Below are 57,671 nucleotides of genomic sequence, written 5' to 3'. Positions count from 1 at the left end.
GGCTCGGATTCGATTTGCGACACGGTTTCTTCGATGTCGTACTCAACCCGGTGGTATGTGATCGACTTTTCATCGTCCATCACGACGTAACAACTGCGAGGATCTAAGTCTCGCGGCTGACCGACACTACCAACATTGATCATCAAACGCTGGCTACTATCGCTGATGTCGTACGAGCCTTCGATTCGGTCGGGACGGACGAACATTGAATCGGTCGTAAAGACACCCGGGACATGGGTATGCCCCTGAAAACAAATGCCGGGAACCAACGAGAACAGCTTTTCCATCTTCTTGCTGTTCTGAATATCTTCGGGCATCACATATTCATTCGTCGGCCCGCGAGGTGAACCATGCACGAATAGCGCGTTGCTCTCACGAACGGTTCGAGGCAACTTGCAGAGAAAATTCATGCGGCGACGCGAAGGCGTCATCCCATCGTCACCGACCTGCTCGTCACCAGCAGTGTTTTCCAGCTGAGTGCGTGTCCAGAAAATCGCTTGTTCGGCAGCCGCATTGAACCCTTCGGGATCGAACATCGCGCTGCTGTCATGGTTGCCCAGGACACAAAAATCGAAGCCCATCACGAGGTCCAGGCATTCGCAGGGCCGAGGGCCATAGCCGACAACATCGCCCAAGCAGACAATCCGATCCACATTCTGGGTTTCAATATGGGCCATCACCGCACGAAGCGCGGTGAGGTTTCCGTGGATGTCACTAAGAATTGCGGTGCGTGTCACTGATTCTTAACGGCCATATTTGATGCGGTCACCGAGCTGATCAGACAGGTCCGCTTCGGCATAGATCTTATTTGCAGTCGTCTCGATGTCGTACTCGACCCTGCGGAAGGTGACCAGCGGACCGCCGGCAGCATCCTTGTCCAGAATCACGTAACAAGCTCGGCAGTCTTCGTCACGCGGCTGACCGACGCTGCCAACGTTGACCATCGCCTTTTCGCTTCCCAACTGATACTGGTAATCACACTCGTCTGGCTGGATGAATTCACAGTCGGTTGTGAATACACCGGGCAAGTGCGTGTGCCCCATGAAGCAATACTGAGTGACTTTACCGAACAGGATTTCCATCTTTCGCTGATCGAAGATGTATTCCGGGAACACGTATTCGTTGGTCGGATCGCGTGGCGAGCCGTGGACGAACTTGTACTGTTCATCTTCGTGATAACGTGGCAATTCGCCAAGAAAATCCCAGCGGCCGTTGATTTGAGCACTCGACCCGGGGCCGTTATCAAGTTGATCGCGAGTCCAATAAATGGCCTGCAATGCCATCGGGTTGAATCCGTCTGGATCAAACAAGGCTGCTTGATCGTGGTTCCCAAGAATCGTCACGCGAGCACGCCGCATCACCTGATCGAGGCACTCGCAGGGATTGGGGCCATAGCCGATGATATCACCGAGACAAAAAATTTCGTCAACGGAGTTTTTGTCAATGTCCTCTAGAACCGCGAGCAGCGCTTCAAGATTTCCGTGAATGTCGCTGATCAGTGCTCGCTTCACTTTGATTGATTTCCGAATGAGAACGGGCGAAGGGTGGGGCCTTTGAAAATGTATCGGGATCGAAGATTGTAAAGGTAATCAAAAATTCACGGCAATCCCACGCCGTTGGGCTGTTCAGCATGACGAATCCCTCAAACTTTCAGAATTCATCCGCTTTGACCGACTGTCAAATAGCATTGGAAACGATTGGCAAAGGCGGCTCAATCGCAATCTTGTCGGGTCGAAAAGTGATTTGGAAACGGCAAATCGGTGCGGAACGTCGTGCCGCGGCCGACTTGGCTATCGGACTGGACGATGCCTTGCGATACGCAAGAGACCAACAAATCCGGCTCGATTTCCTATCGGTCGCTATCGGCCCCGGATCATTTACCGGCCTCCGAATCGCTGTCACCACCGTAAAAACGCTGGCGTACGCGCTCGATTTGCCAATCATTCCGATTGGTTCGCTTGCCGGAATCGCCATCGCGGCTCTGGCGAAGTCCGATTCGGATCACGTTCTCGTTGGCTTGAATGCGTATCGCGGCCAGGTATTTACCGCCAAGTTTTCTCGGACCGAAATTTTTCCGGCGAGAATCTCGGCCGAAATCCCAGAACAATCCGATTCCGATAATTCCGACTGGGCGACACGTGCGGTGCTAATCGACCGCCCCCAGTGGGACCTGCACGTCACCGAATCCGGCGGCAGCGAGTGCCTGGTGGTTTGCGAACCGTCAATTGCTAGCCAACAAGTTGACTTGGTACTGGACCAAGACGCAGCGATCAATGTTGCCGCAGGGATAGGTCTGGCCGCGTATAGGCGTCGAGGTGGCACCACCGCTGACTCTGGCCATCGCTCTGATCACGGACCGTACCGATCCGCTTTTGCCCTGGCTCCCAGCTATATCAAGCTGAGTGCTGCTGAGGAGAAGGCATCCGAACGCTGATCGATTCGTTGGTGTGACGAACCCCGTCGGTGCCGTAGTAGATGGTTTGTTTCTGTTTGTGATCGTAAACGGCCGTTAACTTCACACTACGTGGACCGTGAACGCAGAAATAATACCCACACGTCTTTCCTGCTCGCGAGACATTCCGACTGGTCATCGGAAACTGCCCCGGCTCTAGCCCGCCGATTCGACACAACGTGTTCTCGACGTGGCGGCAGAATTGATCGTAGGAGACGGCTTGTGTGGAAAACCCAATCATGCGGTTAACTTGTACAAGGAATCGATCGTCAAGCACATCCTTGTCATCTGACGGCAGAACCGTCGACGGCGATGCGATGCCCGTCCTGGGCAGCGTAGGTATCGGCGCGAAGCAGCCCGAAGATTAGTTTCCAAGAAAAGCTATAGGTGTGAACGTCGACCGTCTTTTTCCGTCACCCTTTCAAAAATATCCCTCAAAATACGTTGTTCGAGTGAAGTGTCACGTCCGAGCGAAATCCAGCCCAACGTTTGAGGGACACTGCCCTGACCACCGACCGGAACATCCGCTTGTCGAACGATCGTTCCGTCATGCCTTCGTGATGCCGTGGTCTCAGTCGAAAACTGCGTCGAATCGGTGTCTTCTAAATCTTTCAACACCACGACTTCGACCGTGTAGCCGGCGCCGCGTGGACGCACGATAACCGATGCCTTCCGACGAACCGATTGCAAGGTGCTATGCAGAGCTTCGAAACCTGCGGTACTGTCCTTTCGCCAGAACTCGCTCATCGAAGCGCCAATCTGATAGGAGGTTTCGACGCTTCCATCGAGAACCATTTGAGGCGAGTTTTGTACCGGTTGCTCGCGTGCGATTCGAAAGTAGTCATCAACCGTATCGATGACCTGTGACCACACAAACGCGTCGTTTGCCGGCGGCAGTTCCAGAGGGTTGGGAATGTACTGCGTTGGCGGACGCCGATCCAAGCGATAGGCAAGCTGTCCACAACCACAAAGTGCCCCGCAACAAAGCAACACAACAAAGCTGCTCAGCCAATTCGATTTAGCTGAGGCCAAACTTGTCGAGATCGTCATTGCCAACGAAGACTTCATGAATCAACAGTTGCCCTAGCGTCGCGATGCCGAGTTGGAAGCTGGACGCGATGCAATGGTCACAGGCAGTTGCTGTGCACCGGGGAAATCATCAGGGTACAACGACCATACAGGAACGCGTTTTTGCATTTGCGCCAGCATGGCTTCTTGTGCTTTGGAGATCTTTGATTTCTTGATCTCTTCGCGAATGTCTTCTTGGACTTCTCGCAAAGGCGTGACTCCGGCAGTCTTGCGTTCCTTCACACGAATGATGTGCAAACCTTGAGCGTCCTCGATGATTTCACTCATCGTTTCGGGCTTTACGCTGAAGATCGCGCTGTCGAGTTCCTTGGATGCCAGAGCCCCTTTGCTTGTCCAATCATGCTGGCCACCATCGGGTGCGTATGATTCTTCACTGCCGTCCCGGGCGATCTGTTCCCAGCTTTTATTGAAGTTAATCCCACCTGCGGCAGTCAGTTGGTTCACCATTTCAACAGATGAAGGACCTTCACCAGAACTCAGTTTCAAGTTTTGTTCCCAGTTGTAGATCTCGCGGCCCATCGAGAGCAACTTTTCCATTGCGGCCTTTCGTGTCGGATGGTTTTTGAATAGGACCGACAACTGCTCCCAACGAGCCTTGGCTGGATATTGATAATCGTCTTTGTTTTTTTCATAGAAATTATTGATCTCCGCAATTGTGACGTTGGGATCCTGATCAATCTTTTCCTTCATATACATGTGACCCAACATCATGTCACCGAACTCGCGCTGACGCGCTTGCAGCGACGTTCCGGTCTCGCGAAGCTTGGCATCAATCTCGCTGAGGCTTTCGGTACCAAACTTTTTCTTGAGTGCTTGCAGTTCGTTTTCAAAGAACAACTGCCGGGCTCGTTGCGACATCATCGCGCTCACCTCGGCTCGCTTGTCAGCTGACTGTGTGCCAACTTGCTCAAGCAGAAAACACTCGCTCATCACCTTGCTCTGAATCGCGTTGCGGAGGGCAGATCGTGAAAGCTGCACCCGAGCCATCAAAAGCTGCTCTTCGGGGATCTGCTGTCTCGTTTGCGAGAGCACCTCGCGAATTCGAGATTCGACCTTCGGCTCGATGTCTCCCCACAAGATCGACGACTGGCCAACGACGGCCATCACCGCTGCCGGATCTTCCGGCAATGGCTGCATGCCTTCTGGCAAGGCCTGCGCTCTGACCTGCAAGGCGACCAGCAAAACGATCAAGCCGGTGGCATAGTGTGGGAGTCGAAGTCTTCGCATCGTCCGTTCTGCGAGAAATGTGTGATTGATAGCGATCGGCGCTTTGGCACTGTTGGCCCATGGGCGCTGCTGGGCTTGTAGTCCGATTTTGCCGGTCAATACAAGAGCAGTCCGCTTCGCTGCAAATTCACAAATCTTGTTGCAAACTAAAAACACACCGATGCCAAGCCACTCGATCGAGCGGCAAACATAAAGAAGGCCGCCTGACAAACGCCGCTACCTGACATCCAAGAGCAAAGCTTTGAGTCTGAAAGTCAAATGCAAGCAAAAAGTACTTCTCTTGAATGCACTTGACACCCGCTTCAGGTACGGATTATTGAACCTCCCATTGCCCGACAGTTACAGCCAAATAACGCACTGACGTCGATGACTGTCACCGTGATTCATTTTTTGAATTGCGATGAAAAAACAGAACAACGGCGAATTCGGACGTAGGCAAACGTTTTGCGGGAATCGTTTCCTGCCCTCCCCTTTTTGCGAAGGGGTGGCCGGAGCAACAAAGGTGATGTGAAGACGGTTTCTGGGTCAATCGTCTTCCGATAGCCGCTCCACGCCGAATTCGCTAGCACCGGGGTGCTGCCGACGGTAGCACCCCGGTGCCCGATACAACCTTTTTTTGCCCTTCACTGGCGAGGGGCAATTCAAAGGCATCTCGCGGATTGAAAAACCCCATCCGCGACTCTTGAGATCGCATTGATCCTTTTCGGAACTCCCAAGCCAATCAGCACCTTTGAGCTTCCGATAACCAGCCCCTCAAAACAAACTCGCCCCCCCCCCCTCGAACGGGCAGTAAGCGACGAGGATAGGCTGACAGAACGACTCTCCAGGGGCCCAATTCCGCTTTTTGACGTCGAAAGCACTCTTTTTGGGGGAAGGCTCAAATCATAATTCACACGAATTATCGATTTGACTGCAACAAAAACCCCTCCACCGCATCAAACAGATGCAACAAACCGAGGTGGTGGATATCAGATCCATTGCTTCCCCCCCCGCCAAATTTGATCGGCCCTGTTCTGTCCAGCGTTACTGATCGTTCCAACATCACTGCGATGTCCATAACAACGAGCGGCCCAGTAACGTCGATTGGCCCAGTCGACCTGCCCACCATCCTCCGCGAGAGCGAATCTCCACAATCGCCATCGAGTTCAACCTTCCCAAAATGGAATGCTCGATCGACGACTTTGAAACCTGACAAAGATCACAAACCAAGTCATCACCATCCTCGCTGCATCGACGCGATGTTTCCGTTTCGAACCTCACTGCCGAAGCTTCTAAAACGACGCCGCATTCGGTCCGGCCGATCGAAGCGCCCGTCGTTGCAATTGCAGAATCTTGAAACGCGTCGATTGATGGTTGCCGAAGTATCCGTGGCGGTCTCTTCGCCAGAGTCGATCGCGGAATCACCTTTCCAAAATTTGGTCTACACCTTCACCCGTGACGAGACCAATGACTTTCTTGTCGTTCCATTCGAGATATCCGGTTCAGCGACTTTTGACGTTGACTATGAAGTCGACGAATTGGACCGCGATACGATTCGATTTCCACGTGACACTTCGACCGAAACGATTGTCGGTGCCGCCACGTTCTACCCTGGTGAATCCACGGTTCGACTGAAAGTCACCCCGATCAGCGATTTCCTTGAAGAACGCGATGAGCAAATCGTCATCTCGATTTTGGAATCGAGCGAATTTGGCGTGACCAATGGCTCCGCTGCTTTGATCGCCGAAGACGAACCGACCACGTACTACTTGATTGACGAAGTCAACCGATTGGGAATAGTCGACATCGACACGGGGATCATTGATGTGCTCGGAACCGTCGATGTGCCACAGGTCTTGAACGATATCGCGATCCTCGAAGACGGAACTTTGGTCGGCATCACCAACGACTATCTGTACGACATTCAATATGAATCGATCGACAACGGAGAGGTGCCTTATTCATTTATGGGTTACCACGGCATTCCAAATGCGAACGCTTTGATTGATGCCCGTGATGATGATTTCGATAGCGAGATCGGCGACCTGTTGGCGGTCGGATTTGGACAGCTTGATTTACATCGCATCGATCTCGATCTGGTCGATGATGCGTGGACGTTCCAAACTTCGATGAAGGTCTTTGACATCGACAAAACAATGGCTTCAAACGGCTTTCGCAGTGATTACGTCTCCAGCGGTGACCTCGATTACAACCGAGGCGGCGACCTCATCCTTTCGGCACACGGAACGCTTGACGAATTCGACTCATTGATAGAAATCGAGACACCTGCCGATCGCGGCTTGATTCGCAAACCTGCGACTCCCGCGGAAGATCCCGGCGAACCGTTTCTTGATATCTTTGGACTCGCCTTCGATGACGATGCGGCCTACGCATTTGCAGGCCACACGGTGCTTTCGGTGAACCGATTCAGCTTGAACAGCACTCGTGAATTCGAAATGACCGGCCGGCCGTTTAATCAAGACGGCGCACAAACCGCGACAGGGACGATCATTGGCGATCCGGTAGATCCGCCCTTTGTCGGACTTAACGTCGGACTGACTGACCCACCAAGCCTTCCTCACGGGCTGATGCCGACCAACTGGATGGTCCAACGGTCAGACATCCGCTTGATCCGTATCTGGTTAGGTGCGTCCGTTGCAAACGTCAGCCCTACAGATATGACACTTTCCAACCTGGGACTTTCGGGTGTCGATATCCCAACGGAAATTGCGATTAGCGAAGATCAAATTGTCTTAGGTGCCAATGGCAAAGATCTGTTCATCCACTTTGATCACGATGAACTTCCTGACGGACGCTACTCGCTGACACTTTCGAGCCAAATCACTTCAGGACCAGACTTCACTTATCTGGGCGAAACCTTCAATCGGTTTCTAAGCATTGACGGTGACTTTGATGGAAACCGTGTTGTCGATATTCGAGACTTTGCGACGATCGCGTACTGGTATGGGCAATCGACGGCAGTCGCGCCGGCCTATGTCGACTTGGACAATTCTGGATTCATTGACCAAGGCGACTACTCGTACTTCGCCGCAAACTTTGGCAAGCATGTCTCGTTGCCGGGCGCTGCGAACCCAACCCTCGCCGCCTTTCTTAGTGCCGCCGAACTTAGTCGAGCTGAAAACTCCGCATCGAATATCTTCGATGTCAACGGAAACGGAGTCGCTTCGCCGATCGATGCGTTGAACGTTATTAACCGTCTCGCATCAGGCTTCCCCGATAATCTTGATTGGCGTTTCGATGTCAATCGAGATGGTCAAATCTCGCCAAGAGACGCCCTTCGCATCCTTAACCATTTGGCCGCGTCAGCATCTTCAGCATCGGGCGAATCCGAGCTACCGACGACGCCAAGCGGATCGTTTCAGGCCGCCATCAGTTCTTTGGCGACCGATGACGACCAGTCGCTGCGGCAGACACTGGCTGATGAAGCCATTGGCGTCCTCTTTGGTGGCTGACGTAATTGCGGCGTGGGCTGCTCCGTCTCGTGATGAGCGCCCGTGCGAAACGCAGGTGAATCAAGCCAGCGGCGAGCTACAGGGTTTCTGTGCCCGAAACATACGTTTCCCCACTCGACGATTTTTGAAGCCGAATGCTAGATAGCTAGCAATTCAAATCGCAAAAGGGTGCTGTCTGCTTTCCCTCGCAGTTTCAGACGGAGGGTCAAAGAACTTTTAATCTTTCGTCTCTTGGGGGTTCGCCGGGGTTTCCCGGGGCTTTTCCCCCAGGGATAATGTGCACGTCGTTGGCGGGTGTGGGCCATCGATGAACATTACGACTGAAGCTAGTGCATTTTCGCCTAAGCTTCGATTGAACCAACCTTCCCAAAATCGTCCTCCCAACTCTGATGGAGACTCCACGCATGTCCCGAATTCTTGCTTCAGTTTGCGCACTTGCTCTGCTTGCCGTTTCGGCCGTTTCGTCTGTACACGCCGGCGAAGAAGGCGACGCTTGCCTGCAGTCGGGTGACGGCATCGGCGCGTTCTACGTCGTCAAAGTCGCTGGTGCCGAAGACGACGGTGTTGAGCAAGGTCAAAAGCTTTGCTACCGCTGCCGCTATGGCTCTCGTCCCATGGTGATGGTTTTCGCACGTGAGACCGAAGGTGAAGTTGGCAAGCTTGTCAAAGAACTTGACGCTGCTGTCGCCGCCAACGAAGATTCGCAGCTACGCGGACTGGTCACCATGTTGGGCAAAGACGAATCGTCACTGAAGGATTCCGCCAGCAAGTTTGCCTCGAAGACCGGTGCCAAGCACGTCCCATTCGTTGTCGCGACCGATCACGAAGCGGGCCCAAGTTCGTACAAAATCGCTGAAGACGCAGCTGTCACCGTTGTCGTCGCATCGGACAGCAAAGTTGTCGCCTCGCATTCGTACAAGTCGACTGACAAGGTTGACGTGACCGCGATCATGGGCGAAGTCAAAAAGGCGTTGAACTAATTTCAACCGGTCGCCATCGGCGACCAATCGAACGCATCAGTTACAGCCGCCGCGTGAACCCCCGTTCGCGCGGCGGCTGTTTTTATTCAACATCATGACAAACGCATTGCCGCCGTTTCTCGTTTGTCCCCTGCTCCATTTGGTCAGCCGTGTTTTCCTGGATCGTCCTCAGCATCATCTCGGCTTGCCTGCTGGGCTTTTACGACAGCGCGAAGAAACTTGCCGTCAACAAAAACGCTGTCCCAATCGTTCTACTTTGCAGTGTCTCGATCGGGGCGCTGCTGTACCTGCCACTGTTGGTTTGTTCGTTTGCGTCGCCAGATTTGATCCCGGCGGACTGGATCCGAATCAAGCCTCTCTCGTGGTCAAGCCACGGGTTGATCATGCTCAAAAGCTTGCTGGTGGGTGCTTCCTGGACACTTGCTTTCACGGCGCTTAAACATCTGCCATTGTCGATCGGTGCACCGATTCGTGCGACGAGCCCGTTCTGGACGATTCTGATCGCGATCACGCTGCTTGGTGAACGACCTCAAACGCAGCAGTGGATCGGCATGGTGATTGTCTTGATCGGGTTCTGGTGCTTCACATTGGTTGGACGACGTGAAGGCATCCGATTCACCCGTGACCGATCGGTGTTGCTGATGGTACTGGCGACCCTGCTAGGGTCTTTCAGCAGCATCTATGACAAATGGCTTTTGCAGCGACTTGAGCCGATCACGCTACAAGCTTGGTTCACGGTGTACTTGGTCCCGGTCATGGTGCCGTTGGCATTGTGGTGGCTTCGTGCAAGGCGACGCGGCGAACTGAGAGGACCGGATGGTGGCAAGGCAGTTTTTCAGTGGCGCCGCAGCATCGCGTTGGTCAGTCCGCTGTTGATCGCGGCAGACGCGTTCTACTTCATCGCGCTTTCGAATCCGGACGCCATGGTTTCGGTGGTGAGTGTTCTCCGCCGCTGTAGCGTCATCGTGGCGCTTGCTTTTGGAGCTTCTGCGCTCAGCGAAGCCAATTTTCGAGCCAAAGCAACTTGTGTCGGGGTGATTCTTGTCGGCGTGATGGTGCTCACCTGGAAGTCCTAGTGCTTCGTTCCAAACGAAAATACGGGTTCGGGTCACCAGCCGACGGGCGTTTGCCCCGGTTATTGCACTGAAACTGTGGCTAACGTCATACGGCTAATCCTAAAATCGAGTTAGAACGAAGCACTCGTTGGCACGATTGAGGGCAAAATCCGTCCGATTCGCCGCCCTGAGGTAAATTCATCGCCAAAAAAAGGCCTGTCAAAGCGAAGTTCAACCAAGACTTCTTCGAGGCGGCGGCGTAGACGGTTAAAATAATCCGTCAATGTGAACACAGTTTGCGGTGTTCAGATGACGAAAAATTAATGCGATAATCAAGCTGCGGTCGAGCCGATCACCCATCGGCTCGGTTACGGCGTGGTTTTCGTCCGTCGATCCAGGTTTTCACCCAGATCGATGGCACGTATGCTAATGCGCGATTGCTGATGGCTTTCGCGCCAACTGAATTCAACGCGATCCTTCTATCTGGTTTGACCGAGGCGGGCGGTAGGACACCGCTAACGGCGTTACATGAGCGAGTTTCTGCTTTTTTACGAACGGCCAAACCCAACCACGTGGGTCTACCTGTCGTCATTTTTGACGTTCGGGTTGTACTTCGTGTTCCATCGGTTTTGGAGCGTTCGAAACCTGGACATCGTTCTGCTGTTGCTGCTGGCTCCCGGTTTGTTGATGGTCCAGGAAGGCCGTCGACGCCATCTTCGCGAAATGGAATCGGGCGAAATCGCGATCCAGGATGCTTACGACGTCCGGCGTCAGTTTTCCGATCATGCTTCCACGCTCGTTTCGATGTACTCGTCGCCTCAGTCAAGCGGCTTGGGGACTCCGCCGGAAGCGACTGCGTTGATTTCCCAAGACAGCGCTAGCGACAATGTCGGAGGATCGCCCGAGGACACCGAAGCGTCCGCCCCCACGGCATCGCTAGCTCCTGATGCTGCGCCACCAAGAATCCAAGACGAAACCCGGCTGCCGCTTCGTACCGAGCCAGGCGCACTGGACGAACGGCTGGAGTCGACCACGCTTCACCCGGAACAAATCGAAACCGATGCCGAGCAGTCTGCCAAACGCTTGCAACGTGCTGGTTTCATCTGGCTGTTTCTTGTCGAGCTGCTGATCCTGATTCGATTGATGATCGATCCGGTCATGAACCGGCGTCCTATGCTGGACCCAAACTTGACGGTCGGCGGTTCTTACTTTATCAGCATCTCACTGTTCATCTTTATGATGGTTAACGTGGCGACCAGCACACCACGGGCACGTGTTTGGCAAGGTCCGGAATTGGGCCCCGGCTACGTGTTGATGCATCAGTTGCCCACAATCACAACGCGCCCAGTCAGTTCGGCCCTTGGAGGCGAACGTGCACCGACGGCGGACGAACTGGACCTTAGCAAGCGTTCTTCGACGATCCTCGCCAAGGTTCTCGCGATCTCCGCACACTTGGCGATCATCGTCGGGTTGATCCTGGTCGGCAATCGACATTTCGGGAACCTGCGTAGCGGGGTGGGCTGCGCGCTGCTTTATTTGATCGTTCCCTACACCGCGCAATACACCGGCCGCGTCGACCATGCGTTGCCCGCCGCACTGCTGCTTTGGGCAATCCTGTCGTACCGTCGGCCGATGATCGCCGGAATGTTCTTAGGCCTTGCTGCCGGCTTGGTTTATTACCCGCTGTTCCTGTTGCCACTTTGGTACAGCTTCTACTGGCGCAAAGGGGTTCGATCGTTCTCGATCGGCGTGATCGTCACGCTTGCGATGCTGGTCATGATCCTTTCGATCAGCGGGACAGATTCACTAATCGATCACCTCCGACGGATGTTCGGACTGTTCGCCCCAACGAAAGAGCCCCGCGGAATTTGGGGGCTGGGCTGGGACCCGCGATGGCGTTTACCGGTGATCGTCGCTTTTGGAATTCTTAGTTCTCTATTTGCCGCTTGGCCTTCCTCTAAAAACCTTGGCACGCTGATCGGCTGTTCGGCGGCGGTGATGGTTGCCGTCCAGTTTTGGCATGGATACGGCGGAGGCCTCTTTATCGCTTGGTTCTTACCCTTGCTGTTGCTGACAATCTTTCGCCCCAATCTAGAGGATCGGGTCGCGGTCAAAGTTGTCAAAGGCAGAGGGCTGAACCGAGGCTCACTATCGTTGCCTTCCAGTCGTTTAGAACTGGACTGAGTATCGGCAGACTGGGCACCACCAGACTGGGCACCGCCATAGGAAATCATTCAAGACGCATGGAATCGACAGAGACAGCTGCTGGTAAAGCGGCACCTACCCAATCGGCTCGCCAATTCTACGAACAAAAACTTGCGGATGCCGAAGCGCACCTCGTAGCCCTCCGGCAAAAGGACTCCAAGTTCTCCACCGCGCGAGTGCTGCTGTTCACCGTATCGCTAGCGATGATCCTGCTGGGATCCTTTTCCGATGTCGGAATGGTCGTGATGTGGATCGGCTGGGGACTGTTCGCACTATTCTTTGTCGTCGCCGTTTTGAACGAACCTGTTCGAGACGGCATCGCGGCCAAAGAACGCGACTGTGAAGTCCTGCGCCGATTGATCGCGCGACTGGATCGCAACTGGGACGAGTTGAACTGGAAAGCGACGCGAAAGCGGTTGCAAACGGTGGAGCTCGAAGAGCACCAAAAGGACGTCGCCGACGACTTGGATCTGCTCGGCAAAACATCGCTGTTTCAACTGGTTTCGATGGCGGGAACCACCGTGGGTGTCCGAACGCTTGCCAGTTGGTTGACCAGCACCGCAAACGCTTCGACCGCAAAACTACGAAGCCAGGCGATCAAACGCCTGACACCCAAACGCGAGGAACGATTGAGGTTCTACTCGCTGGCAACTGATGTCGGTCAAGGGACCGGTGATCCAGATGAATTCATTCGCTGGTCGCAAAGTGATGCCTGGCTCGGAAAACATCGCTGGATGGTCCCATGGTCCAATAGTTCCAGCGTCGCTTCGGTGGTGCTAATCGTGGCACTCGCGTCATTTCAACTGGGTGTAGTCGACGCCTACACGGCCAAGATGTTACTTGCCGCACTGGTCGCGATCGTTGTGATCAATGTCTTGATTTCGACGGTCATGCTCGGCCCGGTCCACCAGATTTTTTCCATCGCGATGTCCAGTCGACAAAGCGTTGACGAATATCGCGAGCTGTTCGCCGCAGCCAACTGGTTGGTAGATGACTCCAGCGCCGACGCACGCTTAGAACACCTGCACCACGTGCTGCTAGATGCCCCCGAAAACTCTGCCAAGCAAGGCATGCGTGACCTGGGCTGGATCGCATGGCTCGGTTCACTTCGAACATCCGCAGGGACGTTTTTGCTTTACCTGCCGCTTCAGATTTTTGGACTGTGGGACGTGCGGGTGTTCGCAAAGCTTGAATCATGGCAAAAGAAGTACCGTGAGAATGTCCCCGAATGGTTCAACGCCTTTGGTGAAGTCGAAGCCTTGATGTCGCTTGCCGCAGTGTGCGACGAAAACCCCGATTGGGTATTTCCCAAATGGAACGACGGTGAATCGTTAAGCAACGAAGACCAGTGCTTTCGCTCCGTCGGACTCGGACACCCGCTGCTGCCCAATGACGCACGTGTTTGCAACGACGTCACGATCGGCCCACCGGGAAAGGTACTTTTGGTTACCGGCAGCAATATGTCGGGAAAAAGCACGATGCTGCGAAGTGCGGGGCTAAACATCGCTCTCGCCGGCACGGGGTGTTCCGTCTGTGCCAAAGAACTTTCGTTGCCATCGATCGAACTTTCCACAAGCATTCGAGTCCGTGACAACTTGGCCGAAGGCGTTTCCTTTTACATGGCCGAGCTTAAACGGCTTAAAGGCGTCGTCGATCGAGCCAGGCATCTGGCCGACGACAAAGGCATCGTTTCGATGTTCCTGTTAGACGAAATCTTACAGGGCACCAATTCACGCGAACGTCAGATTGCCGTGACACAAGTTTTGCGACACCTGATCGAATGCCAAGCGATTGGTGCGATCAGCACACACGACCTTGAACTCGCTGACGAACCTGAACTGATCGCGGTTTCAGAGATTGTCCACTTCCGTGAAACGATTACGCCAGATGCCCAGGGCAACGAACAGATGACGTTCGATTACCAAATGCATTCCGGCGTTAGCCCAACGACCAACGCCTTGCGTTTGCTGGAAATCGTCGGGCTTGGCAAAGCAGAATGAGAGCGTCACGAACTGGCGATTTGGTCCAGCTGGATTAGCCGATTGGGCGTTAGCCCCGGTTGTCCATGCAAGAACCGCCGCTAACGCGGTGCGGCTCATAGGACTCCAGCTCGATGCTCCAATTAGCCGATTGGCGTTAGCCACGGTTGTCCGCGCAAAAACCGCCGCTAACGCGGTGCGGCTGATTGGGCTCCAACTTGATGTCCGGATTAGCCGATGGGCGTTAGCCACGGTTGTCCATGCAAGAACCGCCGCTAACGCGGTGCGGCTCATAGGGCTCCAAGCTCGATGCTCCAATTAGCCGATTGGGCATTAGCCACGGTTGTCCGAGCAAGAACAGCCGCTAACGCGGTGCGGCTGATAGGGCTCTACGCAGGCTGATAATCAAAGTAATACTTGGACTTGATCACCTCAGCAACGGCTGGTGGCACCATCGATTGCCAGCTGTCATCACCATCTTTGATCCTTTTCAGAACGTCTCTTGAAAAGACACCAAGCGAATTCGGATCGAAGTTATCCAATGCGACGATATCACCACGGCCTCGTAGGTAATCATAGAGATGCTGGATCTCTGGTTTAATTTCCAGGTTATCGCTGGTTTCCAGTTCTCCGGTTTCCTGGTTTTGCAGCGGATAGCAGAACACCTTCAGGTCGTTCTTAAACAGCCTTCCGAACGACTCCAACACGCCGCCTTGCAGCCCGGTGTAATACTGCTCGTCGAACAGGTCTTTCATGCTCGCCGCCCCCATGACGATCGCGATTGACTCCTTAGTCCGATCGTTCAGATAGGCGGCCAATCGGAAATACTGGAAGTAATCGGAGATCAGCACCGGCATACCACACGCGGCAATCACGTCCGCCCGGGCCAGAAAATCGCGAAGGTCAATCTGACCTTCCGCTTTCAGATTGTTCATCGTGATCTCCATCACCTGAGCAATCTCTTTGCCTTTGACGTTGGGCTGTTCAGAAAACTTTTCATGTGCACAACGCAGCATGTCCAAGTTGACGTTGCAAACGGGACGAAAGCTGCCACGTTCGACCAAGATGGCTTTGCGATAAAAGAACTCCGAAGGCTGTAGCACTTCGCCGTTGGCGGCAAACATGGCAGCGCCGCTAAGTCCCAATTCGACCAGTTTCAAGCTCATCAAGCGGTTGTCGACATGACGAAACGCGATCCCTGAAAACTCGATCATGTCGATTTCGATTCGTGATGTCGTCAAGCCATCCAACAACGAATCGACCAACAGTTCTGGCTCGTGATTTAACATCGTCGCGCCATAAACCAAGTTGACGCCGACGATACCCAAAGCTTCTTGCTGCAATGCCGCGTCGTCGTCAAGCATCCTGACGTGGATGATGATTTGACTATCATCATCACGCGGATGAGCTTGAAACTTGATGCCCATCCAACCATGGCATTGGTTCGTTCCCGAATAGTTCCTCGCAGAGACTGTATCCGCGAACGCAAAGAATGCGGTCGTGTCACCGCGAGTCTCACGCAGGCGATCGATGTTTAGCTTGTGCTCGTAGTCCAGCATCGATTCCAAACGCTCTCGACAGACATACCGAGAGGCTCGGCCATAGATCGCGTCGCTAACTTTCATGTCGTACGCCGACATGCTTTTTGCAATCGTTCCCGACGCGCCACCGACACGAAAGAACCAACGCACAACCTCTTGGCCGGCTCCGATCTCCGCAAACGTCCCATAGCGTCGGTTGTCTAAGTTGACCTCCAGAGCCTTTTGGCGAGTGCTTTGTTTCTCGGTCGTTTGCTGATGCTGAAGTCTCGATTGCATGACAAATACTGGATAAAGGAATCGTCGGTGCCGGTGAATTGTGAATCTACACGATTGACATCGGATGATGCCCTGCAGGCGATGTGCGGAAGACAAGCTGCCATTAGAAAGCGATTGCGGTGACCACCAAACACTTCTTAATGGAGTGCCCAATCAGTTGGCGTGATGCTGCCGACGCCATGGAAAGACTATCGCGACGGTCAACAGGGCGAGGAACCTTGCTGGCCAGTCTCCCAGACGGACGATCAAGCTCACTCGCTTATCGATCGCTGGCTCTGCTAGCACATGACCATTGGTGCCCTGCGGAAGCTGGCGAACAACGTGTCCGAAGCTGTCGATCCAGACGGTCGGTCCGTTATTGGCTGCTGACAGGATGGGACGCCGACAAGCAACAGCCAACAGCTGGGCACAGCGTTTATGGTGCTCGATCACACTAGAGTCATCGAACCAACCATCGTTGGTGACCGTGACGATTGCGTCGGGAAGCTTCTTTTGTTGCTGCCGTAGCCGGCGAAAATGGTTGATCGAAACCCGCTCCACAGCGGTCTCAATACAAATGTTTGCGTCCAGTCCAAAGTCGCCAACTTGAAAAACCCGTGGCCCATCTCCCGAATCGATACCCATTCCCGGTGGGACAAAGTCTCGAACCCAAGGAATTGATTTGATCAGGGGGATGTACTCGCCAAACATGACCAGGTGCATCTTTCCATACCACTGATCGACATCCGCATCGGGAGTCAGGTGCACCAATCCGCTATAGCCCTTAGTAGTTTCGCCATAGTCAATCACAGCGCAGCCGCCGATCAGATGGGGCGGTTCATGCCGATCACCGTTGTCCTGCGCAAGCAGCTGCAGCATGTTCGCGGCACGAAACTGAAAGCGATTCCGCTGCTCTTCGAGCCATGCCTGAACTTCGAATAAAGTCACACCGTTTCGTCGCGCGTCTTCGGCACTGCCGTCGCCATCAAGCCATGGCATCGATCCGGTCATCATTGATTCCGGCCAAACGAGGGCGTCAACTTTCGGTTCGTTCTGCTTGATCGCCTTGGTGGACTCTTCCAGATAGGCGTGAAAGATCTCTAACTCACGTTCCTTCGTTTGCACATATTCGATCGGCTCATTGCGACCGATCAGTGCGATCGTCACCGAACTCGCCTGCGTTTGATACCCGAGACGATACGCCCCATAAAGAAAACTCGACACAAGCAAGACAATCGCAAAGACACCGCCGATCGCCGCCTGAGAAAAGGAACTTGGCTGTGCAAGTTTTTGCTGTGCTGAGTTTTGCTGTTTGGATTTGTCGCCGGAGCGATTCAGATACTCACACCATAAAAAGATCGCGACGTTCACTGTGACGATCACAAACGATACGGCATAGGTACCAGCGATGTCCGCGATTTGGATCAAGTGTGGAACGTCGGCAAGACTGTGACCGAGCATCAATACCGAGATGCCGGTCATGAAATAGTTCCGTATGCACTCCAGCCCGACCCAAACCGTCGGAACCAATAAGAACAGCGGAAGACGAGCCGGATCCATTTTCGCGATCGATGGTTGCGATTTCCGCTGACTCAATCGATTGACAATGAAAACAAACAAGACGGTGTAGCACGCCAAGTATCCCGCCAAAGCGATCCAACATGGGTAGATCAACGGATTCGCATGGCGCAGGCCTTGAAGCGAAACCGCCCAATAGACCGTCGCGGCAAGAAAGAGGCCGCCGAAGTGTCGACGGGTCAATTGCCCAGGTTTGCCCAACATCAATAATGGAACGACCGCGATAAAAATACACGGCCAAAGATTCAGCGGCGGCTGTGCAAGCCAGCGCAAGACGACCGCGGCCCAAATCAACAGCCAACGATTCCGACCGATTGGCGACGATTTCGGGGTGGACGTATCAACGTCGTTTTCATTGGTTTCCATCCCAGAATCGTAAGAAATTGGGTCGCCAACCGCCATGCCGGTCACGGGCGTGAGAACTTTGTTTACCGTATCATCATCCGGGGCTAGGCATCGCCTGACGCCAGGCAAAAAATGAAGGCTACCGATCGATTGATGCTACCTTTCGGTTGCCATATCGCTTTGGATGCCCAACGGTGGAACCGACCGTCCGAACCGCGCCAAATACCCTTCCCGACTCTCTGCCATTGCGAGCCAGTTTGTGATTTCTAATCTCGACTATCGAATCCGCTTCGCCTTTCGAATTGTGCTTTTCGTACCCGCGACTCTGTTTGCCTTTGCCGCACCGGTTTGCACTGCACAGGAAAAGGAATCACCCAAGACGGCGGCTGCCGACAGCGAGTCATCCGGTGATGGCGAAAAATCTGCCCCAGCAGATCCTGATGATCAACCCCAAGAAGAACCGAATATCGATGCTGAAACGGTCAAGGCAATCGAGCCATTGTTCTCGCGAATCCGCGATGCCAAGTCGACTCGGGTCTCGATCGATGTCGCAGAGGAAACGATCATCGGTGGCGCGATCATCAGCTCGAAAACGTCCAGCTACCAAATCGCTTCGACCGCACCGCAACAGTTCACCGTCTACTTCAAAAGTGACCAGCAGCGAACACGGATTTACAACAGCGACACGAAGGCAACGATTGCGATCACCCCATCCGCTTTCTGTCATCTGCCCGAGCCCTTGGCCATGCAAAGCGGCGTCTTTGAGCTGCCCTTCCCGATGGGACCTTACCCCGAACCGGTTTTGGCACTGTCGCTGGCAGGTGTCGATCCACAACTATCTTTGCTTAGCGGTGTGAAGTCAGTCGAAGTGGTTGACCGTGATCCGTTTCGTGGTGATACCCCGGCAATTCACTTTTTCGGAATCCAAGACGACGACGTCAAATGGCAGTTGTGGGTCAGCCAAGCACCGAAGCCAATGCCACTGCGTTTACTTGTTGACCTGACAGACATGTTGCGTGCAAACGGTTCAGTCGAACTGCCCGAGGACTATCAATTCGTTTTACGATTCGACTTCAAGTCATGGTCAACCGACCTCGACAATTCGGAAAAGCTTTACAGCTACACGCCGATCAAGGACGCCAAAGAATTTGCATCGCTCCAAGAATACTTCGATGCAGCAAAGCCGTAACCGATCGGCAACTCTATCAGCCGCTGGCGCGCGAGCGTGCGGTTAGGTGCCTGCGGACTGAGTCGCTGGTAACCGCAGGCTGGCGCCGGCGGCTAATCTAGTTGTGCTTTCCCCGGTCCTTCTTAATCGGCAGACCTATCAGCCGCTGGCGCGCCAGCGTGCGGTTAGGTGCCTGCGGGACTGGGTCGCTGGTAACCGCAGGCTGGCGCCAGCGGCTAATCTAGCTGTGCTTTCCCCGGTCCTTCTCAATCGGCGACCCTATCAGCCGCAACGCGCCAGCGTGCGGTTAGGTGCCGGCGGACTGGACGCTGGTAACCTCGGGCTGGCGCCAGCGCCCCCGCTTCCTGGCCTGGGCTGCTTAGGCAGGAAGAATTCGAAACACGGAGACACCGAGTTCATAGAGTCGCGTTGGTGACTAACTTCACCAGGCAATTTGTGATCTGGCCCGCGTCTTATGAGTTCGCATCGCTCAACGATTTGCTGTTGGCTATGACTTAGTTAATAAGCTCATGAGACAGCGGCGAGAGTTTTGACCACAGACTTTAAGAACTGCACGACAACATCGAACAGCCCGCACGATGCCTTGCCCACTCGGGACGCTTTTTGGCAAAGTCCTCGCGACCGGGCTGCACTTCATAAGGGCGACGCATCACGTCTAGTAGATCAGTGATGCCGTCGTGATCACCTTGCTCACTGCGATCGATCGCTAGCTGAGCCAGATAGTTTCGCATCACATAAAGCGGGTTGACAGCGTTCATCCGCTGGCGACGCTGATGATCGGTTATTGCGGCATCCGCGATGCGTTGGCGATAACACTGCAGCCACTGCATCGTCTTTGAAATCGCGTCATCACTGATCTTCTCGGGTTCGTAATAGGCTTCACCCATCACACGCATCCAATCTGACCACTGCGTTTCGGTGGATTCTTCGTCACCAGTCGCCGCTTGACATGGCAGATCCGCCAACAACCGATAGAACAGCGTCATATCGGTTTCCGCAAGCACGAGGACTTCCAGCAAGTCGCCGAAAAGCTGTTGGTCATCTTCACCGCGGAAACGATCCAGTCCCAGCTTCGCTGACATCATCGAATGCCAACCGTCCTCGAACGTATCCACGTATAGCTTGAGCCCCGCCTGCATGGTTTCGACATCACCCTCGACCAAAGGCAGCAAAGCCCCGGCAAACTGAGCCAAATTCCATTGCGCGACCTGAGGCTGATGACCGTAGCGATAACGCCTGCCTTGGGCATCGGTGGTGTTGGGAGTCCAATTCGGATCGTAGTCTTCTAGCCATCCATACGGACCATAGTCGATCGTCAGCCCGAGCACCGAAAGGTTATCCGTATTCATGACGCCGTGAACAAAGCCCACACGCATCCAGTGCACCATTAACTCAGCGGTACGCTGGCAGACCTCGGCAAAGAATTCAGGATAGACATCTTTCGAAGGTTCACCCAAATGCTGAAAGTCATGCCGAATGGTGTAGTCCGTTAACATGCGAAGCGTCGATTCATCACCACGACTGGCGAAGATCTGAAAATTCCCCAACCGCACAAACGACGGTGCCACACGACAAACGATCGCCCCGGGTTCTTGCTTGGGATTGCCGTCGTAAAACATGTCTCGGGTGACCGTCTCACCGGTCAGCGTCAAACTGAGTGCTCGCGTTGTCGGAACGCCCAGATGATACATCGCTTCGCTGCACAGAAACTCGCGGACACTGCTTCGTAAAACGGCTAAACCGTCAGCGAATCGTGAATAGGGAGTCGGCCCAGATCCCTTTAACTGCAAGGTTTGATGCCGACCATGGACGTCGACAACTTCACCCAAATTGATCGCTCGTCCGTCCCCGAGTTGGCCTGCCCAATTGCCGAATTGATGGCCGCCGTAACACATCGCGAACGGGTCCATGCCTGGCAACAATTCCCCCCCGCCAAATACTTGGGCAAATTGGCTGGACTGAACGATGTCCGCCCCCAAGCCAAGTTGCTGCAACATTTCGCGTGAGTAGGCAACAAGCTGCGGACGCGAGAACTGCAATGGGTTCACACGTGAATAACAAGCTTCATAAACCTGTCGGGTCGAGTTCTCCGTTGCCGGATCGCCGGGCAGATGGCGAGTAAACCGATTGTCGAAGTTCAAAGCGTCCCAAGCGTCATTCCAATCATTTATCTTCATAAAAGCATTTTAACACTTGGTCGATCGCTGCTTTACCCTCCCGCCAGCGGGAACCTCTATTTTAGATCGTGTTCTTAGCGGTGCCAAAACTTGGACTGATCAGTACAGAGTTCCCTCTGGCGTAGATTGCTAGCGAACCGGTACCTTGCTGACTTGCCTCCCCAAAACGTCGAAGCGAAAACTTTTGACGATTTGTCCCAAGGCATCGTTCCGTTTGACGAACACGCATGAGAATTATCCATGACTGATAAACAAAGCTCATCTGACATGCCTGAAGAAGCTTCCATCTCCCAAGATGAACACAGCCACACCGACGACACCAATTCGGCCTCACCAACCGAAACGTCGACAGCGAGCAAACTTCGAACTTGGCCCGCTTGGATTCTGCTAACGATCATCCTGGCTTTGCTGGCCGCGCGAAAGATGCCCACCATGGCGCTGTCACTCATGATGGCGTCTTTTTTAGGGCCGGCGATTGCAGGCGTGTTCGTGATTCTCTGGTGGTGCTTTGCGAGTCGCGGCAGTGTCAAAGAAAAGGTCATCGGAACGCTGGGCTTCTTCACCATCCTAGGCGTCGCGATTGTTCTGCTAGATCAGTCCATGAAAGACATGGCGACGATGGTGATGGTCATCCCGACCGCCGTGCTTGCTTTCCTTGTCTCGCTTATCCTGTTCGCTGCCAAACCGCAAAAACGGGTGCATTATGCGTTGGTGGCGAGCGCAGTGTTTGTGAGCTATTGGGAAACCCAGCAACTGCAAGGCCTGACGGGACGGTTTGAATCGGAGATGCTGTGGCGTTGGGCGCCGACTCCGGAGGAACAGTACCTGGCCGAACTCAAAAAACGAGACGACACGGCCGTTCCCAGTGCCGAACCGATTTCATTCGCCTCGGCTCCCTGGCCATCGTTCCGTGGCCCCAAGCGTGATGGCGTCTTACACGGAGTCAGCCTACAAGAAGACTGGCAAGCCAACCCGCCCAACGAAGTTTGGCGACAGAAGATCGGTCCCGGCTGGTCATCATTTGCCATCGGTGGCGATCGTTTGTTTACACAGGAACAACGTGCCGAAGATGAAGCAATCATCTGCTTGGATGCGAACACGGGACAACAGATTTGGGAATTCACCTATCCCAGTCGATTCTGGGAAGCGATTGGTGGCGCCGGTCCTCGTGCGACTCCGACGATTATCGAAAACGCCCTGTCCGAAAACGCCCTGTCCGAAAACGCCCTGTCCGAAAACGCCCTGTCTGAAAGCGCTCTGTATGCAGTCGGCGCCGACGGAATCGTTCTTCGCTTGGATCCAAATACGGGAACCGAAGTTTGGCGTCGCGATTTGAAAGAAGACGCCAAGCGAAGTGCGCCTCCGTGGGGATTCTCGTCATCGCCGCTGGTCATCGACAATAACGTCATCGTCCACGCAGGTGGAAAGGACGACCTCGGACTGCTGGCCTATGACAGCCAGACAGGTGACATCGCGTGGAAAGCACCATCAGGAAGCCATAGCTATAGCTCACCTCAGTTGGCAACGATCGCGGGAACCGAAGGCATCTTGATGCTGACCAACTTCGGAGTCGATTTCCATTCACCGTCGACGGGTGAAGTCATCTGGAGCTACGAATGGAAAGTCGAAAACTATCGTGCCTTACAACCGCTTGTTGTCGACTCTAGTGTCTACCTTGCAACCGCACTGCAAGACGGCACGCGCAAGATCACCGTTTCAAAATCATCGGACGATGGAAAGTGGAGCACCGCCGAAGACTGGACATCGCTTCAGATGAAACCAGACTTCAATGACTTCGTCTATCACAAAGGCAATATCTATGGTTTCGATGGCAGTGTCTTTGCCTGCATCGATGCGGAAACTGGTGAGCGACAATGGAAACGAGGACGCTATGGGAATGGACAAGTCTTGCTACTTGCGGATTCGGATCAGCTGCTGATCATGTCCGAAAAAGGCGAAATCGTCCTCGCGAAGGCAACACCGGATCGCCTGACCGAACTGGCGAAGATTCCTGTGCTCGAAGGTAAATCGTGGAACCATCCGGTCGTCGTGGGGAACAAGCTTTACGTTCGGAACGCACGAGAAATCGCCTGCTTCGAATTGCCGCTTCAATAGTTTGATCGCCAACCTTTCCCGGCGATTGTGATCGCATCCATCGTCTGCGATGTTGCGAACAGTTCAAGCGCGAACACGAACACCGCCGATGCGAACACCGCCGATGCGAACACTGCTATGATGCAGCGTTCGCTACCGGTTTCGTGTGTGGAGAAGGGTTCGCTTGATAGATAGCCTCGTATCGCTTGCCGCTTTCGCCCCGATTGTTGTGGTCGCGATTCTGTTGGTCGGATTGCGGCTTCCCGCATCGCGAGCCATGCCGATCGCTTATGGCAGTGTCGTCGCGTTGGCATTGGCCATCTGGCAAGTCGACTTCGCCACCGTCGCGGCGGCATCGGTCAAAGGATTAACCGTGGTGATTCAGCTGCTGTGGATCATCTTCGGCGCGATCCTATTGCTAAACACATTAAGCGAAAGCGGCGGACTGGCAACCATTCGCAGTGGCTTCACTCGGATAACGCCCGACCGGCGTATCCAAGTCATCTTGATCGCGTGGCTGTTCGGAACGTTCATCGAAGGCAGCGCGGGCTTTGGCACACCTGCAGCGGTTTGCGTGCCGCTTCTCGTTGGGCTCGGCTTTCCGGCGATGGCAGCCGTCATCTCTGGCATGATCATTCAAAGTACGCCAGTGTCATTCGGTGCCGTTGGCACACCGATATTGATCGGCGTCAAAAATGGACTCACTGGCAGCGAGAGCGTCGCCCGGTTCGCACATCAACAGTTGGCCGCCGGCGAAAACATTTGGGACACCGTACTGCCACTGATCGGGGCTCGTGTCGCGACCGTTCATATGGTTTGCGGATCGCTGATACCGCTGTTCCTTGTGGTCGTGATCACCAAGTTCTTCGGCCAACGACGTTCCATTTCTGAGGGACTTCGTGTTTGGCAGTTCGCGGTGTTCGCATCCTTTGCGATGACGATCCCGTCCACGCTTATTGCGTACTACTTGGGTCCAGAATTCCCATCGTTACTAGGCGGGCTGATTGGGTTATCCATTGTTGTGCCTGCGGCAAAATTTGGGTTCCTCGTCCCGGATGAACCCGCATGGGATTTTCCCGACCGATCCACATGGACAGCCGGTTGGAACGGCAGCACCGAAATCGTTATCAAGAACTCCCACCGCCCGATGCCACTGTGGCTAGCCTGGACACCCTATGTCCTTACCGCTGCATTATTGGTCATCACGCGACTGCCACAACTGAGCATCGGCAGTCGCTTGAAAGGCTTGACCATCCCGGTCGACAAGTCAACTTGGGAAGGCATCTTTGCCAGCGAAGTCAACATTCAGCCGATCGCCCCGCTGTATCTACCCGGTGCGGTTTTTCTGATTGCCTGCATCGCCACGATTGGGTTACACCGAATGAAGGCTGTCGCTGTCAAAGCAGCCTTCCATCGTTCGGCTCGCATGGTCGGATCCGCTTCAATCGCTCTTTTGTTTGCGGTCCCAATGGTGCAAGTCTTCATCCATAGCGACGGTGGCGCCGCAGGCTATGAATCGATGCCGACGAAACTTGCCATGGGGGCGTCAGCTCTGGCGGGCCATGCTTGGCCTGCGATCGCACCGTTGGTCGGTGGGCTGGGCGCCTTTGTCGCCGGAAGTAACACGATCAGCAACATGATGTTTTCGCTGTTCCAATTCGAAGTCGGCGAACACATCGGTGCGGATCCGTTTTGGATGGTCGCCTTGCAAGCCATCGGAGGTGCTGCGGGCAACACGATCTGTGTTCACAACGTCGTCGCCGCTTGTGCCGTTGTCGGGCTGGTCGGCCGCGAAGGCGATGTCATCCGCAAAACAGCGATCGTCTTTTTCTATTACGTTACCATTGCCGGCATTGTTGGCCTGCTGGTGGCCAGCCAATAGCCTGGACCTTCTGAATCACCCGACAGACGGACGTAACGATCACAGACAACAACAGTCGACGATCGAACGAAAAAACGGGCGATTCTGCTAATTGAAAGAAGCTTTCTGCTAGAGAATGACCTAACCGGAAATTTGATTGGCAAACTTACTCAAAAGTTCGTCGCAATGCCGTCAGATCGAATTGCTAGCTCCTGGACCATTCTTTTTTTGTTCGAGACAATTACGCAGTCGGCAACGAAGTCTTGCCCACTTGCCGAGCAAACTTGGCTATCATCAACTTGAGATTGACGGGAAACTGATTGTCAAAGGCAGATGACATGCATGATGAAGAACATGTGCGAGACATCGGCATCTCCGTGGATTCTGCAGAAGCAGAAACGCTTGACCAGGATGGCAGTGTCGCCGGAGGTGGCGAGCTCGAATTCAAAGTTCATTCAGAGTCTCCGACTCACGTCGGTGACTACTCGATCCTGACGTTGATTGCCAGCGGCGGCATGGGACGTGTTTATCGTGCACGACACGCCAAAGGCGACCGCGATGTCGCACTAAAAGTCATCGCGCGTGATCTGCCCTCTTCTCGGTTATTGGCCCGATTCGAATGTGAACGAATCGCGTTGGAGATCATGGATCATCCCAACATTGCCAAAGTCTTGGATTCCGGATTTGATGAATCCGGTCGCCCGTTCGTGGTCATGGAGCTGGTGCATGGGACTCCTATCGATGTTTACTGCGATAAGAACCGTCTGCGGCTTAGCGAGCGTCTGAAGCTGTTTACCCAAGTTTGTGATGCGATCCAGCACGCCCATCAGAAAGGCGTGATCCATCGCGACATCAAACCGTCCAATTTGCTGGTGCAGTCCCAGGATGACGATCAAGCGATTGTCAAAGTGATCGACTTTGGACTTTCCAAATCTTCTCACAACGAAAGGATCATCGATTCGTTTGATCAAACGCAAAACGGCGACCTGATCGGTACGATCGAATACATGAGCCCCGAACAGGCACGGGTAACAGATGCCGACGTCGATTCCCGAACCGACGTGTATTCGCTGGGCGTGATTCTGCACCAACTGCTGACCGGACAATCACCGATCGGTCGGTTGCGATCATTGACTGACAATCTGGAAAGCTTACTGCGGACGCTACGAGAAGAAGACGTTCGCAAACCGAGCCAACACGTCAGAACCGCCGGTGACGATGCCTTTGGTGTCGCACACTGCCGTCGACTTACACCGGAACGTCTCGCGTCATCTTTAGAAGGCGACTTGGACTGCGTCGTTCTAAAAGCGTTGGAGAAATTCCCGACCCACCGTTATCCGACCGCCGCGGCACTCGCCGATGACGTTCAACGACATCTATCGGGTGAAACGATTCTGGCCAACCCACGGCCGCTGATCTATCAATTCCAGCGATCGCTTGTTCGACACCGCTATCTGGCGATGACCGCAGCCATCGTCATGCTGGCCCTAGGCATCGGTTTGGCAACATCGATCTATATGTGGTCGCAAAGCGAGGTCCAACGCCAGCGAGCGATCATCGCTGAACGTTATGCTCGCGAAGCAGCTGACCATGCGACGCGAGTTTCCGAGGAATCACAACTGCAGCGCGACGGAGCGATCGCGGCTCGCCAAGCCGCCGAACAGATGGCTGCGCAAACGCACTACCTGCTCGCGCGTGACCGCGGCGAACAAGGACGGACCCGAGAATCGCTTCGATTGCTGCACCACGTCCCTCCCACCGAACGCCAATTCGAATGGTACCTGGCGCGCAACCGTCTTGATTCAAGCCTGCGAACATTTGCAGGGATGGCTAAATCAGCCAAAGCAGTCGCATTTGGTCCACTGTCCAACCAGGTCATATCAACCACGGATTACGGGCAGCTGGTCCGCTTTTCGCTACATGATCCTTCGACGCTGCCATTGCAACACTTCGATGATGACATCGTCGGGCCAGTCTGTCTGGATACATCCGGGCGATGGATGGCCAGCGACACCAGCGAAGATGGTTTGGTCATCATCGACACCACCAGCGGTGAAATCCATTCGCGAATAGACGCGGTTGCCGGAAGGGTCGCTTCGTTGTGTTGGCAAGAGACCGACGCATCTTTGACCGACACACCGCTCCTCGCGATTGCGACGTCGAATGGAAAAGTCTTAGTGCTAAACCCGTTTGAACAGCAAACGATTTATCAGTTCCAGCATTCATCGACTGATATTCATTCGCTGCAACTTTCGCCCGATGGCCAGTCTGTTTTACTGATGAGTGGGATCCAGTGGGGTGCCGCGGCGGATGGCTTTTTGGAGATGTATGCATCATCGGGAAAGCTACTTTGGCAGAGCCAAACGAACGAAACTCCTGTCCGTTGCTTCACGTTCACGCCGGATAGCAAAAAAATTCTTGTAGGAGACTCCGAGGGCCGCATTCGTTTACACGACGCACTCAACGGGGATCTGATTCGCTACTACGCAAGGTGCAGCCAAGCTCCCGCATCGATCTGCTGCTCACAAGATGGCCAGCTATTCGCCGTCGGACGAACCGACGGGGCGATTCAAACGTGGCGGACGGATACCTACCATTCTTCGTCGCTTTTGTGTGGGCACACTCGATCCGTCACGGCGCTGCGGTTTCATGCCAACCATCGCCATTTGCTTTCCGCCGGTCTGGACCGATCCGTCAAACTTTGGACCGTTGATGATTCACCGTATCGCCCTAGCGACGCACCGGAAACGTTGGCATCGATCGATGGGATTGCCGGCGCAATCGCAGTTGATCCGGAAGGCAAATTCATTGCCTTCGCCGGCGGTGATCTTTTGCGCAACCACAGCGACGAACAGCAAGCTAGCTCCGCCATTGAACTGATTGACACGATAACCCATCGATCGCGAAAACGCTTGGTGGGTCATGACGATGGCATCCTGTCCATATCCGTTCGAAGCGACGGAAAACAGCTTGCCAGCGCCAGCATCGATCAAACGGTTCGTGTTTGGGATCTATCAGACCGGCAGAACGGACCTTTAGTTTTGCAGCACGACAGTTGGGTCTCTTCGGTCGAATACTCGCCTGACGGAATGATCATCGCCAGTGGTACCTCGTCCGGAATCATCCGTTTCTGGGATGCAATCTCCGGTAAATTACTGCGAAGCTTCCGTTCCAGTGACAATGTCAAGTCCGTCGCATTCAGTGACAATGGACGGCGATTTGCAGCTGGCGGCAGTGACGGAATCATTCGTGTTTGGGAAACCGATTCTGCAGAACGCGTTGGATTGATCGATGCCAAAACCGATCGCCTGCACTGCCTTCGTTTTCTTGACGACGGAAACAAAATCGCCTCCGAAACGGTGGAAAGTTCGATCGCGATTTGGGATATCGAAACACAACAGGTCGATCGCCGTTTTGACGGCCATGACCGAGTTGTCCGGTCAATTTTGCTGCACCCCGTTGATCGCCGTTTGATTTCCTGTGGAGACGATGGCACAGTCCGAATCTGGGATTTGGATTCGACACGTGAATTGGAATCCATCCGCCTAGCCGACGCGAAAGCTTGGACGATCGCTCTATCGATCACCGGCGACAGGCTTTACGCGGGGCTGCGCAGTGGCGACGTCGTGCAGTGGGAGGCCAATCGAATCGAACCGGCAAGTGAACTTGTCTTGTATCGCGACCAGATCAAATCCGCCAGCATGAACAGCGAAGCAAATCTGATTGCCACGGCGGGACGAGACGGCAGCCTTGCGTTATGGGATCCGGCAACCGGTCGACGGCTTTCCAAGACCGACGCCGATCACCGCGTCATCACAGCGATCATGGTTTCCTCGGATCGTTCGCGTTTGGTCGCGGCGACCGATTCGGGGCAACTCGACATCTATCGAATCCGCAGCGATGCCAATTCCAAATTGCTGATCCAACCGGTCGCATCACTTCGGCAATCGAGTTCGATGATTACCGCGTTGGCGTTCGGCCAATCGGTTGACGAGATCTTCGGACGAACATCCCACGGGCGAATCTTCGGTGTCACGCTAAACAACCAGCAGCTAGGCGAACACGACATGGCTCAGGTGTCGGATCTGCTACGCCAAGCCTATCGGTTTGAGGGCGAAGTCTTTCGTCAACTTCATCATGCGACATCACCGAGCAGCTCCTCCAGTTCGATTCGACTGCATCGCCCGTTGGTCGCGGACAATTAGTCGCTGAACTGTCGCGCCGCTGGCAACGTCTCGCCGGCCTTAACTGACAAGCCGAATCTTCAGACAGTAATCGGCTGGCTGCCAAACGAGCGACCGCCAACGATCTTGAAGTGTGGTTCAATCGAGGGACGGCGGACACGGACAACGTTTCGGTCCGATTGCTTCAGATAACATCACCCCCTCCAGAATGCGGTCAAGCGATGACGATCGTCTCGCTTTCGCTGGCGAAAATGCGGCGTTGCATAAAACTGTGACCTACTCTTCACGCAGCCCCGACCTATTCACCCGCACTACTTGGCACGGCTCATGCTACGCTGTGAAGAGCTCCGCAAACTATACGACAACCATCTCGCCGTCGATGGAGTCTCGTTCTCCCTCGAACCGGGGAGCATAGGAGGACTTGTCGGTCCAAACGGAGCGGGCAAGACGACAACGATGCGTTGCCTTGCGGGTTTGATCCCCGCGACGAGCGGTCGCTTGACGGTCGCGAATTGCGAATTGACCGACTACAACTCTTCCAGCCTCATCGAATTGAAGCGGCGTCTGGCCTATGTCCCCGATGACCCACCATTGTTTGACGATTTGACCGTCGGACAACACATGGAGTTCATTGGCCGAATCTATGACGTTCCCGATCGTCAGGCCAAGTCAGAAGAACTGCTCGAATATTTTCAGCTTGCAGAAAAGATCGACGCCGGGGCAACAACGCTATCTCGAGGGATGCGGCAAAAGCTTGCCATCGCTTGTGCTTACCTATTCGATCCTAGCGTCATCCTGCTTGACGAACCGATGACGGGGCTCGATCCGCCAGGCATCCGACGCCTATTGGAATCAACCCGCCAACGTGCCGCCGCGGGGGCGACAATCATTATCTCCAGTCACCTGCTGGCGATGATCGAAGACGTTTGCTCGCACCTGATTGTGATGCAAGACGGAGGGCTGCAGTTCTTTGGGGACGTCGAAGAATTGCGTCAACAGTTTCCGTCTGCCAATTCGCTTGAACAAGCATACTTTGAGGCTACATCCGCAGTCACAACATGACCAATCCACTGCGACACCTGCTTTGGCTGACCGCACGTCGAGGCCTTTTCCGTCTCCAACGCGGATTTACCCGTTTGCGCTCGCCACGAAGAATCGTTGCGTCGGCGATCGCGATCGTATTCCTTAGCGTCTATGTGCTCAACGGCGTACTGATCCTAGCGACACGTCGGACAGCCGATCCCGAGTCGCTTCGGCTATGGCTATCCGGCGGGATGGTCCTTTACCTGATCTACCACACGGTGCGATGTGTTTGGACCGATCGACAGGTCGATATGGAATACACCGCGGCAGAAAACCTGTGGCTCGGTGGGGCACCGATCACACGTTCGCTATTCGCGGGATACAAAGTCACCAGCGTGATCTGCTCGGCGGCACTAAAGACATTCTTCCTGGCAATCGCGCTTGCGCCCGATGTTCGGCACGGATGGCTTTTGGCGGTTGGTGTCTTTGCGGCCTTGATGATTTTGGAAACCGTGCGAATTACTTGGCAGCGGTTTGTGACCGGGATCTCTAAACGAAATCAAATCTTCTGGCGAGCGTCGCTTTCGGTCGTTGCTGCCGCGGCGGTTATCCAAATGCTTGCCGAACTCGTACGCATCACCCCACCGGGTTCCGGACCGGGGATCTATATGATGCACAGCTTTAGTGCGATCGGAAACGTCGCATCGAGCACCTGCATTCAGTGGCTGGCGCTACCATGGCAACCGGCAGCCTCACTGGCGACAACCTCGGAACTTTCGTCGCAAACGTTCTCGCAGCTGATCGCCTCGGTATCTTTGATCCCGGCCGGCATCGTCATGATGGTGCGTGTGGATCGCTGGGCCAATCACAGCCGCCTACAGCGTGAACGCGAAGCGTTGGCTAAAGGACAATTTGGAAAAGCCGTGGCCGCGAGTCGATCCTCGGTCGCTTCACAACGCTCGTTCCTGGATGCCATCGAGCGTCGACTGCCCTCACGAACACACGATGCGTTGGCACTTGTATGGCGGCAAGCTTTGTCCGTACGACGATACCTCGGAACGATCCTGTTCAGCTTCTGCCTTCCTACGCTGCTGTGCCTTTCACCACTGCTGACCGGCCGAGTGTCCAATCAGTGGGCATTTGTCGTTGCCGGGATCGCGCTGTGCACCATGCTTTTGGCCCCACCGGCACTTCGCATCGATTTCCGGCGTGACCTAAAACGCATGTTGCTTTTGCGTGCCCTACCGCTCAACCCGATCAACGCAGTACTTGGCCAGATGCTGCTGCCGATCCTGATCACGATGGCATTTCAACTGACAACGTTGGCAATCGCGGCTATCGTGGTTCATCCCGGTTGGTCACAAATCCTGGGATGGGCAGGCATGCTTTCGGCACTGGCCGTATTTACATTCGCAACCGAAAACGCACTGTTCTTGGCTTATCCACACCATGAACACGCACAAGGCCTGGGGATGGTTGTTCGCGCCAATGTGATGTTCCTTGGCAAAGCGACTTTGATCGCCGCCGCCGTGGGAGCGCTGCTGGTTTGGGTGACCGTCTGCCGCGCGTTGTTCAACGAAAGCTACATCGCCCCGATCTATATCAGCGGTGCGATTATGGGAACCTGGACGTTGGCCATTTGCGCCGTTGTCGTCACATCCTGGTGCTGGCGACGATTTGACATCGCTTCAGATTTGCCGCCCGAATAGTTGCCCGGCATCCAAGCCGTTCCGATCTAGAACGACGGCCTGTTCCAGATCTACTGGAAGGTCTCTGGATAGATCACCAATTCGATCCGTCGGTTTGCGGCCCGCCCGGAAGCAGACGCGTTTGATCCGAGAGGTCGATTGGCGCCTTGGGCGACAATAAAGAACTGCGAAACGGGCATTCCGGCTTGTCTGGTCAAGACATCCAGAACCGCTGACGCCTGGGCCGAAGCGAGTTGATGTGCGGCAGCCGATCCGCCCATGCCGCCTGCGTTGTCGGTGTAGCCTTCGATACCGATCTTTTGCCTTGGGAACAGACTTCGAATCTGTGCCGCGACCGGATAGATGATCTGGCTCGCTTGTGGCATCAACTGAGCCGTCCCGGGCGCGAACAGCTGATCGCTAGGGATTCCTATGCGGATTCGCTCGCCATCACGCTCCACCGGAAGCCCGCCCAGGTTCAAACTCGATGCCAGCTGACCGAGATTGGTGTTGGGGACGATCGATGCGCCGCCACGTCGCTGTGTCGACGCCTGAAAGCCACGCACTTGGTTCTGTGCGTCCTTCGCCGCCAAACGCGCGTCGTCAAGTTGTTGATTGGTAGCGGCCAGCTGCTTGCGAACCAGCGACAGTTCTTCGCGATAGACCTGCGACTGCTGCTCGCTCTGAGCCAGCTGGGTATGCAGTTGGCGGTTGTTGTCGTCAAGCAACTGAACCCGTCGGGTTAGTTCCGCCAGACGTGCATCGTTAGGATTGGCCGCCTGACCAATCCCGGGGCTAAGCGGTCCTGTTTGAGCCGGATAAGCGCCCGATCCGGGAACGGCCAAGTACGGATTTTGGCTACATCCACCAAGCACGCAGCATGCCGCTATAGCGACACACCACAGCGGGAATGAGCAATGAAAGATCCGCAAGTTCACAGGTCCGACCGATCTGGCGTAACAATCCAGGCAGCATCCAAACCACCAAGTATCGGCAACAAATAGACCGCGTCTCCAGCAGAATCAAGATCAATTCCTATTCTGCCTTTATCGATCCTGCTTCAAGCTTTGCTAGCAATTGCCCGAATCGCGTTCGCACTAACGTTCATGTCAGCGGTCTTCGGACCGGAGTCGGCTAAGCGAAGCCGCTTCGATTACCGGCGACGCAGGCTCAGTGAAAACTGGTGGGCACTCGCTGAAGAACCGCTATTGTCGAAGTCACCTCCGATGAAATCACTGGTTCCCACGGTCACGTCCGGACCGAACATCCACTGGTAAGCGAAGTCCATCTCGTATCCGTGCCAGTTCCATCCGTAACCGAATGCGATCGCGTGTTCGATTGTCGTTTGGATAAATGGCGTCAATGTCGAGTTGGGGATCGGGTTGCGGTGATAGGTGTATCCCATCCGGAACACGTTTTGATTTGCCAGCTCTTGTTCAAAACCGAACCGCAACGAAACCGTATCACGCCACTTCAACGGAATAGACTCGTCCAGTGTTGGGGCCAGGACTTGAAAAACAGGATTGTCTGGACTGGCCAACGTCAAATCCATCTGCCGGTAAGCACTTGCCCAGTCAAGCCAAATCGCGTCGAAGGAAAACGTGCGTTGGGCGGCTGTCCGATGAGCGATTCCGGCTCCCAGCAAGCGTGGCCAAGTCACATCGAGACGAGAGTCGTAACGTGCACTGCCCGCCAATGGGATTTGCGCAACCGTCGTCCCATCGAGAGTCATGTCGGCTTCTTCGAGATAAGAAACACCGATGGTCGTGTCTTCGGTCAGGTCGTATTGAAAACCGATCGACCAATGGGGTGCGATCCCGGTCCCTTGAACATCAACGCGGGTAGGTGTCCCTGCCAGTGCATTGGGGCCTTGTAAGGTATACGGGCCTTCGAACTCGACGTGGCTGATCGATGCGCCTAGGGTCGCACCAAACGACAGCCGATCGGTCAAATTGATTGACACCGTTGGCAGGATCCTTGCCAGCGCACCGATCGATTTATAGTGCTGCGGACCGGAGAATGGTGCGGGGCCGTTGAGCATGTATTCGGCAGCGAAACCGGCCTGCGAAAACATCCCGATGCCGACCATGACATCGTCATCAAGTCGCTTGGCAAATGCGATTTCGCCGATCGGAAAGGGATTATCAATATCGCCAGTCTTGGCATTGTCGGTATCCCAGTAGTCCAAATCGGTCATCAGCAAATGCCCACCGATTTCGAACAGATGGTCGCCTTGATTGCCGACCAAACCTGCGGGATTGTCCAGCATCACGTGAGCATTGTCTCGGTGAGCGATGTTGGTTCCACCGCGACCGATACTGCGAGCACTAACGCCGTCGCGGATTGTGCCATCAGCCTGGAGATTCGTTGCGACAATCAGACCTGTCAGAGCCAGAACTGTTTTTAGGGACGATCGTTCAAACCAAAGTCTCATTACCCACTCGCTCCATCACGTAGCCAATAACTTCCCGTCAAACTCAACAGAGGCTTTCGATCAATCGTTAAGGCTGGTCGCCAGACTTTGAATGATATGAACAAAGATCCCATGTGAGGGAAATCCCGCGACTGATTCGAACGGGTCAGTAGTATTCCTGATGTAATCTTTGCTGATGACGCGAACTCGGACGCGCTGCAAGAACGACGTGCACTGACAGACGGATACCGGCAGAAAGCGACTTTTCTGACAAGCGTTAGCGCGGAGGTCTAAACGCATGGAGCGATTCTATGTTCGATCGTGACAAGAACATTTCCAATAGCAAAATACTCGTAATCGACGATGAGCAAATCGTCATCGATGTGATCACTGCGCATTTAAATGTTGCAGGCTATTGGAATGTTGTCGGAATCTGCGACTCCATTGACGCCGCAGGCCGGATGAAACAAGAAAGCCCGGACTTGGTGCTCGTCGACATCTCGATGCCCGACGTCAGTGGCAATTACCTGCTGCAAGTCGCTCGCGATGAGCCCTCGCTAAAGAACGTGCCAATCATTGTCGTCACCGGGAATGATTCGCCCGAGATCCATCGACGCGCCATCGACCTGGGCGCCAGAGAAGTCTTGATGAAACCGGTCGATCCACGACGATTGCTGAAGCGAGTCGAGCACGCATTGGATTCGAAAATCCGACGCGACGAGAACACACACCAGCAACGGTTGCAGCGGAGCAAACCCGCGAACGAAATCTACCGTGAGCTGCGTGGACGATATCGATGAGTCTCAATCAACCGTATCGATCAATCCGTACGTCTTTTTAAAACTGGTCACGTCCTTCTGCTTTCCCATCACCAGGACGGTCTCACCAGATTTGAAAACGCGGTCACCTGGCGGATTAAAATCCAGCGTATCCTCTTTTGTTTTTACGGCGACGACCAATAGCTGATCTCGATCACGAATCCGCAGTGCGGCGATCGATCGATTCTGCAAACTGCTGCCCTCAGGGATGGCCAGTTCGTCCAACATCAGGTCTTGGAATTCGGGCTGCGTCAACGACGAAAAGAACTGCGCCGCGGTCGGACGTGTTACCAGACGTGACATGTATTCGGCGACCATCTGGTGCCCCATGACAACCTCGTTTGCGCCAGCCTGACGTAGCTTCCGCGAGGTGCTCTCTTGGTCAGCGAGTGCAACGATGCGGATCGAGGGACACAAGTTGCGAGCCGACAGAGTGATAAAGACATTCTCGGCATCACTTGGCAATGCGACCACAATCGCCCCCGCCTCAGAAATGTGTGCCTCCTTCAATGCCTCTTCATCAGTGGCGTCGGCGTTGATGGCCAGATACCCCATTTCGATCGCCTGCTGATAGTTCGAATGGTCGATCTCGACAATCACGAACCCTCGATTTAAACGGGCAAGCCCCTCGGCCAAGATCGGTCCGCTCTTCCCAAAACCACAAATGATCGTGTGGTTCTTCAGCCGAGATATTTCTCTTTCCATTCTTCGCAGCCCGAAGGCCCGATCCAATTCGCCTTGCAGCGTCAACTGAATCAAGCCGGTGAAGGTGTAAGCCCCAGCGGTTGTCCCCAACAGGATGACCGCCATTGATAAGATCTGTGCCGGGACGTCATGGTCGCTGTGCTCGCCATAGCCAACGGTCGAGATCGTAATCACGACCATCCATAAGGCTTCGATCCATTCATAGTTTGCCAGGTACCGAAAACCTAAAAGTGCGAACAGCACCACCGCCGCCAACGCGGTCGCACCACGCCGAATTTTTGTAAACGGCGAGTTTGGTGAGCGAATCGGATGCGGCGGTCGAACGTTCATATCTCACAAAATACGTTGCCGAGCGGACGTCGCAAACCGCAGTGCTGGCGGAGTAGTGAACTTCACGAATCAAATTTCTTCGTCGACGAAGATAATGTGTCTGAAGTAATGCTGTGATTCAAAACTGGCTCCGAGCGCACCGATCAGCAATCCCAGTGACGCGGTAAACATTGCCATCTGCGGCCAGTCCCACCAGGATAATTGCCGAGCGCTATTGACGGTGGAACTTGCCCAGGTCGCGACCAAGTCCCCCGGGAACAAGACGCTACTGATCAACGTCCCGATCAAAAACAATGTCGCCCAAGTCGTTGCCATTCCAGTCAAGACGATTCCGAAGGCAGACGCGGAGGTAACAACCGACTGCTCACTACGGCGATGGCGACGTCGGACCAGCAATTGCTGACGGATTACCACATAGATGGTCGTCGCAAGCAGCGATCCTAGGAATAGCAGCCAAACCCGCACGAAGCTCTGCGCAAGCGCCAAATCCCAAGCCTCCGCGGTCATAAATAAGACCGCGATGGTTGAAAACGATGCGATGGTCAAACGACTCAAACGCTGTGGAAATTGCCACGGTCGCGCCGCACGGATCGCCTGAAAGATCTCGCGTCGATTAATCAGTGCGGCTCGCAGGCCAAACAAGAATCGTCCCATCCGCTTGCCAACACGCTCTTCGAGACGCTGGTCGGCGATCTCTAGAAACGCAGAACGCTGACGCTGCAAGAACTCTTCATCGATCCCCGCCATCATGTCCAGCGCCGCCGCAGACGGTGGATGATAAAGCAGATCGTTGGGATGATCCGAACGCGGCAGCCCTGCAAGGTGCCCTAACGCGTGCAGCATTAAACGGCTTAGTCGTCTGGCGATTCGGGCGACACGTTCACCGTGGTCGACTTCCACGCCCAGGGCCTGCGGATCGATTAACGATAACGAGATGACAGCCGCATCGAGCGGACGGCTCAGTGCCGCAAAGCAATACGGCGAATAGTTGCCAGTCAATTCCGCCCCCGTCAGTACGAATGCGAAATCCCAATGCTTGGCGTCGCGTTCTTCGACGGCCTGCTGCAACAACAAACTGGGTTCGACGCGGCCGCTCCCTTCGCTAACCGAAGCGGTCATTTCGGGACGCTTGATCTCGAAGAAATCAAACTTGAATCCCGGGAACAGCTCACTTAAACGCGCATCGGTTTGTTCGACCGCCAACTTCGTTGACCGAGCATCGACGGCATCTAGCTTTCCGGCGACGATCACGCCGATCTCGATCAGGTGTAATTCCAAACTCACGACGACTGGTTACTGCCTCACGTTGTCCATCCCGGTCGTCGCCATTGGGCCGACCGCGGCTACATCATAGCGGCTCGGGAAAGAAATCGCTTTAGGAAGCCGCCGATTCGGTTCTTCGGCTTCGCGTCCGAGACCGCATCGACTTTTTCGCTTGGTGCAGCGACATTTTCTTTCCAGTCCTCGAACGCAAAATCCCAGCCGACGTCGTATCCGGCCTGCTCGCTCAAAAAGTATTTGTGCCGGTTGATTTCCTCAACTTGCTCTTCACTCAGTGCACTGTAGGAATCTTGCATGGCGATTGCTCCCATCGCGAATTGGCAGAAAATAATGATGCCTCGAACGCCTCACCGGACCTCACGGCACTACCTGGCCAGCGAACAATCGGATTATTCAAGCCACCCCTCGTCCGTCAATCGCGAAAAACAAGTTCGACGATGACCTCCCAATTGTGGGGCAAGTTCTTACTTCGGATGCCATCAACGGGGATGACGAATGATTGCAATCAATAAGGTCTGCTAGCTCAGTACCTGGACAAGCAGTCGCATGGTGTTCAAGACGCATCTGAACGCCGAACTTCCGAGATCAGCATTTCACGCATTGACTGAATAAGGCGGCTTTGGAATCGGTATGGATCCCAAACCATCGCGATCGTGCGAGTCGGTTTCGCACCTGCGATTGACCGATAGACTCGCGATTTGGATTTATCCAGCTTCGCGGCCATCTCGGGAACAAACGAAACACTATCGGTCAGCGACACCAACTCCTGCACCATCGACAGTTGGTTCGTTCTGCCAACGGTCACCGGTTGAAATGAACGTCCACGGCAATACGTCGAGATCGTATCCGACAGGCAGTGTGCCTCATTGAGAACGACAAAGGGAAGCGATTGAATGTCGGCTGCGCGAATCTGCTTTTTATTTCTTAACGGATGCTTTGCAGCTAGAACGAGCAGCAATTCTTCTTCGAACAACGTTTCGAGTGCGAGATGCTTCCCCGCAATCGGAAGAGCGATGACGAGTAGATCGATTTCGCCATGCGAACACCCGGCCAACAGATTCTGCGTCGTGTCCTCGTGCAGTTCGACATTCGCCTTGGGATATTTCTCTGCGAACCGCTTTAGAAACGGTGGCAAGAAATAGGGAGCAATCGTCGGAATGACACCCAATCGGATCCGGCCCGATTTCCCATCGTCGGTAATCCTGGCCTTGGTATCATCGATGATCGCCATGATCTGCTCGGCCCGAGATTTCATCAGGATGCCGGCGTCAGTCAAATCAAGCGACTTGGACTTGCGAACCACGAGCGGAACCCCGAGTTCGTCTTCCAATTTTTGGATCGAACGGCTTAGCGCCGGCTGCGAGATAAGCAGGTCTTCGGCGGCGCGGGTGAAGTTGCCGATCTCAGCCAACTTCAAAAAATACCGTAACTGATCGATTTCCATTGAGGCTGGCTGCGAACTCGGTTGTCTGAAAGTTAACTTCGAAGCGTTGCGATCACTCGCCCATCAACGTCACGACCAGCCGCCGTGAACCTCCACGATCGCGATGTTCACACAGGTAAATGCCTTGCCACGTTCCGAGCAACAACTCGCCTCGGCCGACGGGAATCTGAACACTCGCCCCCATCATACTGGCCTTCACATGGGCCGGCATGTCATCGGGACCTTCCAGCGTGTGGACGTAGGGCAACGATTCGGGAACGGCGTGGTTCATTACCGTCTCGAAATCAACGCGAACATCCGGATCGGCGTTCTCGTTAATGGTCAGCGAAGCGCTCGTATGCTGAATAAAGACGTGCAGCAAACCGGTCTGAATCGACTTCAGTTCAGGGATCGCCCGGACCACTTCGGACGTGATCAGATGAAATCCGCGGCGATGTGAAGGAAGTGTTATTGTTTTCTGAATCCACATGATCCGCCCAAAATGACGAACTGACCGAACTAATTAGAGGAGCTTTTCAAAAATTTTTGAAAAAATTTTCACCCCCAGGCTTACACAAAACCTAGGTAATCCATCCCGATTGGGAAGGGGCGGGGGGCAATGGCCTCCTGCACGTCTCCACCCCCGCTTGACGAAATCGAGGCGTTCTGATCCGCCGACGGCAGTACACAGCGTTAAGATTCGCCCCCTTGACACGCAAATCTCGCATAATGAGGTGCTATCAAACGCCCCCGCAAACTGAACCCAATATGTACATGCGGCCCCACGATTCTGGGGCGATCGATCGGCAGTGCAATGTGACGGTCATCAAGCCACCCACAATTTTTCTTGACTCACGCATTTGGACGTCAATAATCCCTCGTCGATCAGTTGTCGCGACGACATTGCTCTCTTTTTCACAAGCAATGTAAATGGCGGTTCGCAGACAATCACGAATACAAACCATTCGCTGCTTTCCATGAGGAAAGCAATAACAGATACGCCATGTAAGGCCGAATGATGTCGGTCCTGGCACTCCAAGAGGTAGATTCGAAACAGATGAAAGAAATGAGCCGTTGCAAGAACGTTTTTGAAGCAATCCTGCGTTACGGGCATGACGAAGATTTCGTCCCACACGAAGACGACAATTTTGACCCAACCGACGCTCCCGCAGGCAGCCCAGAGAAGATCGAAGTTTTGCGTAAACGTGTCGAACGTGGACAGCCTTTGTGGCACACCACCGACCGCGTTGATTACACCGGTTTGACCGGAGCGATCCGCCCTCGCGAGTAATTTCTTGCGAGTGAAGTGAGTGACCCAGATGAACCCCGTTGGCGACGCCAGCGGGGTTTTTCTTTGCGCCAATCACAACCCGATCGTCACTCGAAAATTCCCCCGCTGCTAATTGCTGCTTCATCAGCCCGCAGCCTTCTCTAAACTCGCTTGCAAACGTGCCACTCGATCGGCGAGCGTCTCGCTGCTGACCCTCTCGCGCAACTTGTCGACCAACAGCGGAAACGCCAGCGGTGTCACCTTTGGCGGCTCAGTCACCAGTAAACGACAACCTTCGATCCGCAACAGCGCGTCTCGCATCCGGCTGGCTTCTAACTGAAACTGCAACACCTCACGCCGCGACTGCAACAGCAGCAGGTTTTCGGGATCGTACTTTTCAAACACATCAAAAAACAAGTTGCTGCTCGCCTGCAAGTTCTTGTTCGACTTTTGTTGGCCTGGAAACCCGTTGTGGATCAGACCTGCGACACGAGCGATCTCGCGAAATTGACGCTTCGCCATTTCTGTCGAGTTCATACTGGCAACGATTTCTTCGTCCAGATGCTTGGGCGACAAAAGGCCGGCGGCCAACGCGGATTCGACCGGTATTTCACTCGCCGATTGCAGCACAAGGCCATAGTCATTGCAGGCCATCGACAGTGACAATTTTTGATGCCGGCTGATGCGGTATGCAAGGACCGCGGCCAGACCTTCATGCACCAAGCGGCCTTCAAAAGGAAACATGAAAACCTGATAGCCGGTGCGTGTTTTGATTTTCTCGATCAGGAACTCATCTCGTGCCGGCAAGACACTCCATCGTTTCTGAATCTCGAAAAGGTCCTTTAGCGCCTTCATCTCCGGACCGATCAGTTTGCCCTCGGCAGCCTCCTCAAGCTTGCGTCGCAGCGCATCGCTAAGCTCTGTCGAAAGCGGCATTCGGCCGCCCATCCATCGCGGAACCGTATCAGGCGTTCCGGTGGCTCGCTTTACATACGCGGCATTGTCACGAATCCGAACCAAGCTGACCAAACGACCGGCAAACAGAAACCGATCGCCCGGATTCAATTTCGATAGGAAGTACTCCTCCGCTGTACCAAGCGTTGTTCCCTTGAGGTACTTCACCTTCATCGCGGCGTCGCTCACGATCGTTCCGATTCCCATTCGATGCATGCGAACCGTCCGCTTGTCTTGAACGACATAGCGATCATGTTCGAGTACAACACGTTTGAATTCGGGATAGCGTTCGAGTGAGCTGCCGCCGCTAACGATGAAGTCCAGCACCCAATTCCACTCTTGTTCGGTGAGATCTCGATAGGCATAGCAATCGCGAATTTCACGAAACATCTCTGCCGATTTAAATCCACCACCGATCGCCACGGTCACCAAGTGCTGTGCGAGAACATCCAGTGGCTTGTGGTGCGATTGTTTCGATTCCAAGTCACCGCGTTCGATTGCATCTTTTGCCGCCGCCAGTTCGACCAATTCGATCGCATGCGTGGGGACAAACGACATCTGACTGACCGCATCGGGACGGTGACCGCTGCGTCCGGCCCGTTGCAAAAGCCTAGCCGCCCCCTTTGGACTTCCGATTTGAACAACAAGATCGACCGCCGTGAAGTCAACGCCGAGGTCAAGACTGCTGGTACAAACAACGGCTTTAAGCGTGCCTTCTTTTAAGCCGGCTTCAACCCATCGACGCACCGATGCGTCCAGCGATCCATGATGCAGTGCGATCTGACCTGCCCAATCAGGTCGATGAGCCAAAAGGTGCTGGTACCAGATTTCCGTTTGGCTTCGCGTGTTCGCAAACACAAGCGCCGACTCGTTTTTCTGTAGCTCCTCTGCAACCTGCGGGATCATCTTTGTGCCGATGTGCCCTGACCAAGGAAAGCGTTCGATCTTGCGTGGAATTACTGATTGCAACTTCAGCTTTTTCCTTCGATAGCCTTCGATAATTTTGGTCGGCCGCGTCGGTGCTGTCCCCACCAACGTTGCCATCGCCTCCGGTAGGTTGCCCAGCGTCGCGCTCAGTCCCCAGGTCCGTAGGTTGGGGTTCAGCTTTCTCATTCGGGCAAGCGCAAGCTCGGTCTGGATGCCCCGCTTGGTGCCTAGCAGTTCATGCCATTCGTCAACGATGATCGCTTCGGCGCTGGACAACTGCGGCTGAAGCTTTTCATGCGTTAGCATCAACGACAGACTTTCGGGTGTCGTCACCAATGCGGACGGAAGTTTCTTTAACAACCTCGCTTTCACACTGGCTTTCGTATCACCGGTTCGACTTTCCAAAGTCCACGGTAATTTCAGTGCATCAATCGGCTGGCGAAGCGCCGATTCGGTATCCCCAGCAAGGGCTCGCAAAGGAGTGATCCAAAGGACACGTAACGGTTCGGGTTGTTTGGGATTCCACGTCGCACGATCGCGATTCTGCTTTAACCACGATAGGATCGGTGCAAGCCAAACGGCGAGCGTTTTTCCGGTCCCGGTCGCTGAGTGAACGAGTCCACTTTCGCCACGCCCGTAGGAGTTCCAAACGCTGGCCTGAAAGCGAAACGGCTTCCAACCGATCTCTGTAAAGAACTGTTCGATTAAATCACGCGGCTCAATTCGGTCGATCGAAACCGACGCCGCCGAACTCTTTGCCGCACGCTTACTCATTGGGAAGCAGCGCCTTGAGGTCGCTAAGCTGATTGGCATCGTTCGGCTTTTTGTCATGCCGCCAACGGAGAATCCGTGGGAAGCGTGTCGCGATCCCGCTTTTGTGTCTTGTACTGCGACTAAGCCCTTCAAACGCTAGCTCGAAGACCAATTCCGGCGTCACACTTCGCACCGGGCCGAATGATTCATTGGTGTTTTGTCGAACAAAGCGATCGACTTGACGAATCTCACCGTCATCGAGACCACTGTAGGCTTTCGCAACGGGAACCAACGATCCCTCATCCCAAAGGGCGAACGTGTAATCGGTATAAAGACTGGCACGCTTTCCGTGACCCCGTTGAGCATAGATCAACACCGCATCGATGGTGTAGGGCTGAACTTTCCATTTCCACCATGTCCCGCGAACACGTCCAACATCGTAGACGCTGTCCCATCGCTTAAGCATCAGACCTTCACTTTGCCGCCGACGGCTGGTTTCACGGAGCTTGGCCCGTTCCAACCAATCGGCTTGTTCAATCAGTTCGGTAATTTGAAGGCGTGGATGATTGATCGACCCCATCAAGCTTTCTAGATGACTACGGCGCATCCGGAATGAATCTTTGCGAATGTCGTCACCGTCCAGTTCCAGTAAATCAAACGCATAGAAGACGGCCGGAACCTCGCTGAGCAACTTCTTTCCGACACGTTTCCTTCCGATTCGTCGCTGCAGCTGGGAAAACGGCAAGATGCCTTGGACCTCGCCATGTTCATCTAGATCACATGCCAAGATTTCTCCGTCGATCACAGTCCCGTCAGGCAATTCCTCCGCAGCGAGCTCAATCTCAGGCCAACGGTTTTCCATCAATTCTTCGCCGCGGGACCAAAGAAACGTTTGCCCTTCGCGACGGATCACCTGACCACGGATACCATCCCATTTCCATTCCGCGGCAAACTCACTGGCGACACCGATCGTCGAAGCAATCTCGGCCGCTTGCTGCGGTCCGCCGTCGCGATCAGGCGAAGTAGCTTGCTCGATCGGATACGCCAAGCAAAAGGGATAGGGGCGACTGACTTTGGTATCGACGTTATTTGGATCGATGACCGTCTGATAGAACTCCGCGTTTGGCTCCCAGTCGCCCATCAACCGGTGTGCGATCGCTTCCGGCTCGATACCAGATGCTTCCGCCAATGCTCGGGTGACCAAGCGTTTGCTAACCCCGACCCGTAAACCGCCTGTGATCAATTTCATGATTACGAATCGAGTCTTCGCATCGGTCTGTTGCCAGATCTCGACCACAGCGACACGCTGGTCTTCAGGATCCAGAGGACGAAGCGGTAGCAACTTGCTTCCGATCCAATCGCTTAGGCTTCCGTCCACATCGGATTGACCGGGTGGCACGATCAAAGAGATCGTCTCGGCCAAGTCGCCGACGGACGAATAAGATTCTTCGAACAACCAGTCGGGAAGCTCAGCGACTTCGGCAGCCCATTGACGAAGTAAACGGCTTGGCACCAGCTGCCGAATCTTTCGACCCGACAGAATATAAATGGCCCAAGCGGCGTCATCGGCAGGTGCTTCGGAAAAGTACGCCGCCATGGCCGCGACTTTTTCGTTCGTCTTCGTTGTCGAATCCAGGCTCCAGTACATCTCGGCGAAGCGTTTCATTCCGTCGCCTCCTGTACCGAGTCCTTTCCCTCGTCATCTTCACTGTCGTCACGTCGACCGGTTTGGTCCAACGCGATCGCCGTTCGTCCGATCGAGTTCAGGTACCTTGCAAGAATCGCCGAGTAGCCGTGGTGCACCCAAACCTGCTGCGGGTTACAAAGCTCGATGGCCTTTAATGTTGTCGTCCAGTCAACATGATCGCTGAGCACGAAACCGCGATCAGCCGCCCTGCGACGGCGGGTCCCGCGGATCATCATCCAACCGCTTGCCATCGCTGCGCTGACATTTCCGAAGCGGCGCATCCATGGTGTCCCATGGGCACTGGGCACGGCGACCACCATCGCTCCGGCAAAGTCCGCTTTTTGCTTGACTTCACCAACGTAGGTTGTCATCGGTAGGTGAACTCCCGACGCTCGGTATGCCTGAACGCCTTTTTCTACCGCACCATGCGTATAAATGGGTCCGATCGAAGGCTCCAGCCCGGCAAGCAAGCGTTGGCTCTTTCCGACCGCGTAGCCATACAGCAAACAACACTTGCCTTCATCCGCGCTGCGTCTCCACCAGCGATTGATACTCGCAAAAATCTCGTCCTGATCCTGCCAGCGATAAACGGGCAGTGCAAACGTCGATTCGGTCACAAACAAATCACAAGGCACCGGTTCCCAGCTTTCGCAGGTCGGGTCAGGACCAAGCTTGTAGTCGCCTGCAACGACAGCGATTTGGCCGCGATATTCCAAACGTACTTGTGCCGATCCCAAGATGTGCCCGGCCGGATGAAAGCTAACCCGGACGCCGTGATGCGTGACCTGTTTCCCGTAGGGCAAAAAATCAAATTGAGCATCCGGCGACATTCGCATCCGCAACAGGTGCTCGCCCTCTTTTGCCGAAAGGTATTGCTTACACCCCCACCTCGCGTGATCGGTATGTGCATGCGTCACAACCGCCCTTTCGACGGGGCGTCTGGGATCGATGTAGAAATCACCGATCGGACAATACAGCCCTCGTTCGGTAGACTCCAATAGCGGGTGGCGGATGGTTTCCATGGGACAGGATACAAGCCCGTCCAGCGGCAAAACGCTGATGTCGAATCAGGTTGCGGTCAAAAGTACTGCCGCAGACTAGCCCGCAGCAAGTGCCGCTTTTTTGGCGGTTGCCACCAACGGAGCGATGCCCACACCACGCAACGCATTCGTTGCCAAATGCAAATGCGGTATTTGATCGATCGCCGTCTCGATCGCATCGGCTTTGGCTTGATGGCCAACATGGTACTGGGGCATCGCGTTATTCCACCGCACGACCTTGGCGATCGTTTCTGGTCCCTGCAGCCCAATCAATTCGCCAAGCTCTTGCCGGGCGAGTGAAATGAGCTGCTGATCGGTTTTCTGAAGATCCTCCGCTCGCATCGCACCACCAAAAAAGGCTCTCGCGATAACATGATCCTCCGGACAACGGATCGGGTACTTGTGACTGGCAAAGCTGACCGCAAGCAAGCTACGGTTTTCGATGGTGGGCACAACGATACCGAACTTCTCTGGCAACGACCGTAAATGCTTCTTTGCGATGCACAGCACTACGATTGCTGCGGAGGCACATTGGATGCTCCCCAGCCCGTCTCCTGCGGTTTGACAGGCCTGTCTGACCGAATCATCAGAAGATGCCTTTGCCGAAGCCAGCAAACGTGCAGAGACACCTGCGGGTGTCGCGAGCACGACTTCATCAAACACTTCACTGGTGACGTGGCCGTCTTTGTCGCTGACCGCTACCGTCCATTGTTGACCATCGAAGTTCAACTGTGTGACGGTCTGGTTTACCGAAATTCTGTCGGAACCGACTCGATCGACCAACGTTTCGATCAATTGCCCCATCCCATTGGGAAGGCCACGAAATCGCTGGTAGCGCGCCCCGGCACTGTTGCGTTCGGTCGAGTCTTCGTTTTCACGGCGGCGGCTTAAGGTTGCCTTGGCGAGCGAACCGTGTTTTTGGACCATCGCAACGATCGGCCCCATCGTCGCTTTTAAACTCAGCTTTTCCACATCGGCAGTGTAGATGCCCGCGACCAAGGGCTCGACCAGTCGCTCCAGCGCCTGTTGACCGAGTCGGTGACGCACGAATTGCGCAACGCTTAAGTCGCCGTCCGAATCGGGACTCAATTCTGGCTGAGCCGCCACGAAACGTTCCTTCAAGAACCGCAGCTTTGCCAACGGTGACAAGATGGGTGTCATCAGTATCTGCCACGGCTTTGTCGCACGCATCAGGACAAAGCCCTCTGGGATGGGCGCGATCTTTCCCTGATGCACGACCATCGCCCCGGCCCGTTTGGCGTCAGGAATGATCAGCTGGCCATCGATCCCTAGGTCTTTGCACAATTGCATCGCTGCGGGCGGATCGGTCGCGAACATGTCTGCGCCGTGGTCGATCACGAACCGACCTTCGGACACATCAACAACCTCCGTCCCAATGACCCCGCCAAGTCGCGGTGAGGATTCAAACAGAGTGAATTGTGAGTCGGGCCGAAGCTGCCGCAGGTAAAACGCGGTGGTCAGTCCAGAGATTCCACCACCGATAACCGCTACTTTTTTAGGCATCATGTCTAGTGCTTCGTTCCATATGAAAATACGGGTTCGGGTCATCACCCGACGGGCGTTTGCCCTGGTTATTGCACTGAAACCGTGGCTAACGCCATACGGCTAATCCTAAAATCGAGTTGGAACAAAGCACTAGCAGCTTTTTGAAAGTAGCAATGTGGAGGTCACTGCGTCGTTACCACCGTCCGTGCGACGCGAAAGACACTGTGACGCAAAAGACACTGTGACGCAAACCTGTGACGCGACGCGTCGGTCATAAAGATAGAGGTTGGCGGGCAATCGGCCTAGCGGAGTGTGATTGCTGGTTCGTTGCTGACATCACGGCGGAGCGTGATGGGTACAGTGTTGCTGCTGACATCACGGCGGAGCGTGATGGGTACTATTGGTACTATCGGTTGACTGAATGCGGGCAACTATTGTGAGTAGCTGCTGCTGCCGGACTGCATTTCTTGTTCGTAGGGATCCGAACCGCTTTGGTCCATGCCTTCTTCATAGCTGCTGTAACCGCTTTGGTCGCCGCTGCCACCATATCCATTCTGCCGGTTATTCCCCATGCCCATGCCCATATTCGCAACTTGAGATAGCATCGGTGTGACACCGGCAATCAACGTGTCAAACTGGGCGTGCAACTCGCGCGAGTTCGTTGCACTCAGTGCCGACTGCACAAAACCATCGACAACCAACGTCGCCGCCGTGGCTTGACCGGCGTTTGGTACCGAAGCGTCAGGCGTTTCCGCTAGCCATGCGTCCCAGGACTTTGTGGACTCTGCCCAGGCTTCCTTTGACATCGATACCGGAACCCACTTATCTTCGACAAGCAGATAATCCGTTGGCTGAGAAATTGCTCCGAAGGATGTTTCGACAGTCGCGGCGCCATTCTGTTCCTGCGTCACGTTGAAGCTGACCTCGGGGATTCCTAGCGTTTCTTTCAGATCGCCCAAGCTTGCGATGTAGGGCGCCATTTTGTCATCGATGTTTTTGATCCAAGTCCGCAGTGGCTGATTTGGCAACTCGGCAAGCTGCAATTCATCGGGATCCAGCCCATCGCGAATCATCCCGCCAATAGAAAGCAGGACCTTCTGCAGCAAGTCTTTGTTGACTTCGTCCATGTTCTTTAGTCGAGGGTAAGAGAAAACCCATCGTTGTCGTGTGACGATTAGCTCACCGATCGAATGCACCGAACGGATCACTTGGTTAGCACCGGCGAGGTCAAGCTTTGCGACAGACTGTTTCAGCAGACGCTCTACATCGTCTTGATAACTTGGCGGAAGCGAGTCAAACGTGACCAACAAGACATGGCCGTTGCGCATTTGCTGGGCTTGCCACTGCAGATTGGACAGCAAGTCACCCGAACCGGTGTAGGGCGAGTAGGCGGCAACCGGTGGCGGTTCGGGCAACGGATCAGGAGCAGGCGCCGCTGCCTTTTTCGCGTCGTCTTCGATCAGCGATCGAGTTTCACTGCGGCGTTTCTTTTGCTCTTCTTCCAGTTGCCGAGCTTGAATTCGACTTTCGGCGATCAACTGGTCCATCGCCACCGAGACTCGTTTGCCGGTAGACATCTGCAGGACCACTGTGTCCCCCCACAAGCCAACAAAGTCTGCTTCGATCGTGTGCTTACCGTACAGATCGGTCCATCGCTCTCCAGCCTGTGCGGAATCAATCCAGAGGCCGTTGACACACGCGGCGACAAAAGCTGCGAGGGCGAAGAATCGAGAACGAATCGCAATTCGTCGAATTTGAAAAGGCATTTCGATTTCAAAGAGCTTAGAAGACAGAAAACTTAGAAGACAAAGTTCTGCAGAATTATTTCGGCCCCCCATCGGCTAGGTGCGACGGGTCGGCGAAGACTTCAGTATATTGCGTGAGTGCAAAGATTACCGCCGCTTTTTCGGGGAAGTTCGGCAACCGGCCCGCGAAAGCAGACTTTTCGGCCTTTTAATCGCACGATGGGTGTCGTCGCGACGCCGCTGCCCCGATGAATAGAAGACGTGGAGGTTCGGTTCGTGAAGATTTGATTCGCGACGAACACTCACCCGCCTGATCGGAGAATGTCGTGCTCAGTTCGGACAGCCCCCAAATGAGCCAATCGGATTCGCAGTTTCAAGCACTTCGTGACAAGTTCTACAACGCTACAGTTATCGAACGGATTGATTGCCACGAAAATCTGGCACGATTTCGCGTTCGTCCGGATAACGGAGTCCCAGCCTTTGTCGCCGGTCAATATGTGACGCTCGGCCTTGGCAACTGGGAGCAACGATTGCAGGGGACACAGGTCGAAACGCTGCCCGAGAAAAAACGCGAGAAACTTGTACGCCGCGCTTATTCAATCTCGTGCCCTCTGCTGAACGAACATGGGTTGATCGCACCAGTCGAATCGCTCGACTATCTCGAGTTCTACATCACGCTCGTCCGTGCCGCTTCTTCGCCTGACAAGCCCGCACCTGCGTTGACGCCTCGGCTTTTCGAATTGCAGGCGGGTGACCGGGTTGAGATCGGTAAAAAGATTGTGGGCAAATACACAATCGGCGACGTTGATCCCGACGCGACGATCTTAATGCTCGGCACCGGAACTGGCGAAGCTCCGCACAACGCGATGACGGCAGGACTGCTTGCCAAAGGCCATCGCGGCCGAATTGTTAACGCATGTTGCGTACGATACCTGGGCGACCTCGGCTATCACGCCAGACATTTTGCCGTGATGAACCAGTTTTCAAATTATCGGTACTTGCCTTGCACCACTCGTGAACCCATTAATATCGACACGTCGATGCCCGGGTATGTTGGCAAACAATACTTGCAAGACTTGTTCACGACCGGCAAACTTGCCAAAGCAGCCGATGACCCACTCAGCCCCGAGAACACACACGTGTTCTTGTGCGGCAATCCCGAGATGATTGGCTACGTCCCGCCTGGTAGCGAAGCGCCACCAACGCCTGGGATGTTGCCATTGCTCGAATCCGCCGGATTCCAGCCCGTTGACCATGATCATGAATCGGGTGCGGGACGGATTCGGTTTGAAAAATATTGGTAGCCAATTCGTTGGCTTCACCTGACCGCTTCACCACCAAACTGCAGACACCATGGATCTTTCAAACAACACGATCGCTCTTATTCTTGGCGGTGGTCGTGGGACTCGTCTTTTTCCGCTCACCAAGATTCGTGCCAAACCCGCCGTCCCGTTGGCCGGAAAGTATCGCCTGATCGACATCCCGATTTCCAACTGTATTAACAGCGGATTGCGTCGCGTTTTTGTTCTGACACAGTTCCTTTCGGTCAGTCTGCACCGCCACCTGCGTCAGACCTACCGGTTCGATCACTTCACCGGCGGCTTCGTCGAACTGCTTGCCGCACAGCAAACTGTCGATGCGGGAACGGAAGATTGGTACCAAGGCACCGCTGACGCCGTTCGCAAAAACCTTCGCTACATCGACCAACCCGATATCAAATACGTTTTGATCCTTTCGGGTGACCAGTTGTACCGAATGGATTTCCGCGACATGCTGCAAACGCACATCGATTCTGGTGCCGATGCCACCATCGCTGGAATTCCAGTCGATCGCAAAGATGCCAGCGCACTTGGCATCATGCAGTTGAACGATGACGGACGTGTCACCGGCTTTGTCGAAAAGCCACAAACGGAAGAAGACATCGCAAAGGTACGCATGGATCCCGCTTGGATCGACGCACGCGGCATCCCAAGCAATGGCCGCGATTGCCTCGCCAGCATGGGTCTTTATATCTTCAACAAAGACGTCATGGTTGACCTGCTCGAAGGCAACTCACACGAAGACTTTGGAAAGGAAGTCTTCCCCGGTGCGATTAACAACCGCAAAGTCCAAGTTCACCTGTTCGACGGATACTGGGAAGACATCGGAACGATCCGAGCGTTCTATGAAGCCAACTTGTCGCTGGCCAGCAAGACACCTCCCTTCAAACTGGGTTGCGCGTCGGCACCGATTTACAGCCGCCCACGCTTCCTGCCGCCGACCGTGATGGGAGACGATGTTACGATCCGGGGCAGCTTGATCGCCGACGGTTGCCACATCGGCAGCAACGTCACGATCGAAAACAGCGTGATCGGACTGCGTACCGTGATCGGCGATAACGTCACCATCAAAGACAGCGTCGTGATGGGTGCGGATTACACCGACGATGGTCGTGCCATGGAACCTGGCCAAGTCCCAACGGGGATCGGAGCCGGCAGCACCATCAGCGGTGCCATCTTGGACAAGAACAGCCGCGTCGGAACCAACGTGACGATTGTCAACAAAAAGGGCGTCAATCACCACGGCGAAGACGATGACCTCCAAGTCCGAGATGGAGTTTCCATCGTGATCAAGAACGGAACGATCCCGAACGACTTCTCGTTCTAAAACGCTCCTGATCTAGACAAACCCGAAACCGCAGTCGTCGCCCGGCTGCGGTTTTTTTGTTCGTAGCCGCTGCCGTTGGCCAGCCACAGTCTGCCTACAGATCGATTGTTTCCGCTTCCAAGGCTTGCTTTGCCTCCTCGAATTCGGTCGTGTCGACGACGACCGATCCGTCACGCAGTGCGATCGTCCTTCTCGCGCTACGCGCGACACCCAAATCATGTGTGACCAGGATCACCGTGATTTTTTCTGACTGATTCAGCTTGTCGAACAACGCGATGACTTCACGACTGGTCTTCGTGTCCAGGTTCCCTGTCGGTTCGTCACCCATCAGAATCGACGGTCGGTTGACGAGGGCCCTGGCGATCGCAACACGCTGTTGCTGGCCGCCGGAAAGTTGACTGGGATGATGATGGTATCGATCACCAAGACCGACCTGATCAAGCACCTCTCGGGCTCGATCATGTCGCTGCCGCGCTGACATTCGAGTGCCATACATCAACGGCAATTCGACGTTTTCGAGCGCAGAGGTTCGATTAAGCAAATTAAAGTTCTGAAAGACAAAACCCAATTGCCGGTTACGAATTTTGGCACGTTGATCGCGAGTCATCGTCACAATCTCTTCGCCAGCCAAACGATAGCTCCCATGCGTGGGACGGTCGAGACATCCCAAGGTATTCATCAAGGTCGACTTGCCGCTTCCCGATGGCCCGACCAAGGCGACCGACTCGCCATCATCGATATTCAACGAAACGCTGCGTAATGCATGCACCTGGACTTCGCCCAAATCATAAGTCCGCCGCACATCGTCTAGCTCAATCAATGCCATCGCGTTTACTCGTACCTGAGAGCATCGATCGGGTCCATCTTGCTTGCACGACGCGCCGGATAGAACCCGAAAAACATACCGACCGCGGCGGCAAATCCCATCGCGACCAGGGCCGCCGGAATTGATACCACCATCGGCCAATCGGTTCCCGGCTTATAGGTATTGATCACCACGGTCACGATCATCGACATCCCCGTACCAAGACCTAGGCCGATCAATCCACCAATCCCTGACAGCACGATCGATTCGATCAGAAACTGCCAAAGGATGTCTCTGCCACGTGCCCCCAGTGCCATCCGGATCCCGATCTCACGCGTCCGCTCGGTGACCGACACCAGCATGATGTTCATGATCCCGACGCCACCGACAACCAGCGAAATACCCGCGATCACCGACAGCATCAACGTTAGTGTGCCGGTGATGATCCCCAACATACTTGCCACCTCTTCCATATCGGTGACTTCGAAATCGGCCTCATCGCCAAACGCGATCTTATGCCGCTCTAAAAGAAGGTTGCGAATCTCCTTGGTCGCTTGTCCCATCTGATCCATTCCCCTGGCAGACACCATGATCGCGTGAATGTTGTCCATGGGCGCACCGACCATGCGTTTGCGCACCGTCGTCTGCGGCATCACGATCAAGTTGTCCTGATCGTCACCGACCATGTTCGCGCCTTTCTTGGCCAGTATCCCGATGACACGAATGGGCACGTTGTTGATGCGGACGGTTTGCCCGATCGGGTTCGTCGTTCGGAACAGTTTGTTGATCAGTGTCTGACCGATCACGCAAACCTTGGCATTCGCGTCGACGTCGGCATCACTGAAAAACGACCCAGCCTCCAAAGGCCATGCACGTACCTGCAAAAAGTCAGGCCCGACGCCAAGCATCTCCTTCGGACTCCAATTCTCGTTTCCGAAGATCACTTGCCCGCCGGTCCAAACCATTGGTGAAGCTGCCAGGACCGCAGGACACTCCGCCGCGATTGCGTCGGCATCGGATGCCGTCAGCGTCGGGGCATCGTTCTGCTGAACGCCGCCTTCTTTGGTTTGGCCCGGCGTAATGAAAATGACATTGGTTCCCAGTCCTTGAAGCTCACCCTGCACCAATCGATTCGCACCCTGCCCGATCGAGACGATTGTGGTCACGGCGGCAATGCCGATGACAACACCGATCACGGTCAAGATCGCACGCATCTTGTTCTTTCGCAGCGCACACAAGGCGGTTCGAACGGTATCAAAGAACGACATCGCACCTATGATTTTTTGCCGGTAACCAAGACATCCCCTACCGAAAGGTCACCGGACTGAAGCTCCGTGAACCCACTTTCAGTTAACCCGGTCTGAATCTTGACCGCCTTTAACAGATCGCCTTCGACGACCCAAACGTGTCGTTGATTCCGCTGTCGACTACGCTTGGTCTTTTCGATGGCAGACAGTCGAATCCCGTCGTCCTGTTGGGCCTCAGGGGACTTTTTCCAGATCGAACCGTCGACAAGATGCCGATCTTGTTCGCGAACCCAGGCGGCATCTTCGGGATAAAAACGCAGCGCGGTATTGGGAATTTTGGCGACTCCCTCCGTCGAATCGACTTCGAACGAAATGCTCGCGGTCATCCCGGGCAGCAGCTTCAAATCTGGATTCGCTGTTTCGATCACGACCGGATAGGTCACGACGTTCTGCGTTGACGCACTACTGACACGAATCTGCTCGATCGTTCCTTCGAAAACCACGTCCGGATGTGCGTCGACAGTAAAAGTCACAGGACGTTTCTCTGATTGAGCTCGCTGCACCAATCCGATATCCGCTTCGTCAACCGATGCAAACACATGAACGCTTTGACGCAAATCCGGGGCAACCACAAACAACTCCGGCGTCTGAAACTGTGCAGCCAGTGTCTGCCCTGGATCAATCTTTCGATCGATCACGATACCGTCCACCGGTGCAGTGATTTCGCAGTAATTCAGATTCGCCATCGCATTGTCGAGTGACGCTTTGGCCTGCAAGATCGTTGCTTCGGCGACCTTCCGCTGGGCTTGTAATGACTTGACTTGGAATGTGAGCGAATCCATTTCGCTTTCCGACAGAAAGCCTTCGCGTTTCTCACGTAACTTTTTCCCACGGTCAAAGTTGTTGACCGCCTGTTGAAGCTCCGCTTCGATCCGTTCCAGTTCAGCCTCTCGCGTCGCCAATGCGGCTTCAGCCCTAGCCATCTCGGCTTTAAACAATCGCGGGTCGACTCGCGCGAGCACCTCGCCGGCTTGGACTTTATCGTTGAAGTCGACGTTCAGTTCAACGATCGGACCGGACACAAACGATCCCACCGATACCGATCGGACCGGTCGAACGGCGCCAGTCGAATTGACATACCGAGTGATATCGCCCTGAACGATCGCCGCTGTTTCCCACTGCAAACGATTCCGCTCTTTCCAGTACTGTTTCACGGGTTTGGCAACCGCAGCACCGATCCCCCCAAGCACCAGCAAAACGATGATCCACTTTAAAAAGCGCTTCATGAGGTCGGAATCGAAGGGAATGGGAAAGTCACTGCGGGCGAATAGTTTAACTAAAACGCGCCGATGCCGACGCAGACGCACACCGATTCGTACACCGGCAGGAAATCTTGCCTGCTCTAGGCGCCTTTGTCCTGAAAAGCCGCACGTGGACCAACCGTGTCATGGCATCGCCGATCAATGAAATGTCGCAAGGGAACGTTCGCTTCAACTTGCGTTTTCCCCTTCAGGATTCGGTTCAGTAGGAGACACATTCATGGCCAAATACTTTGTGCAATCGGGAACTCTTCGCACCACCGTCGATGCTGAAAACGGACAAAAGGCGGCTCTGTGGGCAGTCCATCAAGCGATGCAACAAGTCTTGCCGGTTGATGATGAACAGCACACTTCGCACAGCAAAGCGACATCGATCAGCGAGACAGGCCCAAGCGTCATGGATCACCATGTCACGGTTAGTGAACTCGGATTCGATGACGCGCATCCGGTGCGTTTTCCTACGATGGACGTCGTTCGACAATGGAATGAGATGCTTGTAGCTCTACACCGTCTTGAACAACTGCTGGGTGATCATGGACTGGCCGCTTAACGCAATGCGTTCTGACGCGTCACAGAAACATTGATCGTCTGACTGTCCTGATCGATCGACTGCACCTCCCCAAAGTTGATCAATTTGGCTAGATCATCCATTGATCCTGAATGGCGTACGACCAGTTGAGTTTTTGTGCCAGTCGTACGCTGACGATGGGAAGGGAAATTTTGCTTCGCCAAAAACTCATTGATCACCAAGAGCATCGGCGAACCGGGTTCAGCAGTGATATCGATCAACGTTTCGCCCGACGCCAATTCTAAAAAGTCCCTACCGGTTGGACCAAAACTTGGCCGGTTGACCGAATCCCTTGCACGCATCGCCGCTTGCGATCGGAAACCAAAGTCCTCATGCATCTGTCTTGATTCGGCGACAAATTCATCAAACTCGCGATCCCGTCGTGCCTTTCCATACGATCCGACGACCATCACTAGAAGCACGAACATGAACTGAACCAGATAGCCGACCGCGATGACACGAAACAACCCAAAGAGTTTCCAAAGTCCCACCACGATTCCGATTGCAACCAAAACCCCAAAAATAACTCCAACGACTGAGGCGACCATCGAAGGATCAAACTTGCCTTCCGTGCGACGCATCCCCCTAAAAAACGCTTTGGAGACAACTGCCGCAATCAACAACCCCACACCGCCTGCTCCCATTGCAGCGGTTCGCTGGTGCACATATCCAAAAATACGATCCATCACGTAGATTCGTGGAATGAACAAGCACGCCGCAACGACGCCCCCGATCGGAATCTGAAAAGCCAAAACGATTAAGATGGGAGGATAGATCAAACAGAAGAACAGTCCGATCAAGTTAACCAGCGCGATCGCGCTAACCAATCGATGACCTTTAACCCAGCCTTTGAAACCACCGCCAACAGCAGACTTGGTTGGCGCATTGAATTGACTGGCCATTGGCGAAGCACTGGTGACAGTCGCCGAATTCCCAAACGGATCACTCGCGGCCGAAGCCATCGGTCCCGAAGTTGGAAAATTGAAATCGAATCCACCGCCTGATGCACCAGCGGCAGGTGCTGCCGAGGGTTGTGTACTGAACGCAGACGGGCTTGCGAAAGGATCAGTACCAAAGGCGTCGCCTCCAAAAGGATCACTGCTGGGTGCAGCCGGTGACGCATTCGCCCTTGGTGCTGGTGCAGGTACAGAAGTCGCGTCCAAGGGGATGGCAGGCATCACGATGTCGCGGGTCTCGGGATTCGCTTGCGGACGTGCGACCGGCTTGCTCTGCGGTGCCGGTGGCTGCGTCTGGACTGGTGCAGCCGAAGTGGACTTTGCCGGAAGCTTCAACTGCATCGAACACTTTGGACATTTCACCGTCGATGGTTTATCCAAAAGCTTTACGGCAAGCTTTGTCTGACAATGCCCACAGCGAATAGTCGACTTTGCCGCTGCGCTGGCTGCGGAGCCAGACACAGCCGGCGAACTTGCCGGCGTGGTATGTCTCTCACGTGGCTGCGCTGCACGTGACCTTGCTGAACTTGGCTGTGCAGAGCTTGACTGTGCTGAGCTTGGCTGTGCCGCAGGACCACGACTGGTCGCCGTTGCCGACGTTGTTGCCGAAGGCTGGTTAGCTGGAACCGTGCACAGGTTTTTACACTTGGGACAGCGGACCTGTTTTCCAACCGCTGACGCGTCCACGGCCAGCGTTTGCGGACAGGATTTGCACTGAAAACGAACTTTGCTTGACATCGCACAACCAAGTCTTGATGAGGAGGTGGGATTCTACCTCGGCAGACGGATAAATGCGAAGATTTATGTTCACTCAAATGATGTGGCACCGGCCCAAGTGCGGCTTAACTGTATCACCAGCCTATTCGTCTGCGATCGGGGCTGCATCGCCAGCTTTCCAGCGCAG

At 54.5% G+C, this 57,671-nt stretch carries 43 protein-coding genes (2 of these 43 cut by a window edge); 18 read left to right on the top strand and 25 right to left on the bottom strand.

Annotated features, from left to right (window positions below; all coding sequences use genetic code 11):
* Positions 1-737: the 5' portion of a metallophosphoesterase family protein gene (locus LOC67_RS01750; RefSeq protein WP_230260750.1), read on the bottom strand. It extends 46 nt beyond the left edge of the window; only the first 737 of its 783 coding nucleotides appear in the window; its start codon is at positions 735-737; the stop codon falls past the left edge of the window.
* Positions 738-743: 6 nt separating this feature from the next.
* Positions 744-1,511 (bottom strand): metallophosphoesterase family protein, encoded by a 768-nt coding sequence (locus tag LOC67_RS01745; RefSeq protein WP_230260749.1) that lies wholly within the window; start codon positions 1,509-1,511, stop codon positions 744-746.
* Positions 1,512-1,630: 119 nt separating this feature from the next.
* Between LOC67_RS01745 and tsaB the strand changes: the two genes are divergently transcribed.
* Positions 1,631-2,434 carry a tRNA (adenosine(37)-N6)-threonylcarbamoyltransferase complex dimerization subunit type 1 TsaB gene (tsaB, locus tag LOC67_RS01740; protein ID WP_230260747.1) on the top strand — a complete coding sequence of 268 codons (804 nt, stop codon included), beginning with the start codon at positions 1,631-1,633 and terminating at the stop codon, positions 2,432-2,434.
* Between the two features lie 399 nt (positions 2,435-2,833).
* On the opposite strand, the gene LOC67_RS01735 is transcribed toward tsaB, so the two are convergent.
* The gene (locus tag LOC67_RS01735) at positions 2,834-3,520 is read right to left on the bottom strand and encodes a hypothetical protein (protein ID WP_230260745.1); all 687 of its coding nucleotides are present in this window, start codon (positions 3,518-3,520) and stop codon (positions 2,834-2,836) included.
* A gap of 15 nt (positions 3,521-3,535) precedes the next feature.
* On the bottom strand, positions 3,536-4,768 hold the full coding sequence (locus tag LOC67_RS01730) for a peptidylprolyl isomerase (RefSeq protein WP_230260743.1): 1,233 nt from the start codon (positions 4,766-4,768) through the stop codon (positions 3,536-3,538).
* A gap of 1,316 nt (positions 4,769-6,084) precedes the next feature.
* Between LOC67_RS01730 and LOC67_RS01725 the strand changes: the two genes are divergently transcribed.
* The 5 genes from LOC67_RS01725 (at position 6,085) to LOC67_RS01705 (ending at position 14,460) form a co-directional block, all read left to right on the top strand.
* Entirely contained in the window at positions 6,085-8,220 is a 2,136-nt protein-coding gene (locus LOC67_RS01725; RefSeq protein ID WP_230260741.1) for a dockerin type I domain-containing protein, read from the top strand.
* 404 nt (positions 8,221-8,624) lie between these two features.
* Entirely contained in the window at positions 8,625-9,200 is a 576-nt protein-coding gene (locus LOC67_RS01720) for a hypothetical protein (protein WP_230260739.1), read from the top strand.
* A gap of 149 nt (positions 9,201-9,349) precedes the next feature.
* Entirely contained in the window at positions 9,350-10,276 is a 927-nt protein-coding gene (locus LOC67_RS01715) for an EamA family transporter (protein ID WP_230260736.1), read from the top strand.
* Between the two features lie 507 nt (positions 10,277-10,783).
* A complete protein-coding gene (locus LOC67_RS01710) occupies positions 10,784-12,439 on the top strand; it encodes a hypothetical protein (protein WP_230260734.1) in 1,656 nt (551 codons plus the stop codon).
* Between the two features lie 59 nt (positions 12,440-12,498).
* A complete protein-coding gene (locus LOC67_RS01705) occupies positions 12,499-14,460 on the top strand; it encodes a MutS-related protein (RefSeq protein WP_230260732.1) in 1,962 nt (653 codons plus the stop codon).
* 368 nt (positions 14,461-14,828) lie between these two features.
* On the opposite strand, the gene LOC67_RS01700 is transcribed toward LOC67_RS01705, so the two are convergent.
* Together LOC67_RS01700 and lnt are read right to left on the bottom strand one after the other, a co-directional pair.
* Positions 14,829-16,256, bottom strand: coding sequence for a TonB-dependent receptor (locus tag LOC67_RS01700; protein ID WP_230260730.1), 1,428 nt, complete (start codon positions 16,254-16,256; stop codon positions 14,829-14,831).
* Between the two features lie 153 nt (positions 16,257-16,409).
* Entirely contained in the window at positions 16,410-18,179 is a 1,770-nt protein-coding gene (gene lnt / locus LOC67_RS01695; protein ID WP_230260728.1) for an apolipoprotein N-acyltransferase, read from the bottom strand.
* A gap of 238 nt (positions 18,180-18,417) precedes the next feature.
* On the opposite strand from lnt, the gene LOC67_RS01690 reads away from it, so the two are divergent.
* On the top strand, positions 18,418-19,347 hold the full coding sequence (locus LOC67_RS01690) for a DUF2092 domain-containing protein (RefSeq protein WP_230260726.1): 930 nt from the start codon (positions 18,418-18,420) through the stop codon (positions 19,345-19,347).
* A 542-nt stretch (positions 19,348-19,889) separates the two neighbouring features.
* Here the strand turns inward: LOC67_RS01690 and LOC67_RS01685 are convergent.
* A complete protein-coding gene (locus tag LOC67_RS01685; RefSeq protein ID WP_230260725.1) occupies positions 19,890-21,524 on the bottom strand; it encodes a protein adenylyltransferase SelO in 1,635 nt (544 codons plus the stop codon).
* Between the two features lie 61 nt (positions 21,525-21,585).
* Positions 21,586-21,753: a hypothetical protein gene (locus LOC67_RS01680; protein WP_230260724.1), complete on the bottom strand. Its 168-nt coding sequence runs from the start codon at positions 21,751-21,753 to the stop codon at positions 21,586-21,588.
* Positions 21,754-21,764: 11 nt separating this feature from the next.
* On the opposite strand from LOC67_RS01680, the gene LOC67_RS01675 reads away from it, so the two are divergent.
* The 5 genes from LOC67_RS01675 to LOC67_RS01655 all read left to right on the top strand — a co-directional run bounded on the left by LOC67_RS01675 (position 21,765) and on the right by LOC67_RS01655 (position 32,395).
* Positions 21,765-23,639, top strand: coding sequence for a PQQ-binding-like beta-propeller repeat protein (locus LOC67_RS01675; protein ID WP_230260723.1), 1,875 nt, complete (start codon positions 21,765-21,767; stop codon positions 23,637-23,639).
* Positions 23,640-23,802: 163 nt separating this feature from the next.
* The gene (locus LOC67_RS01670; protein WP_230260722.1) at positions 23,803-25,500 is read left to right on the top strand and encodes an L-lactate permease; all 1,698 of its coding nucleotides are present in this window, start codon (positions 23,803-23,805) and stop codon (positions 25,498-25,500) included.
* A 299-nt stretch (positions 25,501-25,799) separates the two neighbouring features.
* The gene (locus LOC67_RS01665) at positions 25,800-29,684 is read left to right on the top strand and encodes a protein kinase domain-containing protein (protein WP_230260721.1); all 3,885 of its coding nucleotides are present in this window, start codon (positions 25,800-25,802) and stop codon (positions 29,682-29,684) included.
* 306 nt (positions 29,685-29,990) lie between these two features.
* Positions 29,991-30,725: an ABC transporter ATP-binding protein gene (locus tag LOC67_RS01660; protein ID WP_230260720.1), complete on the top strand. Its 735-nt coding sequence runs from the start codon at positions 29,991-29,993 to the stop codon at positions 30,723-30,725.
* On the top strand, positions 30,722-32,395 hold the full coding sequence (locus LOC67_RS01655) for a hypothetical protein (protein WP_230260719.1): 1,674 nt from the start codon (positions 30,722-30,724) through the stop codon (positions 32,393-32,395). Before LOC67_RS01660 ends, LOC67_RS01655 begins: the two co-directional genes overlap by 4 nt.
* A 50-nt stretch (positions 32,396-32,445) precedes the next feature.
* Here the strand turns inward: LOC67_RS01655 and LOC67_RS01650 are convergent, their stop codons facing one another.
* Both LOC67_RS01650 and LOC67_RS01645 read right to left on the bottom strand, forming a co-directional pair.
* Complete coding sequence (locus tag LOC67_RS01650) at positions 32,446-33,312, bottom strand: OmpA family protein (protein WP_410001107.1); 867 nt, start codon at positions 33,310-33,312, stop codon at positions 32,446-32,448.
* A gap of 215 nt (positions 33,313-33,527) precedes the next feature.
* Positions 33,528-34,808: an OmpP1/FadL family transporter gene (locus LOC67_RS01645; protein ID WP_230260717.1), complete on the bottom strand. Its 1,281-nt coding sequence runs from the start codon at positions 34,806-34,808 to the stop codon at positions 33,528-33,530.
* A 290-nt stretch (positions 34,809-35,098) separates the two neighbouring features.
* Here LOC67_RS01645 and LOC67_RS01640 point away from each other — a divergent pair, with 290 nt between their 5' ends.
* On the top strand, positions 35,099-35,587 hold the full coding sequence (locus tag LOC67_RS01640; RefSeq protein WP_230260715.1) for a response regulator: 489 nt from the start codon (positions 35,099-35,101) through the stop codon (positions 35,585-35,587).
* 3 nt (positions 35,588-35,590) lie between these two features.
* On the opposite strand, the gene LOC67_RS01635 is transcribed toward LOC67_RS01640, so the two are convergent.
* From LOC67_RS01635 to LOC67_RS01615, 5 genes are all read right to left on the bottom strand, one after another.
* Entirely contained in the window at positions 35,591-36,640 is a 1,050-nt protein-coding gene (locus LOC67_RS01635) for a potassium channel family protein (protein WP_230260713.1), read from the bottom strand.
* 69 nt (positions 36,641-36,709) lie between these two features.
* On the bottom strand, positions 36,710-37,924 hold the full coding sequence (locus LOC67_RS01630; protein WP_230260711.1) for a hypothetical protein: 1,215 nt from the start codon (positions 37,922-37,924) through the stop codon (positions 36,710-36,712).
* Between the two features lie 59 nt (positions 37,925-37,983).
* Positions 37,984-38,217, bottom strand: a complete 234-nt coding sequence (locus LOC67_RS01625; RefSeq protein ID WP_230260709.1) for a DUF4032 domain-containing protein — start codon at positions 38,215-38,217, stop codon at positions 37,984-37,986.
* 257 nt (positions 38,218-38,474) lie between these two features.
* Positions 38,475-39,365: a LysR family transcriptional regulator gene (locus LOC67_RS01620; RefSeq protein WP_230260707.1), complete on the bottom strand. Its 891-nt coding sequence runs from the start codon at positions 39,363-39,365 to the stop codon at positions 38,475-38,477.
* Positions 39,366-39,417: 52 nt separating this feature from the next.
* Positions 39,418-39,834 (bottom strand): secondary thiamine-phosphate synthase enzyme YjbQ, encoded by a 417-nt coding sequence (locus tag LOC67_RS01615; protein ID WP_230260705.1) that lies wholly within the window; start codon positions 39,832-39,834, stop codon positions 39,418-39,420.
* A 576-nt stretch (positions 39,835-40,410) separates the two neighbouring features.
* On the opposite strand from LOC67_RS01615, the gene LOC67_RS01610 reads away from it, so the two are divergent.
* Positions 40,411-40,635, top strand: coding sequence for a hypothetical protein (locus LOC67_RS01610; RefSeq protein WP_230260703.1), 225 nt, complete (start codon positions 40,411-40,413; stop codon positions 40,633-40,635).
* Between the two features lie 123 nt (positions 40,636-40,758).
* Here LOC67_RS01610 and LOC67_RS01605 read toward each other — a convergent pair whose 3' ends face one another.
* The 5 genes from LOC67_RS01605 to LOC67_RS01585 all read right to left on the bottom strand — a co-directional run bounded on the left by LOC67_RS01605 (position 40,759) and on the right by LOC67_RS01585 (position 49,247).
* Positions 40,759-43,269, bottom strand: coding sequence for a ligase-associated DNA damage response DEXH box helicase (locus LOC67_RS01605; RefSeq protein WP_230260701.1), 2,511 nt, complete (start codon positions 43,267-43,269; stop codon positions 40,759-40,761).
* Positions 43,262-44,914, bottom strand: a complete 1,653-nt coding sequence (locus LOC67_RS01600) for an ATP-dependent DNA ligase (protein WP_230260700.1) — start codon at positions 44,912-44,914, stop codon at positions 43,262-43,264. Before LOC67_RS01600 ends, LOC67_RS01605 begins: the two co-directional genes overlap by 8 nt.
* A complete protein-coding gene (locus tag LOC67_RS01595; RefSeq protein ID WP_230260699.1) occupies positions 44,911-45,957 on the bottom strand; it encodes a ligase-associated DNA damage response exonuclease in 1,047 nt (348 codons plus the stop codon). Before LOC67_RS01595 ends, LOC67_RS01600 begins: the two co-directional genes overlap by 4 nt.
* Before the next feature lie 75 nt (positions 45,958-46,032).
* A complete protein-coding gene (gene hemG / locus LOC67_RS01590) occupies positions 46,033-47,502 on the bottom strand; it encodes a protoporphyrinogen oxidase (RefSeq protein WP_230260698.1) in 1,470 nt (489 codons plus the stop codon).
* Between the two features lie 410 nt (positions 47,503-47,912).
* Positions 47,913-49,247, bottom strand: coding sequence for a hypothetical protein (locus LOC67_RS01585; RefSeq protein ID WP_230260697.1), 1,335 nt, complete (start codon positions 49,245-49,247; stop codon positions 47,913-47,915).
* Between the two features lie 329 nt (positions 49,248-49,576).
* Between LOC67_RS01585 and LOC67_RS01580 the strand changes: the two genes are divergently transcribed.
* Both LOC67_RS01580 and LOC67_RS01575 read left to right on the top strand, forming a co-directional pair.
* On the top strand, positions 49,577-50,530 hold the full coding sequence (locus tag LOC67_RS01580; RefSeq protein WP_230260696.1) for a ferredoxin--NADP reductase: 954 nt from the start codon (positions 49,577-49,579) through the stop codon (positions 50,528-50,530).
* A gap of 49 nt (positions 50,531-50,579) precedes the next feature.
* Positions 50,580-51,872 carry a glucose-1-phosphate adenylyltransferase gene (locus LOC67_RS01575; protein WP_230260695.1) on the top strand — a complete coding sequence of 431 codons (1,293 nt, stop codon included), beginning with the start codon at positions 50,580-50,582 and terminating at the stop codon, positions 51,870-51,872.
* Positions 51,873-51,966: 94 nt separating this feature from the next.
* On the opposite strand, the gene LOC67_RS01570 is transcribed toward LOC67_RS01575, so the two are convergent.
* Genes LOC67_RS01570 through LOC67_RS01560 form a run of 3 tightly spaced genes read right to left on the bottom strand, consistent with a single transcriptional unit; the run spans position 51,967 to position 55,210 of the window.
* On the bottom strand, positions 51,967-52,698 hold the full coding sequence (locus LOC67_RS01570) for an ABC transporter ATP-binding protein (RefSeq protein ID WP_230260694.1): 732 nt from the start codon (positions 52,696-52,698) through the stop codon (positions 51,967-51,969).
* Between the two features lie 5 nt (positions 52,699-52,703).
* Positions 52,704-53,891: an ABC transporter permease gene (locus LOC67_RS01565; RefSeq protein ID WP_230260692.1), complete on the bottom strand. Its 1,188-nt coding sequence runs from the start codon at positions 53,889-53,891 to the stop codon at positions 52,704-52,706.
* 59 nt (positions 53,892-53,950) lie between these two features.
* A complete protein-coding gene (locus LOC67_RS01560) occupies positions 53,951-55,210 on the bottom strand; it encodes an efflux RND transporter periplasmic adaptor subunit (protein ID WP_230260690.1) in 1,260 nt (419 codons plus the stop codon).
* 253 nt (positions 55,211-55,463) lie between these two features.
* Here LOC67_RS01560 and LOC67_RS01555 point away from each other — a divergent pair, with 253 nt between their 5' ends.
* Entirely contained in the window at positions 55,464-55,793 is a 330-nt protein-coding gene (locus tag LOC67_RS01555; RefSeq protein WP_230260688.1) for a hypothetical protein, read from the top strand.
* On the opposite strand, the gene LOC67_RS01550 is transcribed toward LOC67_RS01555, so the two are convergent.
* Positions 55,790-56,713 carry a hypothetical protein gene (locus LOC67_RS01550; protein WP_230260686.1) on the bottom strand — a complete coding sequence of 308 codons (924 nt, stop codon included), beginning with the start codon at positions 56,711-56,713 and terminating at the stop codon, positions 55,790-55,792. The two genes, LOC67_RS01555 and LOC67_RS01550, sit on opposite strands and share 4 nt — an antisense overlap.
* A 13-nt stretch (positions 56,714-56,726) precedes the next feature.
* On the opposite strand from LOC67_RS01550, the gene LOC67_RS01545 reads away from it, so the two are divergent.
* Positions 56,727-57,173: a hypothetical protein gene (locus LOC67_RS01545; protein ID WP_230260684.1), complete on the top strand. Its 447-nt coding sequence runs from the start codon at positions 56,727-56,729 to the stop codon at positions 57,171-57,173.
* 453 nt (positions 57,174-57,626) lie between these two features.
* Here the strand turns inward: LOC67_RS01545 and prfB are convergent, their stop codons facing one another.
* Positions 57,627-57,671, bottom strand: partial view of a peptide chain release factor 2 gene (gene prfB / locus LOC67_RS01540; protein ID WP_410001106.1) — the 3' end only. It continues 1,074 nt past the right edge of the window; 45 of the gene's 1,119 nt are visible here — the last part of the coding sequence; the start codon falls outside the window, past its right edge; the stop codon is at positions 57,627-57,629.

The sequence above is a fragment of the Stieleria sp. JC731 genome, from assembly GCF_020966635.1.
Classification (GTDB): domain Bacteria; phylum Planctomycetota; class Planctomycetia; order Pirellulales; family Pirellulaceae; genus Stieleria.
Note: the sequence above shows the minus strand (reverse complement) of the source record. Positions and strands in the feature narration are given on the sequence as shown.

Coding starts and splice junctions, on each gene's coding strand:
- tsaB (WP_230260747.1), top strand. CDS start 1,631: ATGACGAATCCCTCAAACTTTCAGAATTCATCCGCTTTGACCGACTGT.
- LOC67_RS01735 (WP_230260745.1), bottom strand. CDS start 3,520: ATGAAGTCTTCGTTGGCAATGACGATCTCGACAAGTTTGGCCTCAGCT.
- LOC67_RS01730 (WP_230260743.1), bottom strand. CDS start 4,768: ATGCGAAGACTTCGACTCCCACACTATGCCACCGGCTTGATCGTTTTG.
- LOC67_RS01720 (WP_230260739.1), top strand. CDS start 8,625: ATGTCCCGAATTCTTGCTTCAGTTTGCGCACTTGCTCTGCTTGCCGTT.
- LOC67_RS01710 (WP_230260734.1), top strand. CDS start 10,784: ATGAGCGAGTTTCTGCTTTTTTACGAACGGCCAAACCCAACCACGTGG.
- LOC67_RS01705 (WP_230260732.1), top strand. CDS start 12,499: ATGGAATCGACAGAGACAGCTGCTGGTAAAGCGGCACCTACCCAATCG.
- LOC67_RS01700 (WP_230260730.1), bottom strand. CDS start 16,256: ATGCAATCGAGACTTCAGCATCAGCAAACGACCGAGAAACAAAGCACT.
- lnt (WP_230260728.1), bottom strand. CDS start 18,179: ATGGAAACCAATGAAAACGACGTTGATACGTCCACCCCGAAATCGTCG.
- LOC67_RS01685 (WP_230260725.1), bottom strand. CDS start 21,524: ATGAAGATAAATGATTGGAATGACGCTTGGGACGCTTTGAACTTCGAC.
- LOC67_RS01680 (WP_230260724.1), bottom strand. CDS start 21,753: ATGCGTGTTCGTCAAACGGAACGATGCCTTGGGACAAATCGTCAAAAG.
- LOC67_RS01675 (WP_230260723.1), top strand. CDS start 21,765: ATGACTGATAAACAAAGCTCATCTGACATGCCTGAAGAAGCTTCCATC.
- LOC67_RS01660 (WP_230260720.1), top strand. CDS start 29,991: ATGCTACGCTGTGAAGAGCTCCGCAAACTATACGACAACCATCTCGCC.
- LOC67_RS01655 (WP_230260719.1), top strand. CDS start 30,722: ATGACCAATCCACTGCGACACCTGCTTTGGCTGACCGCACGTCGAGGC.
- LOC67_RS01645 (WP_230260717.1), bottom strand. CDS start 34,808: ATGAGACTTTGGTTTGAACGATCGTCCCTAAAAACAGTTCTGGCTCTG.
- LOC67_RS01640 (WP_230260715.1), top strand. CDS start 35,099: ATGTTCGATCGTGACAAGAACATTTCCAATAGCAAAATACTCGTAATC.
- LOC67_RS01635 (WP_230260713.1), bottom strand. CDS start 36,640: ATGAACGTTCGACCGCCGCATCCGATTCGCTCACCAAACTCGCCGTTT.
- LOC67_RS01625 (WP_230260709.1), bottom strand. CDS start 38,217: ATGCAAGATTCCTACAGTGCACTGAGTGAAGAGCAAGTTGAGGAAATC.
- LOC67_RS01620 (WP_230260707.1), bottom strand. CDS start 39,365: ATGGAAATCGATCAGTTACGGTATTTTTTGAAGTTGGCTGAGATCGGC.
- LOC67_RS01615 (WP_230260705.1), bottom strand. CDS start 39,834: ATGTGGATTCAGAAAACAATAACACTTCCTTCACATCGCCGCGGATTT.
- LOC67_RS01610 (WP_230260703.1), top strand. CDS start 40,411: ATGAGCCGTTGCAAGAACGTTTTTGAAGCAATCCTGCGTTACGGGCAT.
- LOC67_RS01605 (WP_230260701.1), bottom strand. CDS start 43,269: ATGAGTAAGCGTGCGGCAAAGAGTTCGGCGGCGTCGGTTTCGATCGAC.
- LOC67_RS01600 (WP_230260700.1), bottom strand. CDS start 44,914: ATGAAACGCTTCGCCGAGATGTACTGGAGCCTGGATTCGACAACGAAG.
- LOC67_RS01595 (WP_230260699.1), bottom strand. CDS start 45,957: ATGGAAACCATCCGCCACCCGCTATTGGAGTCTACCGAACGAGGGCTG.
- hemG (WP_230260698.1), bottom strand. CDS start 47,502: ATGATGCCTAAAAAAGTAGCGGTTATCGGTGGTGGAATCTCTGGACTG.
- LOC67_RS01585 (WP_230260697.1), bottom strand. CDS start 49,247: ATGCCTTTTCAAATTCGACGAATTGCGATTCGTTCTCGATTCTTCGCC.
- LOC67_RS01580 (WP_230260696.1), top strand. CDS start 49,577: ATGAGCCAATCGGATTCGCAGTTTCAAGCACTTCGTGACAAGTTCTAC.
- LOC67_RS01575 (WP_230260695.1), top strand. CDS start 50,580: ATGGATCTTTCAAACAACACGATCGCTCTTATTCTTGGCGGTGGTCGT.
- LOC67_RS01570 (WP_230260694.1), bottom strand. CDS start 52,698: ATGGCATTGATTGAGCTAGACGATGTGCGGCGGACTTATGATTTGGGC.
- LOC67_RS01565 (WP_230260692.1), bottom strand. CDS start 53,891: ATGCGTGCGATCTTGACCGTGATCGGTGTTGTCATCGGCATTGCCGCC.
- LOC67_RS01560 (WP_230260690.1), bottom strand. CDS start 55,210: ATGAAGCGCTTTTTAAAGTGGATCATCGTTTTGCTGGTGCTTGGGGGG.
- LOC67_RS01555 (WP_230260688.1), top strand. CDS start 55,464: ATGGCCAAATACTTTGTGCAATCGGGAACTCTTCGCACCACCGTCGAT.
- LOC67_RS01550 (WP_230260686.1), bottom strand. CDS start 56,713: ATGGCCAGTCAATTCAATGCGCCAACCAAGTCTGCTGTTGGCGGTGGT.